Annotated in this window: 69 protein-coding genes and 2 other annotated features (1 of these 71 running past the window's edge); of the genes, 1 reads left to right on the top strand and 68 read right to left on the bottom strand. The window is 40.6% G+C overall.

Translation table 11 applies throughout. The annotated features are described in order from the left end of the window. Positions 1-1,035: the 5' portion of a putative thiazole-containing bacteriocin maturation protein gene (locus V7266_RS01390; RefSeq protein WP_335465445.1), read on the bottom strand. It extends 927 nt beyond the left edge of the window; only the first 1,035 of its 1,962 coding nucleotides appear in the window; it begins with the start codon at positions 1,033-1,035; its stop codon lies beyond the left edge, outside the window. Positions 1,036-1,204: 169 nt separating this feature from the next. Continuing rightward, positions 1,205-1,471 carry a hypothetical protein gene (locus V7266_RS01385; protein ID WP_335465461.1) on the bottom strand — a complete coding sequence of 89 codons (267 nt, stop codon included), beginning with the start codon at positions 1,469-1,471 and terminating at the stop codon, positions 1,205-1,207. Positions 1,472-2,126: 655 nt separating this feature from the next. Here V7266_RS01385 and V7266_RS01380 point away from each other — a divergent pair. Further along, the gene (locus tag V7266_RS01380) at positions 2,127-2,615 is read left to right on the top strand and encodes a hypothetical protein (protein WP_335465444.1); all 489 of its coding nucleotides are present in this window, start codon (positions 2,127-2,129) and stop codon (positions 2,613-2,615) included. 202 nt (positions 2,616-2,817) lie between these two features. Here V7266_RS01380 and rpsI read toward each other — a convergent pair whose 3' ends face one another. The 66 genes from rpsI to V7266_RS01050 all read right to left on the bottom strand — a co-directional run bounded on the left by rpsI (position 2,818) and on the right by V7266_RS01050 (position 56,096). Further along, positions 2,818-3,210, bottom strand: coding sequence for a 30S ribosomal protein S9 (gene rpsI / locus V7266_RS01375; protein WP_098533175.1), 393 nt, complete (start codon positions 3,208-3,210; stop codon positions 2,818-2,820). A gap of 20 nt (positions 3,211-3,230) precedes the next feature. After that, a complete protein-coding gene (gene rplM / locus V7266_RS01370) occupies positions 3,231-3,668 on the bottom strand; it encodes a 50S ribosomal protein L13 (protein ID WP_098533177.1) in 438 nt (145 codons plus the stop codon). A 325-nt stretch (positions 3,669-3,993) separates the two neighbouring features. Further along, the gene (gene truA, locus V7266_RS01365; protein WP_335465443.1) at positions 3,994-4,731 is read right to left on the bottom strand and encodes a tRNA pseudouridine(38-40) synthase TruA; all 738 of its coding nucleotides are present in this window, start codon (positions 4,729-4,731) and stop codon (positions 3,994-3,996) included. A gap of 12 nt (positions 4,732-4,743) precedes the next feature. Continuing rightward, positions 4,744-5,541: an energy-coupling factor transporter transmembrane component T family protein gene (locus tag V7266_RS01360; protein ID WP_335465442.1), complete on the bottom strand. Its 798-nt coding sequence runs from the start codon at positions 5,539-5,541 to the stop codon at positions 4,744-4,746. Then, entirely contained in the window at positions 5,538-6,407 is an 870-nt protein-coding gene (locus V7266_RS01355) for an energy-coupling factor ABC transporter ATP-binding protein (RefSeq protein WP_335465441.1), read from the bottom strand. The genes V7266_RS01360 and V7266_RS01355 overlap by 4 nt, the downstream gene beginning before the upstream one ends. Then, the gene (locus tag V7266_RS01350; RefSeq protein ID WP_335465440.1) at positions 6,383-7,222 is read right to left on the bottom strand and encodes an energy-coupling factor ABC transporter ATP-binding protein; all 840 of its coding nucleotides are present in this window, start codon (positions 7,220-7,222) and stop codon (positions 6,383-6,385) included. The genes V7266_RS01355 and V7266_RS01350 overlap by 25 nt, the downstream gene beginning before the upstream one ends. 367 nt (positions 7,223-7,589) lie before the next feature. Beyond that, the gene (gene rplQ / locus V7266_RS01345; protein WP_335465439.1) at positions 7,590-7,952 is read right to left on the bottom strand and encodes a 50S ribosomal protein L17; all 363 of its coding nucleotides are present in this window, start codon (positions 7,950-7,952) and stop codon (positions 7,590-7,592) included. Between the two features lie 52 nt (positions 7,953-8,004). Further along, the gene (locus tag V7266_RS01340) at positions 8,005-8,949 is read right to left on the bottom strand and encodes a DNA-directed RNA polymerase subunit alpha (RefSeq protein ID WP_335465438.1); all 945 of its coding nucleotides are present in this window, start codon (positions 8,947-8,949) and stop codon (positions 8,005-8,007) included. A 172-nt stretch (positions 8,950-9,121) separates the two neighbouring features. Then, complete coding sequence (rpsK, locus tag V7266_RS01335) at positions 9,122-9,511, bottom strand: 30S ribosomal protein S11 (protein WP_024027886.1); 390 nt, start codon at positions 9,509-9,511, stop codon at positions 9,122-9,124. A gap of 22 nt (positions 9,512-9,533) precedes the next feature. Next, the gene (gene rpsM, locus V7266_RS01330) at positions 9,534-9,899 is read right to left on the bottom strand and encodes a 30S ribosomal protein S13 (protein WP_335465437.1); all 366 of its coding nucleotides are present in this window, start codon (positions 9,897-9,899) and stop codon (positions 9,534-9,536) included. Positions 9,900-9,920: 21 nt separating this feature from the next. Beyond that, complete coding sequence (gene rpmJ / locus V7266_RS01325) at positions 9,921-10,034, bottom strand: 50S ribosomal protein L36 (RefSeq protein ID WP_000868344.1); 114 nt, start codon at positions 10,032-10,034, stop codon at positions 9,921-9,923. Positions 10,035-10,075: 41 nt separating this feature from the next. After that, complete coding sequence (gene infA, locus V7266_RS01320) at positions 10,076-10,294, bottom strand: translation initiation factor IF-1 (protein WP_034676129.1); 219 nt, start codon at positions 10,292-10,294, stop codon at positions 10,076-10,078. A gap of 279 nt (positions 10,295-10,573) precedes the next feature. Next, the gene (locus V7266_RS01315; protein WP_335465436.1) at positions 10,574-11,224 is read right to left on the bottom strand and encodes an adenylate kinase; all 651 of its coding nucleotides are present in this window, start codon (positions 11,222-11,224) and stop codon (positions 10,574-10,576) included. 56 nt (positions 11,225-11,280) lie between these two features. Further along, positions 11,281-12,576: a preprotein translocase subunit SecY gene (gene secY / locus V7266_RS01310; RefSeq protein WP_335465435.1), complete on the bottom strand. Its 1,296-nt coding sequence runs from the start codon at positions 12,574-12,576 to the stop codon at positions 11,281-11,283. After that, entirely contained in the window at positions 12,576-13,016 is a 441-nt protein-coding gene (gene rplO / locus V7266_RS01305; RefSeq protein ID WP_335465434.1) for a 50S ribosomal protein L15, read from the bottom strand. The genes secY and rplO overlap by 1 nt, the downstream gene beginning before the upstream one ends. Positions 13,017-13,048: 32 nt before the next feature. Further along, positions 13,049-13,228 carry a 50S ribosomal protein L30 gene (gene rpmD, locus V7266_RS01300; protein ID WP_098533198.1) on the bottom strand — a complete coding sequence of 60 codons (180 nt, stop codon included), beginning with the start codon at positions 13,226-13,228 and terminating at the stop codon, positions 13,049-13,051. Between the two features lie 13 nt (positions 13,229-13,241). Then, positions 13,242-13,742, bottom strand: a complete 501-nt coding sequence (rpsE, locus tag V7266_RS01295; RefSeq protein ID WP_098533200.1) for a 30S ribosomal protein S5 — start codon at positions 13,740-13,742, stop codon at positions 13,242-13,244. Positions 13,743-13,766: 24 nt separating this feature from the next. Next, complete coding sequence (gene rplR / locus V7266_RS01290) at positions 13,767-14,129, bottom strand: 50S ribosomal protein L18 (protein ID WP_335465433.1); 363 nt, start codon at positions 14,127-14,129, stop codon at positions 13,767-13,769. Between the two features lie 32 nt (positions 14,130-14,161). Then, positions 14,162-14,698 carry a 50S ribosomal protein L6 gene (gene rplF, locus V7266_RS01285; protein ID WP_335465432.1) on the bottom strand — a complete coding sequence of 179 codons (537 nt, stop codon included), beginning with the start codon at positions 14,696-14,698 and terminating at the stop codon, positions 14,162-14,164. Positions 14,699-14,728: 30 nt separating this feature from the next. Further along, entirely contained in the window at positions 14,729-15,127 is a 399-nt protein-coding gene (gene rpsH, locus V7266_RS01280; RefSeq protein WP_335465431.1) for a 30S ribosomal protein S8, read from the bottom strand. A gap of 29 nt (positions 15,128-15,156) precedes the next feature. Further along, on the bottom strand, positions 15,157-15,342 hold the full coding sequence (rpsN, locus tag V7266_RS01275) for a 30S ribosomal protein S14 (RefSeq protein WP_007085277.1): 186 nt from the start codon (positions 15,340-15,342) through the stop codon (positions 15,157-15,159). A 24-nt stretch (positions 15,343-15,366) separates the two neighbouring features. Next, a complete protein-coding gene (rplE, locus tag V7266_RS01270) occupies positions 15,367-15,906 on the bottom strand; it encodes a 50S ribosomal protein L5 (RefSeq protein ID WP_098533207.1) in 540 nt (179 codons plus the stop codon). Positions 15,907-15,931: 25 nt separating this feature from the next. Beyond that, on the bottom strand, positions 15,932-16,240 hold the full coding sequence (rplX, locus tag V7266_RS01265) for a 50S ribosomal protein L24 (RefSeq protein ID WP_144568245.1): 309 nt from the start codon (positions 16,238-16,240) through the stop codon (positions 15,932-15,934). Between the two features lie 36 nt (positions 16,241-16,276). Further along, complete coding sequence (gene rplN, locus V7266_RS01260; protein ID WP_034676100.1) at positions 16,277-16,645, bottom strand: 50S ribosomal protein L14; 369 nt, start codon at positions 16,643-16,645, stop codon at positions 16,277-16,279. A gap of 39 nt (positions 16,646-16,684) precedes the next feature. Beyond that, positions 16,685-16,948, bottom strand: a complete 264-nt coding sequence (rpsQ, locus tag V7266_RS01255) for a 30S ribosomal protein S17 (protein ID WP_066094707.1) — start codon at positions 16,946-16,948, stop codon at positions 16,685-16,687. A 23-nt stretch (positions 16,949-16,971) separates the two neighbouring features. Continuing rightward, positions 16,972-17,172, bottom strand: coding sequence for a 50S ribosomal protein L29 (rpmC, locus tag V7266_RS01250; protein WP_098533209.1), 201 nt, complete (start codon positions 17,170-17,172; stop codon positions 16,972-16,974). Next, complete coding sequence (rplP, locus tag V7266_RS01245) at positions 17,162-17,596, bottom strand: 50S ribosomal protein L16 (protein WP_098533210.1); 435 nt, start codon at positions 17,594-17,596, stop codon at positions 17,162-17,164. The genes rpmC and rplP overlap by 11 nt, the downstream gene beginning before the upstream one ends. A gap of 2 nt (positions 17,597-17,598) precedes the next feature. Next, positions 17,599-18,255 carry a 30S ribosomal protein S3 gene (gene rpsC / locus V7266_RS01240; protein WP_101645939.1) on the bottom strand — a complete coding sequence of 219 codons (657 nt, stop codon included), beginning with the start codon at positions 18,253-18,255 and terminating at the stop codon, positions 17,599-17,601. Positions 18,256-18,258: 3 nt separating this feature from the next. Beyond that, positions 18,259-18,600, bottom strand: coding sequence for a 50S ribosomal protein L22 (gene rplV, locus V7266_RS01235; protein WP_098533214.1), 342 nt, complete (start codon positions 18,598-18,600; stop codon positions 18,259-18,261). Between the two features lie 17 nt (positions 18,601-18,617). Beyond that, positions 18,618-18,896: a 30S ribosomal protein S19 gene (gene rpsS / locus V7266_RS01230; RefSeq protein ID WP_026565526.1), complete on the bottom strand. Its 279-nt coding sequence runs from the start codon at positions 18,894-18,896 to the stop codon at positions 18,618-18,620. Positions 18,897-18,956: 60 nt separating this feature from the next. Then, on the bottom strand, positions 18,957-19,787 hold the full coding sequence (gene rplB / locus V7266_RS01225) for a 50S ribosomal protein L2 (RefSeq protein WP_098533215.1): 831 nt from the start codon (positions 19,785-19,787) through the stop codon (positions 18,957-18,959). A 29-nt stretch (positions 19,788-19,816) separates the two neighbouring features. Beyond that, positions 19,817-20,101: a 50S ribosomal protein L23 gene (rplW, locus tag V7266_RS01220; protein WP_335465430.1), complete on the bottom strand. Its 285-nt coding sequence runs from the start codon at positions 20,099-20,101 to the stop codon at positions 19,817-19,819. Further along, a complete protein-coding gene (gene rplD / locus V7266_RS01215) occupies positions 20,101-20,724 on the bottom strand; it encodes a 50S ribosomal protein L4 (RefSeq protein WP_335465429.1) in 624 nt (207 codons plus the stop codon). Before rplD ends, rplW begins: the two co-directional genes overlap by 1 nt. Positions 20,725-20,754: 30 nt before the next feature. Next, entirely contained in the window at positions 20,755-21,381 is a 627-nt protein-coding gene (gene rplC / locus V7266_RS01210; protein WP_335465428.1) for a 50S ribosomal protein L3, read from the bottom strand. A gap of 38 nt (positions 21,382-21,419) precedes the next feature. After that, positions 21,420-21,728: a 30S ribosomal protein S10 gene (rpsJ, locus tag V7266_RS01205; RefSeq protein WP_007085291.1), complete on the bottom strand. Its 309-nt coding sequence runs from the start codon at positions 21,726-21,728 to the stop codon at positions 21,420-21,422. 1,049 nt (positions 21,729-22,777) lie between these two features. After that, positions 22,778-23,965, bottom strand: a complete 1,188-nt coding sequence (gene tuf, locus V7266_RS01200; protein ID WP_144568243.1) for an elongation factor Tu — start codon at positions 23,963-23,965, stop codon at positions 22,778-22,780. Positions 23,966-24,095: 130 nt separating this feature from the next. Then, positions 24,096-26,177 carry an elongation factor G gene (gene fusA / locus V7266_RS01195; RefSeq protein ID WP_335465427.1) on the bottom strand — a complete coding sequence of 694 codons (2,082 nt, stop codon included), beginning with the start codon at positions 26,175-26,177 and terminating at the stop codon, positions 24,096-24,098. A gap of 48 nt (positions 26,178-26,225) precedes the next feature. Next, on the bottom strand, positions 26,226-26,696 hold the full coding sequence (rpsG, locus tag V7266_RS01190) for a 30S ribosomal protein S7 (protein ID WP_213148274.1): 471 nt from the start codon (positions 26,694-26,696) through the stop codon (positions 26,226-26,228). Positions 26,697-26,735: 39 nt separating this feature from the next. After that, positions 26,736-27,158, bottom strand: coding sequence for a 30S ribosomal protein S12 (rpsL, locus tag V7266_RS01185; RefSeq protein WP_101645931.1), 423 nt, complete (start codon positions 27,156-27,158; stop codon positions 26,736-26,738). A 102-nt stretch (positions 27,159-27,260) separates the two neighbouring features. Beyond that, the gene (locus tag V7266_RS01180) at positions 27,261-27,509 is read right to left on the bottom strand and encodes a 50S ribosomal protein L7ae-like protein (RefSeq protein WP_335465426.1); all 249 of its coding nucleotides are present in this window, start codon (positions 27,507-27,509) and stop codon (positions 27,261-27,263) included. Positions 27,510-27,809: 300 nt separating this feature from the next. Beyond that, positions 27,810-31,409: a DNA-directed RNA polymerase subunit beta' gene (gene rpoC, locus V7266_RS01175; protein WP_335465425.1), complete on the bottom strand. Its 3,600-nt coding sequence runs from the start codon at positions 31,407-31,409 to the stop codon at positions 27,810-27,812. 81 nt (positions 31,410-31,490) lie between these two features. Then, positions 31,491-35,051: a DNA-directed RNA polymerase subunit beta gene (rpoB, locus tag V7266_RS01170; protein ID WP_335465424.1), complete on the bottom strand. Its 3,561-nt coding sequence runs from the start codon at positions 35,049-35,051 to the stop codon at positions 31,491-31,493. Positions 35,052-35,307: 256 nt separating this feature from the next. Continuing rightward, positions 35,308-35,907 (bottom strand): class I SAM-dependent methyltransferase, encoded by a 600-nt coding sequence (locus V7266_RS01165; RefSeq protein ID WP_335465423.1) that lies wholly within the window; start codon positions 35,905-35,907, stop codon positions 35,308-35,310. Positions 35,908-36,018: 111 nt separating this feature from the next. Next, entirely contained in the window at positions 36,019-36,381 is a 363-nt protein-coding gene (gene rplL / locus V7266_RS01160; protein ID WP_335465422.1) for a 50S ribosomal protein L7/L12, read from the bottom strand. A 59-nt stretch (positions 36,382-36,440) separates the two neighbouring features. Continuing rightward, positions 36,441-36,941, bottom strand: coding sequence for a 50S ribosomal protein L10 (gene rplJ, locus V7266_RS01155; protein WP_335465421.1), 501 nt, complete (start codon positions 36,939-36,941; stop codon positions 36,441-36,443). A gap of 33 nt (positions 36,942-36,974) precedes the next feature. Further along, positions 36,975-37,120 (bottom strand) — a sequence feature (ribosomal protein L10 leader region). 53 nt (positions 37,121-37,173) lie between these two features. Beyond that, positions 37,174-37,872 carry a 50S ribosomal protein L1 gene (gene rplA / locus V7266_RS01150; protein WP_098533243.1) on the bottom strand — a complete coding sequence of 233 codons (699 nt, stop codon included), beginning with the start codon at positions 37,870-37,872 and terminating at the stop codon, positions 37,174-37,176. A 167-nt stretch (positions 37,873-38,039) separates the two neighbouring features. Next, positions 38,040-38,465, bottom strand: coding sequence for a 50S ribosomal protein L11 (gene rplK, locus V7266_RS01145; RefSeq protein ID WP_141561102.1), 426 nt, complete (start codon positions 38,463-38,465; stop codon positions 38,040-38,042). 214 nt (positions 38,466-38,679) lie between these two features. Beyond that, complete coding sequence (gene nusG, locus V7266_RS01140) at positions 38,680-39,213, bottom strand: transcription termination/antitermination protein NusG (protein ID WP_335465417.1); 534 nt, start codon at positions 39,211-39,213, stop codon at positions 38,680-38,682. Between the two features lie 183 nt (positions 39,214-39,396). Continuing rightward, a complete protein-coding gene (gene secE / locus V7266_RS01135) occupies positions 39,397-39,579 on the bottom strand; it encodes a preprotein translocase subunit SecE (RefSeq protein WP_335465415.1) in 183 nt (60 codons plus the stop codon). A 49-nt stretch (positions 39,580-39,628) separates the two neighbouring features. After that, positions 39,629-39,775 (bottom strand): 50S ribosomal protein L33, encoded by a 147-nt coding sequence (gene rpmG / locus V7266_RS01130; RefSeq protein ID WP_335465413.1) that lies wholly within the window; start codon positions 39,773-39,775, stop codon positions 39,629-39,631. A gap of 117 nt (positions 39,776-39,892) precedes the next feature. Then, on the bottom strand, positions 39,893-40,543 hold the full coding sequence (gene sigH / locus V7266_RS01125) for an RNA polymerase sporulation sigma factor SigH (protein ID WP_335465411.1): 651 nt from the start codon (positions 40,541-40,543) through the stop codon (positions 39,893-39,895). 70 nt (positions 40,544-40,613) lie between these two features. Next, entirely contained in the window at positions 40,614-41,123 is a 510-nt protein-coding gene (locus V7266_RS01120) for an NYN domain-containing protein (protein ID WP_335465409.1), read from the bottom strand. Positions 41,124-41,126: 3 nt separating this feature from the next. Further along, positions 41,127-41,870: a 23S rRNA (guanosine(2251)-2'-O)-methyltransferase RlmB gene (gene rlmB, locus V7266_RS01115; RefSeq protein WP_335465407.1), complete on the bottom strand. Its 744-nt coding sequence runs from the start codon at positions 41,868-41,870 to the stop codon at positions 41,127-41,129. Then, positions 41,867-42,289, bottom strand: coding sequence for a Mini-ribonuclease 3 (locus V7266_RS01110; protein WP_335465405.1), 423 nt, complete (start codon positions 42,287-42,289; stop codon positions 41,867-41,869). The genes rlmB and V7266_RS01110 overlap by 4 nt, the downstream gene beginning before the upstream one ends. A gap of 3 nt (positions 42,290-42,292) precedes the next feature. Continuing rightward, positions 42,293-43,690 (bottom strand): cysteine--tRNA ligase, encoded by a 1,398-nt coding sequence (cysS, locus tag V7266_RS01105; RefSeq protein WP_335465403.1) that lies wholly within the window; start codon positions 43,688-43,690, stop codon positions 42,293-42,295. Continuing rightward, positions 43,671-44,345, bottom strand: coding sequence for a serine O-acetyltransferase (gene cysE / locus V7266_RS01100; protein WP_335465402.1), 675 nt, complete (start codon positions 44,343-44,345; stop codon positions 43,671-43,673). The genes cysS and cysE overlap by 20 nt, the downstream gene beginning before the upstream one ends. 48 nt (positions 44,346-44,393) lie before the next feature. Then, positions 44,394-44,650 (bottom strand) — a binding site (T-box leader). 221 nt (positions 44,651-44,871) lie between these two features. Then, complete coding sequence (gene gltX / locus V7266_RS01095) at positions 44,872-46,329, bottom strand: glutamate--tRNA ligase (RefSeq protein ID WP_335465400.1); 1,458 nt, start codon at positions 46,327-46,329, stop codon at positions 44,872-44,874. A 73-nt stretch (positions 46,330-46,402) separates the two neighbouring features. Then, a complete protein-coding gene (ispF, locus tag V7266_RS01090; protein ID WP_335465398.1) occupies positions 46,403-46,885 on the bottom strand; it encodes a 2-C-methyl-D-erythritol 2,4-cyclodiphosphate synthase in 483 nt (160 codons plus the stop codon). Next, positions 46,885-47,577 carry a 2-C-methyl-D-erythritol 4-phosphate cytidylyltransferase gene (ispD, locus tag V7266_RS01085; protein ID WP_335465396.1) on the bottom strand — a complete coding sequence of 231 codons (693 nt, stop codon included), beginning with the start codon at positions 47,575-47,577 and terminating at the stop codon, positions 46,885-46,887. The genes ispF and ispD overlap by 1 nt, the downstream gene beginning before the upstream one ends. Positions 47,578-47,635: 58 nt before the next feature. Next, positions 47,636-48,724: a PIN/TRAM domain-containing protein gene (locus tag V7266_RS01080; RefSeq protein WP_335465394.1), complete on the bottom strand. Its 1,089-nt coding sequence runs from the start codon at positions 48,722-48,724 to the stop codon at positions 47,636-47,638. A 204-nt stretch (positions 48,725-48,928) separates the two neighbouring features. Then, positions 48,929-50,002 (bottom strand): DNA integrity scanning diadenylate cyclase DisA, encoded by a 1,074-nt coding sequence (disA, locus tag V7266_RS01075; RefSeq protein WP_335465392.1) that lies wholly within the window; start codon positions 50,000-50,002, stop codon positions 48,929-48,931. Positions 50,003-50,005: 3 nt separating this feature from the next. Beyond that, positions 50,006-51,385 carry a DNA repair protein RadA gene (gene radA / locus V7266_RS01070; RefSeq protein WP_335465390.1) on the bottom strand — a complete coding sequence of 460 codons (1,380 nt, stop codon included), beginning with the start codon at positions 51,383-51,385 and terminating at the stop codon, positions 50,006-50,008. 142 nt (positions 51,386-51,527) lie between these two features. Continuing rightward, the gene (gene clpC, locus V7266_RS01065) at positions 51,528-53,969 is read right to left on the bottom strand and encodes an ATP-dependent protease ATP-binding subunit ClpC (RefSeq protein ID WP_335465389.1); all 2,442 of its coding nucleotides are present in this window, start codon (positions 53,967-53,969) and stop codon (positions 51,528-51,530) included. A gap of 17 nt (positions 53,970-53,986) precedes the next feature. Then, positions 53,987-55,057, bottom strand: coding sequence for a protein arginine kinase (locus tag V7266_RS01060; protein WP_335465388.1), 1,071 nt, complete (start codon positions 55,055-55,057; stop codon positions 53,987-53,989). Position 55,058: 1 nt separating this feature from the next. Then, on the bottom strand, positions 55,059-55,607 hold the full coding sequence (locus V7266_RS01055; RefSeq protein ID WP_335465387.1) for a UvrB/UvrC motif-containing protein: 549 nt from the start codon (positions 55,605-55,607) through the stop codon (positions 55,059-55,061). Between the two features lie 27 nt (positions 55,608-55,634). Then, positions 55,635-56,096: a CtsR family transcriptional regulator gene (locus tag V7266_RS01050; RefSeq protein WP_335465385.1), complete on the bottom strand. Its 462-nt coding sequence runs from the start codon at positions 56,094-56,096 to the stop codon at positions 55,635-55,637. Between the last annotated feature and the right edge of the window lie 261 nt (positions 56,097-56,357).

Below are 56,357 nucleotides of genomic sequence, written 5' to 3'. Positions count from 1 at the left end.
AACCTGTTCAGGTGTTAGCTTTGTAGACATTACCGCTGGATGTGGGATGAATGAAAGCCAGTCTCCTTCCAACGTTTCAAGATCAAGCATGTAAATTTGATTACTTTGATTTGGTGCCGCTATTCCTGTAACCTTCTTGAAAAATTCGAATGTAGAGACATTTGCCAAAATCGCTCCTGCAGTGGAAGAGAAGACCAGCGGCTGCCCATCTGCTTGTACGGAAGATTGATGAATTCTGCGCCATGCAGACTCGAAGCATCCCTCTGATTCTGGATGGGTTAACGGGCCAGATAACCCCACTCCTTCTAAATAGATAGCGGGAAGAAATGCCTTCTTTTCTTCTTGGCAAATTTGATTCAGCATCCTTAATTCATTTACATCTCCATCCTGAGAGACATACAGAATCCAATCATAGGACTGAACTGCATCTTTCCAAACATTTATTCCCGCCTCTTTAGGATAGGGTACTTCCACCACCTCGACATCGGCATCTATTTTCCTCGCATTCTGCCCAAGCAAATTAAGGCGCAGCCTATTGGTTGGAACCTCATCTGTGACCATGACATTTAATTTGGGCAGTCCCGAATCCAATAATGCAGAAACCAACGATACAAGGAAAGGTCCAGAGCCCACAGCCAAGACACTAGCCTGACGATACTTTTGAAAATGGTATGCACCTGATTCGATAAAGTTCTCGATAAATTCAATTTGTGAAGCATACTTTTCTAGAACTTGACGATTTAATTGATGGGGTATATCTTTGCTTACATCTCGAACAAAACCATTCTTGTACAATGCTTCACCGATTTCATATACCCTGTCACGGTACGCTCCCGTTAACCCCTCCGTCAAATCTCCCAATGTTTGCTCCCCATTGAACATCGGCAGCAATTTCTCGATCCACTGATAAATGGTTTTGCCCTCCATTCGGAAGGAACTTACGTTATTTCTAAAATAGACACCCCCCTGTTGATCCGGTAGATAAAATGTATCCTTTTTGGCCTTCAATCGTGAGGACGAGGTAAGTTTTGTCATTCAGCTCCTCCTTATTCCTTAACATTACAACTTATGCACTATCAGTTTATGTAGAGTTTTTTGTCCAATATGATAAATATAGTAAAGAAGTGCCCCCGCGGCACAGGTCGGTGCGGGAGCACTTTCTTCATAAAACAATATCGCTTCCTGTAATTCCCCATAGACAAGATTAAATAAAACCGATGCCAAAGCCAAAACAACTAAAGCCAATGCCAACACAACTAAAACCGCCACAACCGAAGCAGCCTCCACAACCACCGCAGCCACCGCAGCCGAAACAGCCGCCGCAGCGAAAGCCGAAGCCCCCACAACGACCGAAGCCTCCACAACGACCGAAGCCCCCACAACCATGGAAACCACCACAGCGCCCAAACATGCGCTCATCCTGGAATTGTGGAGCGTATGAAACTACCTCACCAGTTTGATATGGGTCCATTGACAACCCTTGTAACTCATTATGAAAATTTTGCACTTTTATTCCTCCCCTTTGTATTTAATCACCAAGTGAAACAGAAACCTGAAAAGAGAGTAAGTTAATTGGGCAATTTTGTGTAAAAAGAATTTCTAGTGCTGATGTACTCTCTTCAACAAAATATGGTTTTTTATGGGGGGTTGTTACTAATGTAAAAGCCTATTTTACTTTGAAAGTACAAAGTTACAAATGACTCTTTTTAGTCAATCAAATTGAATCATTAGAGAGTGAACAACTACGAGAGTCTATGGAACAAAAAAAGCTAATGATTGAAGTGCAAGAAATGCTAATGCCCAACAGAGTTAGCAGCGGCAGGAACAAAAGGAAAAAGGGTTCTTTTCTAGGTTATTTTGAAGGTAATAGCTATAGGTGAACAACTATAACCATGGAATAATGATATTAATGGTTATTTTTTCGCCTATTTTCTTAAGAAATCTGACTAGACAGTAATAACAATGAAGTAAAAACCCCTTGTCATATTGAGGATTTACTACTATTCAACTTAGACGAAAGACTATAGTGATAGAAGTTGAGAGAAAGACAGGCTATTTTCTTAGGACAATCTATCGTGTGGTACATATAAATAAATTACATCTTTTAAGGGGGAATATTTTTATATATGAGTAAAGACGTCGCAAAGAAACTTTTAGGTAAAGTAATCCAAGTTGACCGGAATGGCCCAGAATCTACAATTGGAAAGTTATTGCATGTGGGTCGCGATTATATCGCCATTCTTACAGATGAGGGGGTTGTTTACTACAACAGCCATCATATTAAAAGTTTTACTGAGAATAAAGGTGATATGGAGATCAACGTTGAAGTTCCTGAAGGCTTTGAATTTAAAGTAACGGATGATTTTAAAGGATTGTTTGAATCCTCCCAATATGATTGGATACGCATTAATCGTAGTGGTCCTGAAACTGTAGAGGGGTTACTAGCTGGTTTAGAAGATGATTTTGCTGTTTTAGTGAATTATGATGAGGTTATTCGTATTGCCCTTTTCCACATCAAAAATATCAGTTATGAAAAGGCTAAATCCATAAATGATGAATCAAATTATGAATCATTTGATGAATCATATGATGAATCAAGTTCAAGTTCAAGTTAAGTCCCACGGGTGAACCAATGAAAGCCTAACCTATTGATAATCTAGAAAAAACCGTTTCAAAATTCCATAGGTATATTGAGCTATGATGTGGTCATTTGAGGTCAATATTTTTTTCGTGGTCAAAATGTGGTCAAGAACGCTTGTCAGCAATAAAAAAGACTCCCAACCGAATGGTTGAGAGTCTTTGTATGTCCGCAAAAGATTAACGTTTTGAGAACTGAGGCGCACGACGAGCACCTTTAAGACCGTATTTCTTACGCTCTTTCATACGTGCATCACGAGTTAATAAACCTGCGCGCTTTAATGTTGGACGGAATTCTGGGTCAGCTTGAAGTAATGCACGAGCAATACCATGGCGGATTGCGCCAGCTTGACCAGTATATCCACCGCCGCTTACGTTTACAAGAACATCATAGCTGCCAACTGTTTCAGTTGCAACTAGTGGTTGTCTTACAACAACACGTAATGCTTCAAATGGGATATAATCTTCAATTTCACGACCATTAACTACAATTTTACCTGTGCCTGGAACTAGGCGCACACGTGCGACAGAGCTCTTACGACGACCAGTACCGATATATTGAACTTGTGCCAAGTTATTTCCCTCCCTCTAAATTAACCGCGAAGTTCGTAAACTTCAGGTTTTTGTGCTTGGTGTGGATGCTCACTGCCAGCATACACGTGTAATTTTTTGAACATTTGACGGCCAAGAGAATTTTTTGGAAGCATGCCTTTAACCGCAAGCTCAATCATTTTCTCAGCGTAGTTTGTACGCATCTCAAGAGCAGTTCTTGTCTTTAAACCACCTGGGTGCATTGTGTGACGGTAGTAGATCTTGTCAGTTAATTTCTTACCAGTTAGTTCTACTTTAGAAGCATTAAGAATAATTACGTTATCACCAGTGTCAACATGTGGTGTAAAAGTTGGTTTGTTTTTACCGCGTAAGATTGAAGCTACTTCAGAAGCAAGACGACCAAGAGTTTTGCCTTCTGCATCAATCACATACCATTTACGCTCGATATTGTTGGCATTTGCCATAAACGTTGAACGCATGAGTTTCCCTCCTATTAAATCCATTAAAGATTATTATTTTCGCACTTTTAATGCAATCAGCGCTCTATTCTGTTCCGGGAATAAACAACTGATGCCCTTGTGCAGTAATTTTTCAAATCATATATTTTCAATCACGATGAAGACTTTCCGGGGCTTTATCGTGGGATTAAAAACACGCACATCTAATATAATAAATACTACAGGTCTAAATGTCAAGGAAATGTTACACCAGGAAAAGTTGTTTTATAAGAAAGGCGGAAGTACCCGTTTAGCGAAGTACACTAGTCGCTGGGTACTGAAGCCAGACACTGCTCAAAGTTCCATGTTAGTAAAATACTTTCCAGAGGTAAAGTCCTTGGGCTGGTGCAGTCTTTCCAGCAAAGCGGCGGTCCTTTTTAGCCAAAATATCCGCCATTTCTTCAGGTCTTCGCTTTCCGCTGCCCACTTCCAATAAAGTTCCTGTTAGAATACGTACCATATTATATAAAAAACCATTTCCTACAAAGCGGAGAGTGAGAAAATCATTGTCTAATAGAAAATCAATTGTCTCAATGGTTCGAATTTTATCCTCTACCTCCGTCCTTGCCGAGCAAAAACTAGTAAAGTCATGGGTACCAATGAAAAAGCGGCTAGCTTCCTTCATGGCCTCTATATTTAAATCATAAGGATATTGATAGGAAAAATTCCGGTGAAAAGGATCCCTTTTCTTCAAAAGTTGGAGGACATAGTGATATTCTTTTCCAATCGCATCAAAACGGGCATGAAACGATGAATCCACTTTTAAGATTGAAAGGATAGATATATCTTCCGGCAGCAGCGAATTAAGGGCTGTTTCCCATTTTTCCTCAGAAATCGATAGTGGAGAATCGAAATGAATAACCTGTCCTTTTGCATGGACACCAGCATCTGTCCTTCCTGATGCAGAAACTTTAATTTGTTCCCCTTTATGCATCTTGGCCAACACTGCCTCCAGTACGGATTGGACGGTCCGACTCCTTGGCTGAATTTGGTAACCAGAAAAGCCCGAGCCATCATAAGAAATAATCGACTTATACCTTTGCATCATTTCTCCTTATTATGACCGTAGTATGATTAGTAAAATGGTTAATACAACTAATAAAATAATCTGAAGCGTATCCACTGTCCTCCAGCTCAGCTGACGGTATTTTGTCCTTCCTTCACCGCCGCGGTAGCCGCGTGCCTCCATGGCGATTGCAAGCTCCTCGGCCCGTTTAAAGGCGCTGACAAATAAAGGTATTAAGAGTGGGATGACTGCCTTAACCCGCTCCTTTAATGGACCGCTGTCGAACTCCACTCCACGGGCAATTTGAGCCTTCATAATCTTGTCGGTTTCCTGCATCAGCGTTGGGATAAACCGTAAGGATATAGACATCATTAACGCCATTTCATGGACCGGAAACCGGACCTTTTTTAAAGGATTTAAAAGGGTTTCCATCCCATCGGTAATCTCTATAGGACTAGTCGTTAGAGTTAATAGAGATGTCATGAGGATTAAGAAAAAGAATCTTAGCGAAATAAAGATCCCCTGCCTTACGCCCCCTTCATAAATCTCTAATGGGCCAAATTTAAATAGGAGGTCCCCCTGCTTGGTGAAAAATAACTGAAGAACTAACGTAAATAAAACAAGCCATATAACCGGTTTGAGACCACCGTATAAAAAGCGGACCGGAATCTTCGAAATGCCAAGCATATAAAAAGTATAAATGCCAATAAGTACATAGGTAATCCAGTTATTAGCAAAAAAGATAATGCAGACAAATAAAAAGATAATTAAAAGTTTGGACCGCGGATCCATTTTGTGAACGGTTGAATCAGCAGGTACATAACGGCCAAAAATCATTTTTTCCATCATGATCGAACACCTCTGCTTAAAACCTCAGAAACCTTAGAGGATAACTCGTCAATTGTGAGATAGATTTTATCTAATTTAATGCCTGTTTGTTTTTCCAATTTGAGCTGAAACCGAACAACTTCTGGAACATCAAGGCCCATTTGTACTAATTCCACCGGCGAAGAGAAAATTTCTTCTGGTGTTCCTTTTTTAGCGACTTTGCCCTGCTGCATAATAACAATTTGGTCTGCATATCTTGCTGCATCTTCCATACTATGAGTGACTAATATGGTAGATAATTTTCTTTCCTTATGAAGTGCATAGAACATATCCATAATCTCTTTACGGCCCCTTGGATCTAAACCTGCTGTAGGCTCGTCCAAAACGATGACATCCGGTCCCATTGCTAATACTCCAGCTATAGCTACACGCCGCATTTGGCCCCCTGAAAGGTCGAATGGCGATTTTACTAGAATATCCTCAGCAAGACCAACCTGCTTTAATGCAAGCCGTGCCCGCTCCTTTGCCTCTGTTTCAGATACTCCAAAATTCATGGGCCCAAAAATAATGTCCTTTTCGACTGTTTCTTCAAATAACTGATGTTCCGGAAATTGAAAAACGATACCGACCTTTTGTCGGACAGGTTTTAAATGTTTATTTTTCTGTCCAGCTTTAATTTCATGACTGCCAATTTTCACAGTCCCCTTAGAAGGCTGCAGCAATGCATTTAAGTGCTGCAAAACCGTTGATTTACCTGAGCCTGTATGACCAATGATAGCCATATAAGTGCCAGCGGGAATATCAATAGAGACATCTTCAATCGCCAGCCGCTCAAAAGGGGTGTTTGCTTGATAACGGTATTCTACCTGTTGAAGCGAGATGTCCATAATTCTGTCACCAACTCTTCTTCCGATAAATAATGCTTTGATAGTGTAATTCCATTTTCACGAAAAGCTTTGCTCATCTTTACTGAGAAAGGAATGTCCAATCCTAATTTAATCAATTGTTCATCCATGGCAAAAATCTCTTCCGGTGTGCCCTCACGAAATACTTCCCCACTGTTCATGACAATTATCCGGTCAGCTTTGGCTGCCTCCTCGAGATCATGAGTAATGGAGATGACAGTAAGGGAATTTTCTTGTTTGAGCATACGAACAGTCTCCAATACCTCCTCACGCCCTCTAGGATCTAGCATAGACGTTGCCTCATCGAGGATAATAATGGCGGGTCTTAATGCCAATACACCAGCAATCGCTACACGCTGTTTCTGACCACCTGATAGATGGTGGGGCTCTTGATATAGAAATTGATCCATTTTTACTCTTTTTAAAGAATCTTCTACGCGATGCACCATTTCTTCTCGAGGTACACCATTATTTTCTAAACCAAAAGCCACATCATCCTGGACAGTTGTCCCTACAAATTGGTTGTCTGGATTTTGAAAGACCATGCCGATTTTCTTCCGAACATCCCAAATCGTCTCTTCATTCAGCTTTAAGGTATCAATGGTGATTTCGCCCTCTTGGGGAAACTGAAGACCATTTAATAATTTCGCCATCGTTGATTTACCAGATCCATTATGCCCGACAATTGCAAGCCATTCCCCTTCATAAATATCGAAGCTCACATTTTTCAAAGCATACCGTTCCTGCGTATCATATTGAAAGGATACTCCCTTTAAAGATACAATTGACTTTTTCATCGCGCCATTCTCCCTAGCTAGACTATACTCCGCTCATATTGAAAAAATAAATACCTTTCTATATAACAAAAAAAGCCTGCACCTCGTCCCCTAGCAGCACGTATTCAACTGCGGATAAAGGGATTTCTTAAAAGAAATGGGAGGAGGTGCATGAGCTAGACGAGACGTGAAGAAGAAAACAAATTTTATATGGTTTTCATTAAAAGGATAAAGTAAATCCTTTAGGCTCCATAGTTTTGGAGTCACGCTCATCATAACACTCGTTTGGCTTGTGTCGGACAATTATAAAAATTTCCTTTACAGAAAAAGGGCAAAGAACAAGTTTGATTGTAAACTGTCCAGCGCCCTTGTTGTCTGTTAAAGTGTATTAAACTAACTCGATAATAACCATTGGCGCACCGTCACCGCGGCGAGGTCCAAGTTTCATAATACGAGTGTATCCACCTTGACGCTCTTGGTAACGTGGAGCGATATCAGCGAAAAGTTTTTGAACAGCATCTTGACCATTTTCAGCATTAGCAACTTCATTACGAACGTAAGAAGAAGCTTGACGGCGAGCATGTAGATCTCCGCGTTTACCTAGTGTGATCATTTTTTCAACAGTTGAGCGAATTTCTTTCGCACGAGTTTCTGTTGTTTCAATGCGTTCGTTGATAATTAAATCTGTAGTTAAATCACGTAGCATAGCTTTACGCTGTGCACTTGTGCGTCCTAACTTTCTGTATGCCATGAAGGGTTCCCTCCTTTGTTGAAGTCATAAAACGGATGTCAGCAACGCCAGACTAGTCGTCTTTACGTAAGCCTAATCCAAGCTCTTCTAGTTTTGCCTTCACTTCTTCGAGTGATTTACGGCCTAAGTTACGAACTTTCATCATATCTTCTTCAGTCTTATTTGCTAATTCCTGAACAGTGTTGATGCCAGCACGCTTTAAGCAGTTATAAGAACGAACAGAAAGATCTAGTTCTTCAATTGTCATTTCTAGAACTTTTTCTTTTTGGTCTTCTTCTTTTTCAATCATAATTTCAGCATTTTGAGCTTCGTCTGTTAAACCTACGAAAATATTCAAATGCTCGGTCAAAATTTTCGAACCAAGAGCAATCGCTTCTTTTGGCCCAGTGCTTCCATCTGTCCAAACATCAAGCGTTAGCTTATCATAATTTGATAATTGACCTACACGAGTATTTTCTACCTGATAAGATACACGAGAAATTGGCGTAAAAATGGAATCAATCGGAATAACACCAATCGGTTGATCTTCTCTTTTGTTCTGTTCAGCCGGTGTATATCCACGTCCGCGTTTAGCCGTTAAACGCATACGGAGATGTCCATTTGCAGCTAATGTAGCAATATGAAGGTCAGGATTTAAAATCTCAACATCACTGTCATGTGTGATGTTACCAGCTTTAACAGGTCCTTCACCTTGTACATCAATCTCAAGAGTTTTCTCTTCGTCAGAGTAGATTTTTAAAGCTAATTTTTTAATGTTTAAAATGATGGATGTTACATCCTCTACGACGCCTTCAATTGTTGAGAACTCATGAAGTACCCCATCGATTTGAATCGATGTAACAGCGGCACCTGGGAGTGAAGATAATAGGATACGACGTAAGGAGTTACCCAAAGTGGTACCATATCCACGCTCAAGTGGCTCTACGACGAACTTACCGTACTTGGCATCATCGTTGATCTCAATCGTTTCGATTTTTGGTTTTTCTATTTCGATCATCAAATAACCCTCCTTCAAAACGTCGAAACTTCATTAGGTTTTTCCTAAGAAATTCCCCCATGTATACGTTCCCGTTTTGTGCACAACAACTGGAATAAATCTTCTGTATTAGTGCAAATAATTAATATCATATCCCATTATAGACACATGATACGAATCTTATACAGAAAAATTAAACACGACGACGTTTAGGTGGACGGCATCCATTATGAGGAACAGGTGTAACGTCTTTAATAGCAGTTACTTCAAGACCAGCAGCTTGAAGAGCACGGATAGCAGCTTCACGGCCTGCACCAGGTCCCTTAACAGTAACTTCAAGAGTTTTCATACCATGTTCGATAGAAGTCTTAGCTGCAGTTTCAGCTGCCATTTGTGCTGCGAATGGAGTAGATTTACGAGAACCTCTAAATCCAAGCGCACCTGCACTTGACCATGAAATTGCATTACCATGAACATCAGTGATAGTTACGATCGTATTGTTAAAAGTTGAACGGATATGAGCGATACCAGATTCAATATTCTTTTTAACACGACGTTTACGTGTATTAGTTTTACGTGCCATTTAAATTAACCTCCTTTGCCGATTACTTCTTCTTGTTCGCAACAGTCTTACGAGGACCTTTGCGTGTACGAGCGTTGTTTTTCGTATTTTGTCCACGAACCGGTAAACCACGACGATGACGTAATCCGCGGTAGCAGCCGATTTCCATTAAACGCTTAATGTTAAGAGAAATTTCACGGCGAAGATCACCTTCAACTTTTAGTTTGTCGATGATGTCACGGATTTTATTAAGTTCATCCTCAGTTAAATCACGTACACGAGTATTTTCAGAAACACCAGCTTCTGACAATACTTTTTGTGCAGTAGCTTTACCAATACCATAAATGTAAGTCAAAGAGATAACTACACGCTTTTCACGTGGAATATCTACACCAGCAATACGTGCCATAATGAGCGCACCTCCTTAAAATTAACCTTGTTTTTGTTTATGTTTAGGGTTTTCACAGATAACCATAACTTTTCCGCGTCTACGGATAACTTTGCACTTTTCGCAGATCGGTTTGACAGATGGTCTTACTTTCATTATCCTAACCTCCTTAATAGTACGGAGTGCAAGCAAGCATTTTATTTGAAGCGGTAGGTAATTCTTCCGCGTGTTAAGTCATATGGAGAAAGCTCAACTGTTACTTTGTCACCAGGAAGAATTCGAATGAAATGCATACGAATTTTACCGGAAACATGAGCCAGCACTGTATGACCATTTTCTAATTCTACCTTAAACATTGCATTTGGCAAAGTTTCTAGTACTTTACCTTCAATTTCAATAACATCGTCTTTGGCCATCGTCTCGTCTCCCTTCTTAAAATCAAAAATAGTGTTCGAAAATGTATTGCAAACCTTTCATTCGTTCAACAATAGCAACCTTATAATATTACCATATTGTTTGACGTCTGTCCGCAAGTTTTTTTCTACATATGCAAGAATAAGTAATTCCTCATGTAAGTCTTGCCCAACTCTCGGTTCTACATACTCAGTACTATAGAAAAGCTATTTTCTAGCACATACTTTTGAAGCTATTGGAAGAGTTGTCGAGAGTCGCTCGCACAGTTGTAACATTGACCATTAACGAAGGTCTCCAAGTAGTTGCTGAATATCAGCGAATACTTTTCGTATATCTTGCTGGCCATCGATCGTGCGAAGATAGCCCTTTGTTTCATAAAAAGTTAGTAATGGCTCTTGTTGTTTGATATTTACATCTAATCGATTTTGAACTGTTTCAGCATTATCATCCGCTCTTTGGTACAGTTCTCCGCCACACTTGTCGCAGACACCCTCTTTTGCAGGAGGATTAAAGATTAAATGATAAGTTGAACCACATTCTTTACAAATTCGACGTCCAGTCAAACGATCCATCAAGATACTTTTATCAACACTGATGTTGATTACGTAATCTATCTTTTTATTTAAATCAGATAGTAAGTTTTCCAAAGCCTCTGCTTGAGGTACAGTTCTAGGAAATCCGTCTAAAAGGAAACCCTTCTGACAATCATCCTTGCTAAGTCGTTCACGAACAATGCCAATTGTCACCTCATCGGGTACAAGTTCACCTTTATCCATGAATGATTTCGCTTGTAAACCTAGTTCTGTTCCTTCTTTCATCGCTGCACGGAACATATCTCCTGTTGAGATATGAGGGATGCCGTATTGTTCGACGATTCTCTCAGCTTGTGTGCCTTTACCGGCACCTGGAAGCCCCATTAATACTAAATTCACACGTGTTCCCCCCTCGTGCTTTAAGTGGGTTTCAGGGGCCTAAAGGTCCCTAAAACCTATTTTATAAAGCCTTTATAATGACGTTTAACAAGTTGTGCCTCAAGCTGTTTATACGTATCAAGCGCAACTCCGACTACGATCAACAAACTTGTTCCCCCAATTTGAGCCGATTGCGGCAGGTTCGCTAATTTAATGAAAATAGTTGGAAGTATTGCAATAATCGTTAAGAAAATGGCACCAACAAAGGTTAAACGGTATAAGACGCGAGTTAAGTATTCCTGCGTACTCTTTCCTGGTCTGATACCAGGAATATAGCCGCTCTGCTTTTGTAAGTTTTCCGCTGCTTGTTCAGGGTTGACTTGGATAAAAGCATAGAAATAAGTGAACGCGATAATTAAAATGGCATATAGCGTCATCCCAATTGGATGAGTATAATCAAGGTTTGTTGTAATCCAAGTTGTTACATCATTTGTTGGAAAAAAGGATGCTATTGTTCTTGGCGTTACAATAAATGAAACCGCAAAGATAACCGGGATAACCCCAGCAGCATTAACCTTTAACGGCATATGCGTGGACTGTCCGCCAACAGGATTACGTCCTGTAACCATACGTTTTGCATATTGAATTGGTATTTTACGATTTGCCTGTTGGATAAAAATAACCCCAACAACGATGGCGATAATCGCAATAACGATAAGTATTACCGTTACAATACGTAAGAATAAAGCTTCACCGGCATTCTCAAACTGTTGAACATAAATTTGATTAACAGTTGATGGGATCCCAGCTGCAATCCCTGCAAAGATGATAATGGAAATTCCATTTCCTACACCTTTTTCAGTAATTTGCTCACCAAGCCACATCAAAAATGAGGTACCAGCAGTTAGTGTAACAGCAATTAATAAATACGTACCAATACCAGGATTCTCAATCAATTGTCCGCTGGCTAGGTTATTAAAACCGTAGGACATACCTAATGCTTGGATAAATCCAAGCACAACAGTAAAGTATCGGGTAAATTGAGCAATCTTACGACGGCCCGCCTCACCTTGCTTGGACCATTCCGTAAATTTTGGAACAACGTCCATTTGTAAAAGCTGGATGATGATTGAAGCTGTGATATACGGCATAATACCCATTGCAAAGATGGAGAATTGTTTTAATGCTCCACCTCCAAAGGTATTAAGGATACCGAAAACACTTAGCTTATCTTGATTTGCAAGCACCTCAGCATTTACATTCGGTACAGGAATAAAAGTACCTAGTCGAAAAACAACTAGCATTAACAGAGTGAAAATGATCTTACGTCTTATCTCACTCACGCGCATAAAACTGGAGATTGTCTGGAACATTAGATCACCTCAGTAGTTCCACCAGCAGCTTCGATCGCTTCCTTAGCAGCAGAGGAGAATTTGTGAGCTTTAACAGTCAACTTTTTCTCTACGTTCCCTTTAGCAAGAATTTTGATCCCTGCTTTTTCGTTACTTACAACGCCTGTTTCGATAAGAAGTTCTGGAGTAACTTCTGTACCTTCTTCAAAGCGATTTAATGTATCAAGATTAACAACAGCATATTCTTTGCGGCTGATATTGGTAAAACCACGTTTTGGCAAACGACGGAATAAAGGTGTTTGACCACCTTCGAAACCTAAGCGCACACCGCCGCCAGAACGAGCGTTTTGACCTTTATGACCTTTACCTGCTGTTTTACCTTGACCAGAACCGATTCCACGGCCTAAACGCTTGCGTTCGTGACGAGAACCTTCTGCAGGTTTTAATTCATGAAGTTTCATATTGGCACCTCCTTATAAAAGAAAACAATCAATTATTGTTCTTTAACTGTTACAAGGTGAGCAACTTTATTGATCATACCACGAATAGCAGCATTATCTTGATGCTCAACTGTTTGATTTAATTTACGTAAACCTAGCGCCTTAACTGTTTCACGTTGGTCCTCAGGGCGACCAATTACGCTGCGGTTGAGGGTAATTAAGAGTTTCGCCATTTGATTTCCCCCCTTATCCTAACAGTTCTTCTACTGATTTACCACGTAATTTTGCTACGTCTTCAGCACGTTTTAATTGTTTTAATCCATCGATTGTTGCGCGAACCATGTTAATCGGAGTATTTGTTCCTAGTGACTTAGAAAGGATGTCAGCAACACCGCCTAATTCTAGGACAGCACGAACTGGACCACCAGCGATAACTCCAGTACCTTCAGAAGCAGGTTTTAAAAGGATTTCGCCAGCACCAAAACGTCCAATAACTTGGTGAGGAATTGTAGTTCCAACCATTGGTACTTCGACTAAGTTTTTCTTTGCATCTTCGATGGCTTTACGGATCGCATCTGGTACTTCTTGTGCTTTACCAGTACCGAAACCTACATGACCGTTTTTATCCCCAACTACTACAAGAGCAGAGAAACGGAAACGACGTCCACCTTTAACAACTTTCGCAACACGGTTAACCGTTACTACGCGTTCTTCTAGTTCAAGCTTGTTTGGATCAATACGACGCATCTTATTGTGTCCCTCCTTTGTCTATTAAAATTGTAAGCCGTTCTCACGAGCAGCATCAGCTAGTGCTTGCACACGTCCGTGATATAGGTATCCTCCACGGTCAAAGACAACAGCAGTGATACCTTTTTCTACCGCACGTTTAGCAACTAATTCACCGACCGCTTTTGCAGCTTCAATGTTACTAGTGGATTCAAGACCGAAGTCTTTTTCCATCGTAGAAGCACTTGCTAAAGTGACTCCATTCATGTCATCGATTAATTGAGCATAAATGTGTTTATTTGAACGGTACACATTTAGACGTGGACGAGCAGAAGTACCGCTAAGTTTCGCACGAACACGAGCGTGTCTTTTCTTGCGAGTAGCGTTCTTATCTTGCTTCGTAATCATTTACGTCACTCCTTTCGTTTACTTATGCGGCATTACTTACCAGTTTTACCCTCTTTACGACGAACAAATTCGCCTTCGTAACGAATTCCTTTGCCTTTATATGGCTCTGGAGGACGAACTTGACGGATATTGGCTGCTAATGCACCAACACGTTCTTTATCAGTACCTTTAACGATAACTTTTGTGTTAGATGGTACTTCGATTTCAAGGCCAGTTTCAGGTTCAATTTCAACCGGATGTGAGTATCCAACGTTTAATACAAGTTTGTTACCTTGCTTTTGAGCACGGTATCCAACCCCGATTAACTCTAAGCCTCTAGTGAAGCCAGTAGAAACACCTTCAACCATATTAGCGATTACCGCACGAGTTGTACCATGTAATGCGCGGTGTTCTTTCACGTCAGATGGACGAGCAATTGTTACAATATTCTCTTCTACAGTGATTGTAATATCAGGATTAAAAGTACGAGTAAGTTCGCCTTTAGGTCCTTTAACTGTTACAGTATTGTCGTTTAATGTAACCGTAACTCCTGCTGGAATTTCGATCGGTTTTTTTCCTACGCGAGACATTTAGTGCACCTCCATTCATTCAAAAACTTATTACCAAACGTAAGCTAAAACTTCTCCGCCTACTTGTTTTGCACGAGCTTCTTTATCAGTAATAACACCAGTAGATGTAGAAACTAGAGCGATACCAAGACCGTTAAGTACGCGAGGCACTTCATTTGATTTAGCGTAAACGCGAAGCCCAGGCTTGCTTATGCGCTTAAGACCTGTAATAACACGTTCGTTATTAGCACCGTATTTTAAGAAGATACGGATAATACCTTGTTTGTTGTCTTCAATATACTCAACATCACGAACGAAACCTTCACGCTTTAAAATTTCAGCGATTTCCTTCTTTAAATTAGAAGCAGGCACTTCTAACTTTTCGTGACGTACCATGTTCGCATTACGAATGCGAGTAAGCATATCAGCAATTGGATCTGTCATGACCATTATTTTTACCTCCTTCCCAACATCTAGTTTTACCAGCTAGCTTTTTTAACACCAGGAATTTGTCCTTTGTATGCTAATTCACGGAAACAAATACGGCAAAGCTTAAATTTACGGTATACAGAGTGTGGACGACCGCAACGTTCGCAGCGAGTATACTCTTGTACTTTGAATTTAGGCGTGCGTTGTTGTTTCGCAATCATTGACTTTTTAGCCACGTTTTCGCCTCCCTTATTTAACGATTACTTTTGGAATGGCATTCCAAATTGAGTTAAAAGTTCACGAGATTCTTCATCAGTGTTTGCAGTCGTTACGATAACGATGTCCATACCACGAACTTTGCTTACTTTATCGTAATCAATTTCAGGGAAGATTAATTGTTCTTTAATACCTAAAGTGTAGTTACCGCGACCATCAAATGCTTTCTTAGAAACACCACGGAAGTCACGTACACGAGGTAAAGAAACGGAAACTAATTTATCCAAGAATTCGTACATGCGCTCACCGCGAAGTGTAACCTTTGCACCGATTGGCATACCTTCACGAAGACGGAAACCAGCGATAGATTTTTTCGCACGAGTTACAACAGGTTTTTGACCAGTAATTGTAGCTAGCTCTTCAACAGCATTGTCAAGTGCTTTAGCATTTGCAACTGCGTCACCTACACCCATGTTGATCACGATTTTCTCAAGTTTTGGTACTTCCATAACTGATTTATAGTTGAACTTGCTCATTAGAGCAGGTGTTACTTCTTTAACAAATTTTTCTTTTAGGCGGTTCATCATTGTACCTCCCTTCTTTTATAAACTATTTATCTAATACTTCACCGGATTTTGCTACGCGTACTTTTTTGCCATCAACCGTAGTGTAACCTACACGAGTTGGGTTACCTGTTTTAGGATCGATAGGCATAACATTTGATACATGGATTGGAGCCTCAAAGCTGACAATTCCGCCTTGTGGGTTCACCTGAGAAGGCTTAGAGTGTTTCTTAACGATGTTTACACCTTCGACAAGAACACGGCTTTCTTTAGGATAAGCAGCTAGGATTACTCCTGTTTTGCCTTTATCCTTACCAGAGATCACTCTGACCTTATCACCTTTTTTAACATGCATCCGTAAGCACCTCCTTAAAGGCAATTTGGATTTAAATTATAGTACTTCTGGAGCTAAAGAAACGATTTTCATAAAGTTGTTGTCGCGAAGTTCGCGGGCAACTGGTCCGAAGATACGAGTTCCACGAGGGCTTTTATCATCTTTAATGATGACACATGCGTTTTCATCAAAACGGATGTATGAGCCATCGGGACGACGCGCACCGCTCTTTGTACGAACAATAACTGCCTTAACAACGTCACCTTTTTTAACAACGCCACCAGGTGTTGCTTGTTTTACTGTACAAACGATCACATCACCAATACCAGCAGTTTTGCGACCTGAACCACCAAGAACTTTAATCGTAAGTACTTCACGAGCACCAGAGTTGTCAGCAACTTTTAAACGTGATTCTTGTTGAATCATGTGTGTAACCTCCCTTCGGAATGAAGCTTATCCGAACAATTAAATAATAACTGCTTTTTCTACAATTTCAACTAAACGGAAACGCTTAGTAGCTGAAAGTGGGCGTGTTTCCATGATACGTACTACATCGCCGATTTTTGCTTCGTTTTGCTCATCATGAGCCTTAAACTTTTTAGAGTATTTCACGCGTTTACCGTATAAAGGATGCTTTTTATGTGTTTCTACTAAGACAGTAACGGTTTTATCCATTTTGTCAGAAACAACGCGTCCAGTGTAAACTTTGCGCTGGTTACGTTCACTCATTGTGTGAACCTCCTCTCGGATAATTACTTGTTAACGCTGATTTCTCTTTCACGAACAACTGTCTTCATGCGAGCAATCGATTTGCGTACTTCACGAATACGAGCTGTGTTTTCAAGTTGTCCTGTCGCCAATTGAAAGCGAAGGTTGAAAAGCTCTTCTTTTAAAGATTTAACTTTTTGTTCAATTTCTGCAGTGGTAAGTTCACGTAGTTCATTAGCTTTCACTTGATTCACCACCAATTTCTTCACGTTTTACAAACTTACATTTTACAGGAAGTTTGTGCATTGCAAGACGAAGTGCTTCACGAGCGATTTCTTCAGAAACACCAGCGATTTCGAACATAATTTTTCCAGGCTTAACAACAGCTACCCATCCTTCAGGTGCCCCTTTACCGGAACCCATCCGAACTTCTAGCGGTTTAGCTGTATAAGGCTTATGAGGGAAGATTTTGATCCAAACTTTACCGCCACGTTTCATGTAACGTGTCATTGCAATACGAGCTGCTTCGATTTGACGGTTTGTGATCCATGAAGCTTCTAATGCCTGTAGGCCGTATTCACCGAAAGTTACTTCAGTACCGCCTTTAGCTTGACCGCGCATCTTTCCACGGTGTTGACGGCGATATTTTACGCGTTTTGGCAATAACATAATTATTTGCCTCCTTCCGCATTTTTCTTCTTAGTAGGAAGGACTTCTCCCTTATAGATCCATACTTTTACGCCTAGCTTACCATAAGTAGTATCAGCTTCAGCTGTAGCATAGTCGATATCTGCACGAAGTGTATGAAGTGGAACAGTTCCTTCGCTATAGTGTTCAGAACGAGCAATATCAGCTCCACCTAAACGACCAGATACCATTGTTTTGATACCTTTTGCACCTGCACGCATTGCACGTTGGATAGCTTGCTTTTGTGCACGACGGAAGGATACACGGTTTTCTAATTGACGAGCAATATTTTCAGCAACTAGTTTAGCATCAACGTCAGCTCTCTTGATCTCAAGAATGTTGATGTGAACACGTTTGCCAGTTAATTGATTTAGTGCTTTACGAAGTGCTTCAACTTCAGTACCGCCTTTACCGATAACCATACCAGGTTTCGCAGTATGAACAGTTACATTCACACGGTTAGCAGCACGTTCGATTTCTACTTTAGAAACAGAAGCATCTTTTAAACGCTTCGTGATATACTCACGAACTTTAAGGTCTTCGTGTAAAAGTTCAGCAAAGTCTTTACCTGCGTACCACTTAGATTCCCAATCACGGATGATTCCGATACGCAAACCGACTGGATTTACTTTTTGACCCACAGCTTATCCCTCCTTCTTTTCTGTTAAAACGATTGTAATGTGGCTAGTGCGCTTATTGATTTGGCTAGCACGGCCCATAGCACGAGGACGGAAACGTTTTAAAGTTGGTCCTTCGTCAACGAATGCTTGTGCGACAACTAGATTGTTAACGTCCATTTCATAGTTGTGCTCAGCGTTTGCCATAGCAGATTTTAATACTTTCTCTACGATTGGAGAAGCAGCCTTAGGAGTGAGATTTAAAATCGCCACCGCTTCACCAACTTGCTTACCTCGGATTAAATCAACGACTAAACGTGCTTTACGAGGAGCAATACGAACTGTTCTTGCAACAGCTTTAGCTTGCATTTGGATGCCCTCCTCTCTTAACGTCTTGTTTTCTTGTCATCATTACCATGGCCTTTGTAAGCACGTGTTGGAGCGAATTCTCCAAGCTTGTGTCCTACCATGTCTTCAGTAACATAAACAGGCACATGTTTGCGACCATCATAAACTGCGATAGTGTGGCCGATAAATTGTGGGAAAATCGTAGAACGTCGAGACCAAGTTTTAATAACTTGCTTACTCTCAGTTTCATTTAACTTTTCGACCTTAACCATTAAATGATCATCAACAAATGGTCCTTTTTTCAAGCTGCGACCCATGAAGGAACCTCCCTTCGTGACTGTTCTACGGTCCGGCTATGAACCGTAGCTTTAGTCCCGTTATTTTTTACGACGACGTACGATAAACTTATCTGATTTGTTTTTCTTCTTACGTGTTTTGTATCCAAGAGTTGGTTTACCCCAAGGAGACATTGGTGATTTACGTCCGATTGGTGAACGTCCTTCACCACCACCGTGTGGGTGATCGTTAGGGTTCATAACAGATCCACGTACAGTTGGACGCTTGCCTAACCAGCGTGAACGACCTGCTTTACCAATGTTGATAAGTTCGTGTTGCTCGTTACCTACTTGACCGATAGATGCACGGCACTCAGCAAGGATCATACGAGTTTCACCAGAAGTTAAACGTACAAGTACGTATTTTCCTTCTTTACCAAGTACTTGTGCGCTTGTTCCAGCAGAACGAACTAACTGGCCGCCTTTTCCTGGTTTTAATTCGATGTTGTGTACTACAGTACCAACAGGAATGTTAGCTAGTGGAAGGGCGTTACCCACTTTAATGTCTGCCTCAGGACCTGACATTACTTCCATACCAACTTCTAAGTTTTTAGGAGCTAAGATATAACGCTTTTCTCCATCAACATAATTAATTAATGCGATATTCGCAGAACGATTTGGATCATACTCGATTGTAGCAACGCGTCCTGGAATGCCATCTTTGTTACGTTTAAAATCAATTAAACGATATTGACGCTTATGGCCGCCACCTTGATGACGAACAGTTAACTTACCTTGGTTATTACGGCCGCCCTTGCTCTTTAATGGAGCTAATAGAGATTTTTCTGGAGTGCTAGTTGTGATTTCAGCGAAATCAGAAACTGTCATTCCGCGACGACCATTGGAGGTAGGTTTGTACTTTTTAATCGCCATTTAATTTCCCTCCTCTTCTTGATAGGTTCTTATGCTTCAAAGATTTCGATTTCTTTGCTATCAGTAGTTAATTTAACGATTGCTTTACGGCGTTTATTTGTGTAACCGCCGAATTTACCCATACGCTTGAATTTACCTTTATAGTTCATGATGTTAACTTTCTCAACATCTACGCCAAAGATTTCTTCGATTGCATCTTTAACTTGTGTTTTGTTAGCTCTAACATCAACTTCAAACGTATATTTCTTTTCAGACATTAGGTCAGTAGACCGCTCAGTGATAACGGGGCGCTTAATGATATCGCGTGCATCCATTATGCAAGCACCTCCTCTACTTTTTCAACCGCTGCTTTAGTCATGATTAATTTATCATGGCCAACAACGTCTAAAACATTGATTCCATCAGCTGTTACAACTGTTACACCAGGGATGTTACGTGCAGATAATGCTACGTTTTCATCAAGGTCGGCAGTAACGATTAGAGCTTTCTTCTCGACAGAAAGGCCACCTAATACTGATTTGAATTCTTTAGTTTTTGGTGCTTCGAAAGCTAGGCTTTCAAGAACTAAGATGTTTTCCTCTAACACTTTTGTTGAAAGTGCAGATTTGATCGCTAAGCGACGAACCTTTTTAGGTAATTTATAGCTGTAGCTGCGTGGTGTTGGACCAAATACAGTACCACCTCCGCGCCATTGTGGTGAACGGATAGACCCTTGACGAGCACGGCCAGTACCTTTTTGTCTCCATGGCTTACGGCCTCCGCCTGCTACTTCTGAACGAACTTTTGTTTTATGAGTTCCTTGACGTAAAGAAGCTCTTTGCATAACAATTGCTTCAAATAATACGTGTTGGTTAGGCTCAATACCAAATACTGAATCATTAAGTTCGATATCTCCAACTTGTGAACCGCTTTGGTTTAATAATGCTACTTTAGGCATTCCTTTGTTCCTCCTTTCTTACAAAGTGTCTTATGCTTTAACCGCACCTTTGATTTTTAATAATGCTTTTTTCGCGCCTGGTACGTTACCTTTGATCAAAAGTAAGTTACGCTCTGTATCAACTTTTACGATCTCAAGATTTTGAACAGTAATTTGTTCTCCGCCCATGCGTCCTGCTAACTTTTTACCTTTGAATACACGGTTTGGAGCAACAGGTCCCATTGAACCAGGACGACGGTGATAACGTGAACCGTGAGCCATTGGGCCGCGTGATTGTCCGTGGCGTTTGATAACACCTTGGAAACCTTTACCCTTTGAGATTCCTGTTACATCTACGATATCGCCTGCAGCGAAAATATCAACTTTGACTTCTTGACCAACCTCATATGCAGCTAAGTCGTCTCCGCGGAATTCGCGAATGAAGCGCTTAGGAGCAGTATTTGCCTTTGCAACATGTCCCTTTTCCGGTTTGTTAGCTAACTTTTCACGTTTATCTTCAAAACCAACTTGAACAGCAACATATCCATCGCTATCAACTGATTTCTTTTGAAGAACAACGTTTGGAGCTACTTCAACAACAGTTACTGGAATTAAGTTTCCGTTTTCTGCAAATACTTGAGTCATACCAATTTTTCTTCCTAAGATTCCTTTGGTCATGTAAGTCACACCTCCTAAATTTTTGATTGTTTATTTGATTAAAGTTTAATTTCGATATCTACACCAGATGGTAAATCTAAACGCATCAACGCATCAACTGTTTGTGGAGTTGGGTTAACGATGTCGATTAGACGCTTATGTGTCCGCATTTCGAATTGCTCACGTGAATCTTTGTATTTATGAACCGCACGTAGAATTGTGTAAACAGACTTTTCAGTTGGTAACGGAATTGGACCAGATACAGCCGCACCAGAACGTTTTGCTGTTTCAACGATTTTCTCTGCTGATTGATCAAGGATTCTGTGATCATACGCTTTAAGACGGATACGAATTTTTTGTTTTGCCATTATTTTCCCTCCTTTATTCGCCTATTTTCAAAATAGACAGTTCTCAGTGAAAATTTCCCACACACTCGCCATGGCAAAGCGGCCGGGTGTGTCAGCAACCTTCCACATCATCGCAGTCAAAGACCAACATTGTCTATTATACATAAAACATAAAGCAAACGCAACAATTTATTATGTTTTTTTCTTTATGTTTCTGTCTTGAACACTTTTCCTATTATAGCGGCTGTATCTAACTTTTTCAACACTTAATCTCAATCTCCAAAAATCTCCTAATTAGTTTTGTAAATTAGATATATAAAAGCTGTGTTGTGACATTCTAAATCTAACTGATTATGGTGCTTTGTTGTGGATATTATATATTCTTAATTGACTAATTAATATAATAGAAGAAACACGGAATTATTTATAGTGGTGTTTTAAGGTTTACTTATTGTAATTGCTGGTAGAGGAAGCTTGAGTGATTGGTTGCAGGTATTTTATTGCTCATGTTTGATATCTTTCTCTGTTTTAACTAAATGATGAGGCCTTTCTTGTCCAGTATGGATCAGCGAACTAAGAACGGATAGGACATCTTTGGGCTTTTTGGACGTACTTTTTACATACATGCACGACTTTGGACACTATTTTGATTTTTTGAGTAATCCATTGTCCGATCTTGAACTAACTTCTGACATTATATTCCTTTTTTGATGACTACCTGTCCAAACTTGAAACATCTTTGGACTCTCTCTCTCTTTTTTGTCGGCCCTCTGTCCCAACCTGATCCACCTTCGGACTCCATCTCTCCTTTTTGTCGGCCTTCAGACCGAACCTGACTCGCCTTCGGACACATATCCTTTTTTTAACGGCTACCTGTCTGAACCTAGCCCACGTTCAGACAGCAACATCCTTTTATGCCAGCCCCCTGTCCGAACCTGCCTGACTTCTGAGTCCATCTTGCATTTCACCCCAAAATTATGTTCTCTTTACTGCAAATTATCAAGGATATCTAATATTCTACAAATAAAAAAAGCAGATGGATCGTCACCCATCTGCTTTTTATAGAGTTATTACTCTTGAATTGTTGTGATTGAACCTGAACCAACTGTACGTCCGCCTTCACGAATAGAGAACTTAGTTCCTTCTTCGATCGCAACTGGAGCGATAAGTTCAACAGTCATTTCGATATGGTCACCAGGCATTACCATTTCAGTACCTTCTGGTAGGTTACAAATACCAGTAATATCAGAAGTACGGAAATAGAATTGTGGACGATAGTTTGTGAAGAATGGAGTATGACGTCCACCTTCTTCTTTAGATAAAACGTAAACTTGTGCTTTGAACTTTGTGTGTGGAGTGATTGATTTTGGCTTAGCCAAAACTTGTCCACGTTCGATTTCTTCACGTGCTACACCACGAAGAAGGGCACCGATATTGTCACCAGCTTCAGCGAAATCAAGAAGCTTACGGAACATTTCTACACCTGTTACAGTAGTAGATTTTGGCTCTTCAGTGAAACCAACGATTTCAACAACGTCACCAACTTTAACTACACCACGCTCAACACGTCCTGTAGCAACTGTTCCACGACCAGTGATTGAGAATACATCCTCAACTGGCATCATGAAAGGCTTATCAGTGTCACGAGTTGGAGTTGGGATGAACTCGTCAACAGCAGCCATTAATTCAATAACTTTTTCTTCCCATGCAGCTTCGCCTTCTAATGCTTTAAGAGCAGAACCTTTGATAACTGGAGTGTCATCGCCAGGGAAATCGTATTCTGTTAATAGGTCACGAATTTCCATTTCTACTAACTCAAGAAGTTCTTCGTCGTCAACCATATCACACTTGTTCATGAATACAACAAGGTAAGGTACGCCTACCTGACGAGAAAGAAGAATGTGCTCACGAGTTTGTGGCATAGGGCCATCAGTAGCAGATACTACAAGGATACCGCCGTCCATTTGAGCAGCACCAGTGATCATGTTTTTAACATAGTCAGCGTGTCCTGGGCAGTCAACGTGTGCATAGTGACGGTTATCAGTTTCATACTCAACGTGTGCAGTTGAGATTGTGATACCACGCTCTTTTTCTTCTGGTGCACCATCGATTTGATCGTATGCACGAGCTTCAGCTTTACCTTGCTTTGCAAGAACAGAAGTGATTGCAGCTGTTAAAGTAGTTTTACCATGGTCAACGTGTCCGATTGTACCAATGTTAACGTGTGGCTTTGAACGGTCAAATTTAGCTTTTGCCATTTGGAAAATCCTCCTTTGGATTATAAGGTTTTAAGTATATTATTAGGCAGAAACTATTAAATTGGTATCCCAATTTAACAGTTTCCGTACTTACATAAGTAGTTATACTTTATCTAAAGGTGAAAATCAATTATTCACCTTTATTTTTTTTGATGATTTCTTCAGAAATTGATTTTGGTACTTCTTCATAGTGGTCAAAGTGCATAGAGAATACTCCACGACCTTGTGTACTAGAACGAAGTGCTGTTGCGTAACCAAACATTTCTGAAAGTGGAACCATCGCACGGACTACCTGTGCATTACCACGAGCTTCCATACCTTCAACGCGGCCACGACGAGCAGTGATTTGACCCATGATATCACCTAAGTAATCTTCAGGGATAACAACTTCTACTCTCATAACTGGCTCAAGGATAACTGGCTGACATTTTGAAGCAGCATTCTTAAGTGCCATAGAAGCAGCAATTTTGAACGCCATTTCAGATGAGTCAACATCATGGTATGATCCATCAAATAGTCTTGCTTTGATATCAACTAGTGGGTAACCAGCAAGTACCCCACGATCAAGAGCGTCTTCAAGACCAGCTTGTACTGCAGGGATGTATTCACGAGGAACAACACCACCGACGATGCCGTTTTCGAATTCGAATCCTTTACCTTCTTCGTTAGGTGAGAATTCAATCCAAACGTGACCGTATTGTCCACGACCACCAGATTGGCGGGCAAACTTACCTTCAACTTGTGCAGAAGCACGGAATGTTTCACGGTAAGCAACCTGTGGAGCACCTACGTTAGCTTCAACTTTGAATTCACGGCGCATACGGTCAACAATGATGTCAAGGTGAAGCTCACCCATACCAGCAATGATGACTTGTCCAGTTTCCTGATCTGTATGTGCACGGAAAGTTGGATCTTCTTCTTGAAGTTTTTGTAAAGCAGTTGTCATTTTATCTTGGTCTGCTTTTGATTTAGGTTCAACAGAAAGTTGAATTACTGGCTCTGGGAATTGCATTGACTCTAGGATAACAAGATTTTTCTCATCACATAGAGTATCACCAGTTGTTGTATCTTTCAAACCTACAGCGGCAGCAATGTCTCCGGCAAAAACCTTAGAGATTTCTTGACGGCTGTTTGCGTGCATCTGAAGGATACGTCCGATACGTTCACGCTTGCCTTTAGTTGAGTTCTGAACATATGAACCAGACTCTAAAGTACCAGAGTAAACGCGGAAGAACGTTAATTTACCAACATAAGGGTCAGTCATAACTTTGAATGCTAGAGCTGAGAACGGCTCTTCATCGCTTGAGTGACGCTCAAGAACTTCTTCTTCATCATCAACTGCATGACCTTTGATAGAAGGTACATCTAGTGGAGATGGAAGATAATCGATAACTGCATCCAACATTAATTGAACACCTTTATTTTTGAATGCTGATCCACAGATTACAGGATAGAATTCTACGTTAACAGTACCTTTACGAATAGCTGCTTTTAGCTCTTCTTTAGTGATTTCTTCACCACCAAGGTATTTTTCCATTAACTCTTCATCTAATTCTGCAACTGCTTCAACAAGCTTTTCATGATATTCTTCAGCTTGAGCTCGGTATTCTTCCGGAATTTCACGAACCTCAATATCAGTTCCTAAGTCATTTCCGTAAAATACTGCGTTCATTTCCACAAGGTCAATGATAGCTTCAAACTGATCTTCTGCACCGATTGGCAGCTGAATTGGATGTGCATTCGCTTGTAGACGGTCATGAATTGTCCCTACAGAATATAGGAAGTCAGCTCCGATTTTGTCCATTTTGTTTACGAATACAACACGTGGAACACCATAAGTTGTAGCTTGACGCCAAACTGTTTCAGTTTGTGGTTCAACACCTGATTGTGCATCTAGAACGGCAACCGCACCATCAAGTACACGAAGTGAACGTTCAACTTCAACTGTGAAGTCTACGTGTCCTGGTGTGTCGATGATATTAACACGGTGGCCTTTCCATTGTGCTGTTGTTGCCGCGGAAGTAATTGTGATTCCGCGTTCTTGTTCTTGTTCCATCCAGTCCATCTGAGAAGCACCTTCATGTGTTTCACCAATCTTATGGATACGACCAGTGTAATAAAGGACACGCTCAGTGGTAGTCGTTTTACCGGCATCGATGTGAGCCATGATGCCGATATTACGAGTATTTTCTAAGGAGAACTCTCTTGCCATTGGGTCTTTCTCCTTCCTAGTAGAAAGTTTTTTTATATGAAGGTTAAATTACCAACGATAGTGAGCAAACGCTTTGTTTGCTTCTGCCATTTTGTGTGTATCTTCACGTTTCTTAACAGATGCACCAGTATTGTTAGCTGCATCCATGATTTCGTTAGCTAAACGCTCTTCCATAGTCTTTTCACCGCGAAGACGCGCATAGTTTACTAACCAGCGAAGACCTAAAGTAGTACGACGGTCAGGACGCACCTCAACTGGTACTTGGTAGTTCGCACCACCTACACGACGAGCTCTAACTTCAAGTACTGGCATGATGTTTTTCATCGCTGCTTCAAATACTTCCATTGGCTCTTTACCAGAACGTTCGCGAATTGTGTTGAACGCCGAATATAGAATTTCTTGAGATTTACCTCTTTTACCATCGATCATCATTTTATTGATAAGACGAGTAACTAATTTTGAATTGTAAAGCGGATCAGGTAACACGTCTCTTTTTGCTACGGGACCTTTACGTGGCATTTTGTTTCCTCCTTTCAAAGAAGCTTCTATTTAGTATGATTATTTCTTAGCTGCTTTTGGTCTCTTAGTACCATATTTAGAACGGCCTTGCATACGGTTATTTACACCAGCAGTGTCAAGTGCTCCACGTACGATGTGATAACGTACCCCCGGTAAGTCCTTTACACGTCCTCCACGGATAAGAACAACACTGTGCTCTTGAAGGTTGTGGCCGATACCAGGAATGTATGCAGTCACCTCGATACCATTTGTCAAACGTACACGAGCATATTTACGTAACGCTGAGTTTGGTTTCTTTGGAGTCATTGTACCAACACGAGTACATACTCCGCGTTTTTGTGGTGAAGATACATCTGTTTGTGATTTCTTAAAGCTGTTGTAACCTTTGTTAAGCGCAGGTGATTTTGACTTTTCCTCTTTAGATTGACGAGGTTTGCGCACTAATTGGTTAATAGTAGGCATGAATAATTCCTCCCTTCGTTATTTGTAAGCCCACACATCCAGGTGGTTCATTTTTTTGCAAAAACAAAGTTCTTGCAGACTGACTATCTACAAAAACAGTTTTTAACGGATAATAGCAACAGTTGCTGCACCAACTTCTATTCCACATGCTTTTCCGAGTTTTTTCATCGAGTCTACATAATGGACTGGAATTCGTTTCAAGTTTGCTTCTTCAACGACATTTGCTGTTAATCTTTGTTCAGCGTCGCTCGCAACGAGAAGTTCTTGAACATTTCCATCTTTCAGTGCTTTAACTGTCTGTTTAGTACCTATAACAATCTTGTGTGCTTTTAATACTTTTTCATAAGACATGTATTACATCCTCCAAAGTATCCGTTGAATAGGAGCACCTTTGATATAGTAACATCTTATAAAATGGATGTCAACTAATGCTTTAAATATTTATTCCAAATATCAATTGTAAAGTCTTTCCTTAAAATGCGGTACATCGAAAAGCGTAAGCGCCTTGATCAGGGAAAAAAGTAGTTCATTTTTTCCTAGGGGCAACAGGCATAAGACGAGCCGACGGGAAGGTCGCTTTTTAACCTTTCCGACGGCTTGGCTTATGACCTCGAGCCCCTAGGCGCTGTAGCTAGACAATTTTTGTGTTAATTAGTCAATTGTAACTGTTTCTTCGGAAGTTGTATCACGCAGGATTGGCTCTGCTTTACGGTAGCGCTGCATTCCTGTACCAGCAGGAACCAGTTTACCAATGATAACATTCTCCTTCAAGCCGAGTAACTCGTCACGTTTTCCTTTGATCGCGGCATCAGTAAGAACTCTCGTGGTTTCTTGGAATGACGCTGCAGACAAGAATGAATCTGTTTCGAGTGAAGCTTTGGTAATACCAAGTAAGACAGGACGTCCGGTTGCCGGAAGTTTCCCTTCAAGTAACGCCTTCTCGTTGGCATCAGTAAATTGATGGATATCAAGAAGAGTACCTGGAAGTACATCTGTTTCTCCTGCATCGCTGACGCGGATTTTACGCAGCATTTGACGAACCATTACCTCGACGTGTTTATCGCCAATTTCTACCCCTTGCATACGGTAAACTTTTTGAACCTCACGCAATAGGTATTCTTGTACGGAAGTAACGTCTTTTACTTTGATTAATTCTTTCGGGTCAATCGAACCTTCTGTTAGTTCTTGACCACGTTCAACTTGATCATTGATTGCAACCTTCAAACGGGCTGTATATGGTGCATTATACGTACGGGATTCAACTTCGCCCTGGACCACGATCTCATGCTGGCGGTCACGGCCTTCATTTATCCCTACTACAACACCACTAATTTCAGAGATAACAGCTTGACCTTTAGGGTTACGCGCCTCGAAAATCTCTTGGATACGCGGTAAACCTTGGGTAATATCGTCTCCGGCAACCCCACCGGTATGGAATGTACGCATAGTTAACTGTGTTCCTGGCTCACCGATGGACTGAGCAGCAATAATACCAACTGCTTCACCGACTTCAACCTCTTGACCTGTTGCCAAGTTGCGGCCATAACACTTCTTACATACACCATGACGAGTATTACATGTAAAAGCAGATCTGATTTTTACTTCTTCAATTCCTGCATTTACAATCACTTCTGCAAGATCCTCTGTAATTAAGCCATTTTCAGGTACAAGAACTTCTTTAGTCTCTGGATGTCTAATTGGTGTACGAGCATAACGGCCGATTAGACGTTCATCCAAACCTTCGATGGTTTCTGTTCCATCTTTTAAGGCACTGATTAAGAAGCCGCGGTCAGTACCGCAATCGTCCTCACGAACAATGACATCTTGGGCAACGTCAACTAAACGACGTGTTAAGTAACCAGAGTCAGCTGTTTTAAGAGCCGTATCGGCAAGACCTTTACGGGCACCGTGTGTCGAGATAAAGTACTCTAATACAGTTAATCCTTCACGGAAACTTGATTTAATTGGTAACTCAATGATACGTCCTGCCGGGTTGGCCATCAGACCACGCATCCCAGCAAGCTGCGTAAAGTTAGAGGCGTTACCACGGGCACCGGAATCACTCATCATAAAGATCGGATTCGTTTTATTCAAGGACTTCATCAGTTTACCCTGAATAGTGTCTTTCGCAGCACTCCAGATCGCAATGACACGGTCATAACGCTCATCCTCAGTAATAAGACCACGTCTGAATTGCTTCATTACGTTATCTACTTTTTCCTGTGCCTCATGAAGAATTTGCGGTTTCTCAGGAAGTACGACGATATCAGCCACACCAACTGTTAAACCAGCCTTAGTTGAATGCTTAAAGCCTAGATCCTTCATACGGTCAAGCATTTTTGATGTTTCAGTAATTTTGAAACGTTTGAAAACCTCAGCAATGATATTTCCGAGAATTTTCTTTTTAAACGGATCAATCAATGGCATTTCTTTAATTCTAGCTTTTACGTCTTCGCCTTTTTCAACAAAATACTTAGCAGGTGTTTCGACCTCTAAATTATGTCTAGTAGGCTCGTTAATATATGGGAATGACTTTGGTAGAATTTCATTAAAAATAAGTTTACCAACAGTCGTAATTAATAACTTATTATTTTGTTCTTCTGTAAAAGTTTCATTTCCCAATGAGCCAGCATGAACAGCAACACGTGTATGGAAATGTACATAACCGTTCTGATAAGCAAGGATCGCTTCACTAGTGTCTTTGAAGACCATACCTTCGCCAATTGTGCCTTCACGCTCTAAGGTTAAGTAATAGTTACCTAAAACCATGTCCTGTGACGGTGTAACAACTGGTTTTCCATCTTTAGGATTCAAGATATTTTGAGCAGCAAGCATTAATAGACGAGCTTCTGCCTGCGCTTCAGATGATAATGGTACGTGAACAGCCATTTGGTCACCATCAAAGTCCGCATTGTAGGCGGTACATACAAGTGGATGCAGGCGGATTGCCCGGCCCTCTACTAGTGTTGGTTCAAATGCCTGGATACCTAATCTATGCAATGTAGGGGCACGGTTCAATAGAACAGGATGCTCCTTAATAACATCTTCAAGTACATCCCATACGTCTGGAGATACTCGTTCGATTTTACGTTTGGCAGATTTAATGTTGTGTGCTAAGCCTTTTTCAACAAGCTCCTTCATAACAAATGGCTTGAATAGCTCAAGAGCCATTTCTTTAGGGAGTCCGCATTGATACATTTTTAGGTTTGGACCTACAACGATAACGGAACGACCAGAATAGTCAACACGTTTACCTAGTAAGTTTTGACGGAAACGACCTTGTTTACCTTTAAGCATATGAGAAAGCGACTTTAACGGACGATTACCGGGACCAGTAACTGGTCGGCCGCGGCGGCCGTTATCAATTAAAGCATCAACTGCTTCTTGAAGCATACGCTTTTCATTCTGAACGATAATGCTAGGAGCACCTAGATCTAATAAACGCTTTAAGCGGTTATTACGGTTAATAACCCGACGATACAAATCGTTTAAGTCAGATGTTGCAAAACGTCCGCCATCCAATTGTACCATTGGACGAAGCTCAGGCGGGATTACTGGAAGTACGTCAAGAATCATCCATGATGGCTCATTTCCAGAGTTACGGAAGGCTTCTAGCACTTCAAGGCGCTTAATCGCACGAGTACGGCGCTGCCCTTGAGCTGTTTTGAGCTCTTCCTTCAGGATGTCTACTTCTTTATTTAAATCAATGTCAGAAAGAAGCTTTTTAATAGCTTCTGCCCCCATGGCAGCTTGGAACTTGTTTCCGTACTTTTCACGATAGGCACGATATTCTTTTTCAGATAAAAGATGTTTTTTATCAAGTGGCGTATCACCTGACTCTGTCACAACATAAGAAGCAAAATAAATCACTTCCTCCAATGCACGCGGGGACATATCTAATACAAGACCCATACGGCTTGGAATACCTTTAAAGTACCAAATATGTGAGACAGGTGCAGCTAATTCAATATGACCCATACGTTCACGACGTACTTTTGCACGTGTTACTTCAACACCACAGCGGTCACAAACGACACCTTTGTAACGGACACGCTTATATTTTCCGCAATGACATTCCCAGTCCTTTGTTGGACCAAAGATTCGCTCACAGAATAAGCCGTCTTTCTCAGGTTTTAACGTACGATAGTTAATGGTTTCTGGCTTTTTCACTTCTCCGAATGACCATGAACGGATTTTATCCGGTGAAGCAAGACCAATTTTCATATACTCAAAATTATTAACGTCCAGCAAGGGGCCTACCTCCCTTTCGATATCCAGAAGAAAAGCTTACAGCGCACACAAAGGTTGTGCGCTGCAGCCTTGGATTAATGTTTACTCTTTTGAACCAACTTTTTCCGATTCAAAACTTGGTGCATCTGGTGCGATGTTTAATGTGTCAACTTGCTGTAAGTCGTCTTCATCGTCCATATCGCGCATTTCTATTTCTTCTTCATCACCTGAAAGGATTTTTACATCCATACCTAAGCTTTGAAGTTCTTTAATTAATACTTTGAATGATTCTGGAACACCTGGTTCCGGAACATTTTCGCCTTTTACGATAGCTTCATATGTTTTCACACGGCCAACAACGTCGTCGGATTTAACTGTTAGGATTTCTTGAAGTGTATAGGCTGCACCGTATGCTTCAAGCGCCCAAACCTCCATCTCTCCAAAACGCTGACCGCCGAATTGAGCTTTACCACCAAGTGGCTGCTGTGTAACAAGTGAATATGGTCCTGTAGAACGTGCATGGAGTTTATCGTCAACCATGTGCGCCAATTTAATCATATACATGACACCGACAGAAACACGGTTATCAAATGGTTCTCCAGAACGGCCATCATATAGAACAGTTTTAGCATCTCGAGCCATACCAGCTTCTTCAATCGTACCCCAAACATCTTCTTCACGCGCACCGTCAAATACTGGTGTTGCCACATGAATGTTGAGGTATCTCGCTGCCATACCTAAATGGAGCTCAAGCACCTGACCGATATTCATACGTGATGGTACCCCTAATGGGTTTAACATGATATCTACCGGTGTACCGTCTGGTAAGTAAGGCATATCTTCTTCCGGTAAGATCCGGGAGATAACCCCTTTGTTACCGTGACGACCGGCCATTTTATCACCTTGGTGGATCTTCCGTTTTTGAACGATATAGACACGAACAAGCTGATTTACACCAGGTGGCAGTTCATCGCCATCTTCACGGTTAAAGACTTTAACATCATGTACAATACCGCCGCCGCCATGTGGAACTCTTAGTGATGTATCACGAACTTCACGAGCTTTTTCACCAAAAATAGCATGGAGAAGACGTTCTTCAGCCGTTAGTTCTGTTACACCTTTTGGCGTTACTTTACCTACAAGAAGGTCACCGTCTTTTACTTCCGCACCTGTGCGAATAATTCCGCGTTCATCCAAATTACGTAAAGCATCTTCCCCTACGTTTGGTATATCACGGGTAATTTCCTCAGGTCCAAGTTTCGTATCACGAGATTCTGATTCATATTCTTCAATATGAATAGAAGTATAGACATCATCCTTTACAAGACGTTCGCTCATAATGATGGCATCCTCATAGTTATAACCATCCCATGTCATGAAGGCAACGAGAACGTTTCGTCCTAGCGCTAATTCTCCTAATTCCATAGAAGGACCATCTGCTAAGATTTCGCCTTTTTTCACGCGGTTGCCAACAGCCACGATTGGACGTTGGTTATAGCAAGTACCTTGGTTAGAACGGATAAATTTCAATAAACGATATTTTCTAAGATCGCCTTTTACTTCTTGGCCATCTACTTCTTTTACTTGACGAACCCAAACTTCACGAGCCTCAACATGCTCAACGATACCATCTTCCTTACAGATAACAGCAGCACCGGAGTCTTTTCCTGATACGTATTCCATACCAGTACCAACTCTTGGCGCTTCTGGCTGCATTAAAGGCACTGCTTGACGCTGCATGTTCGCACCCATCAAGGCACGGTTTGAGTCATCATTTTCAAGGAACGGAATACACGCAGTCGCTGCAGATACTACTTGTTTCGGTGATACATCCATGTAGTCAATGCGTTCACGCTTAACAACTGTGTTTTCACCACGGAAACGAGCCACTACCTCTTCATCAAGGAAGGCACCGTCATCACCAAGACGAGAGTTCGCCTGTGCAACTACATAGTTATCCTCTTCATCGGCTGTCAGATAATCGATGCGGCTGGTAACCTTACCGGTATCTGGATCCACTCGACGGTATGGCGTTTCAATAAATCCAAAACGATTTACCTTCGCATAAGATGAAAGCGAGTTGATCAATCCAATGTTTGGACCTTCAGGCGTTTCGATTGGACACATACGTCCATAGTGGGAGTAGTGTACGTCACGTACTTCCATTCCTGCACGTTCACGTGTTAAACCACCAGGTCCTAGTGCTGATAAACGGCGCTTATGCGTTAACTCAGCAAGCGGATTGGTTTGGTCCATGAACTGAGATAACTGAGAGCTTCCGAAGAATTCTTTGATCGATGCAATAACAGGACGAATATTAATCAATTGCTGTGGTGTAATGGTTGCAGTGTCTTGAATAGACATTCTTTCACGGACAACACGTTCCATACGGGATAACCCAATCCGGAATTGGTTCTGCAATAGTTCACCAACAGAACGAAGACGTCTGTTACCTAAATGGTCGATATCATCTGTATCGCCTACTCCATGTAATAAATTGAAGAAGTAGCTAATCGATGCAATGATGTCAGCCGGTGTAATATTTTTTATTGGCTCCGCTACATAAGCATTACCTAATACATTAATTACTTTTTCATTTTCATCGCCTGGCGCATAGATTTTAATACCTTGAAGAATGATTTCTTCCTCTACTACACCGCCAACAGGATTGTGGCCTCTGAAATTAATATTCTTTTCAAGGGCAGGTATAATTCTGTCGAGGTTTCTCCTGTCAAGGAGAGTTCCCTTTTCAGCAATGATTTCTCCTGTTTCCGGATCAGCAAGTGATTCCGCTAAACGCTGGTTGAATAGACGATTTTTAATATGAAGCTTTTTATTTATCTTATAACGACCGACATTCGCCAGATCATAACGCTTAGGGTCAAAGAAGCGAGACACTAATAAACTCTTTGCGTTATCTACTGTTGGTGGTTCGCCTGGACGAAGACGCTCATAAATTTCTAATAGCGCTTTGTCAACACCCTCTGTGTTATCCTTCTCAAGGGTATTCCGGATGTACTCGTTATCACCGATCAATTCAATAATTTCTTGATCAGAGCCGAAGCCTAATGCACGCAAAAGAACCGTAACGGGCAGTTTCCGAGTACGATCTATTCTCACATATACGACATCTTTGGCATCTGTTTCATATTCAAGCCAAGCGCCGCGGTTCGGAATTACTGTTGCAGTAAAACCTTTTTTGCCATTTTTATCAAGTTTCCCACTAAAGTAAACACTCGGTGAACGCACTAATTGTGAAACAATAACGCGTTCTGCCCCATTAATGACAAATGTACCTGTTTCTGTCATCAGTGGGAAATCACCCATAAATACATCTTGGTCTTTTACTTCACCAGTTTCTTTGTTTACAAGACGTACTTTTACACGTAATGGAGCAGAATATGTAACGTCCCGTTCTTTAGACTCTTCTACAGAATACTTTGGATCGCCAAGGCTGTAATCAATAAATTCCAGTGATAGGTTACCAGTAAAATCCTCAATCGGTGAAATATCCTGAAACATTTCACGTAATCCCTCATCCAGAAACCATTGATAAGAAGAGGTTTGGATTTCAATGAGATTTGGTAATTCTAAAACTTCACTGATTCGTGCGTAACTTCTACGTTGGCGGTGTCGTCCATACTGAACTAGTTGACCTGTCAACTGATTCACCCCTCAAATCAAGCGTTTTTTAATAAATCTATTACGTCTAAAAGTAGAGCCAAAAGACTCTTGCAATTAGACAAAAAGAAAAAGGGTTTTTTACTCAAAAACCACATTTTCACATTTTGATTATTATTTTGTCATCATTTCCTTCTTATGCCGTTTTTATACTTAAAATTTAAGTATTTTAAGGAATAATTCGGAAATTATTATGATGGCATTTTATAATGCTACCACAACGACATACTCGAGTCAACTATTTTTTAGCCTTTAAAATAAAATAACCTTTGGATTTGTCAACTGTCTCAACATCAGAAAAAAGAGTCTTTAATTTATCAATCGCAGACGGAGCACCCTGTTTCTTTTGAATAACCACCCACAGTTCTCCATTCGAAACAAGATGCTCATAGCTTTGTTCGAAAATATCATGTACCGTCTGTTTACCAGCTCTGATCGGCGGATTTGTTAATATGGCTGCAAATTGAGCACCTTTTACATTTAACAAACGGTCACTTTTATAAATTTCAACATTTGTAATATGATTTATAGCGGCATTTTCTTTTGCCAATTCAATAGCCCGCTCATTTACATCTACCATATGGACATAGCGGTTACTAAATTCTTTTGCAATCGATAGTCCAATCGGCCCATAGCCACAGCCTACGTCAAGAACATGCCCTTCAACGTCCGGCATTACAAAAGACTCAATGAGTAAACGTGAGCCAAAATCTACTTCTCTTTTTGAAAAGACACCATTATCGGTTTTAAAACGAAAAGAATGCTTTCGCAATATAAAATCCCAAAATTTCGGGTCACTTTCTACCTTTTGAGTTCGAGAATAGTAGTGTTCTGACATAAGCACACCTCCGGAGAGTACTAATTGAAGAATAAAAGAGGACTGGAGCAATCGTTATTTAATTTAAGCCAAAAAAAGCCCGCTTATGCAGCGAGCTTTTTTATAGTAAAATTACTTAACTTCAACGTTAGCTCCAACTTCATCAAGCTTAGCTTTGATTGCTTCAGCTTCTTCTTTAGCAATGCCTTCTTTAAGAGCTTTTGGAGTGTTATCAACAAGGTCTTTTGCTTCTTTAAGACCAAGACCAGTGATTTCACGAACAACTTTGATTACTTTGATTTTTTGGTCGCCAGCGCTAGCTAGGATTACATCAAATTCAGTTTGCTCTTCAACAGCAGCAGCTCCAGCTCCGCCAACCATTGCTACAGGAGCAGCAGCAGTTACGCCGAATTCTTCTTCGATTGCTTTTACAAGATCGTTAAGTTCTAAAACAGTCATAGATTTAACTGCTTCAATGATTTGTTCTTTAGTCATGATTAAGTTTCCTCCTTAGTTTTCGTTACGTTTTATTTTGTTAGGCCGTTAGTTTTAACTTACGCGCCTTGTTCTTCTTTTTGGTCTGCCACTGCTTTTGCAGCAAGGGCAAGATTGCGAATTGGAGCTTGTAGTACGCTGAGTAGCATAGAAAGCAAGCCTTCGCGTGATGGTAGATCTGCAAGAGCTTTGATCTCTTCAGCTGTTGCGACGTTACCTTCGATAACACCTGCTTTAAGTTCAAGTGCCTCGTGTTTCTTAGCAAAATCATTCAAGATTTTTGCTGGTGCTACTACATCTTCAGTACTGAACGCGATTGCGTTCGGACCTGTTAATGCTTCATTTAAGCTAGAAAGCTCAGCTGCATCAGCCGCACGGCGTACCATTGAGTTTTTGTAAACTTTAAATTCAACGCCTGCTTCACGAAGTTGTTTACGAAGTTCAGTTACTTCCGCAACTGAAAGACCACGGTAATCAACAACGACAGTTGATACACTTGCTTTTAACTTGTCAGTAATTTCGTCAACTAATTGTTTCTTTAGTTCCATTACACTGCTCATCTTTACACCTCCTGTAGATTATCTACATTTATACCAGGCAAGTAAAAACCTCCACATCAATCGAGACATGGAGGCAGCATACAACAGCTGCATAAACAGCCAATTCTATATCGCTCTACCTCGGCAGGATATTAAGCGTTCAACGCCCCTGCTGTCTACAGTACAAATGTTTTATTTTAAACAACAAAATAGATTATATAAAATATACTCTAGATTGTCAATTGGTAATAAATTACTTCGCTGCGACAGTAGATGGATCTACTTTTACGCCAGGTCCCATTGTTGAAGATACTGTTACGTTCTTCATGTAAGTACCCTTTGCAGCTGCTGGTTTAGCTTTAAGCATTGTGTCGAAAATAGTGTTGAAGTTTTCAACAAGTTTTTCGTTTTCGAAAGAAGATTTACCGATAGGAACATGAATGTTACCAGACTTATCTACACGGTATTCAACTTTACCTGCTTTAATTTCATTGATAGCTCTTGTTACATCAAATGTAACAGTACCAGTTTTAGGGTTTGGCATTAAGCCTTTAGGTCCTAATACACGACCAAGTTTACCAACTTCACCCATCATGTCTGGAGTTGCTACGATTACATCAAAATCAAACCAACCTTGTTGGATTTTGTTGATGTATTCAGAATCTCCTACATAATCAGCACCAGCTGCTTCTGCTTCTTTCACTTTTTCACCCTTCGCGAATACTAAAACGCGTTGAGTTTTACCAGTTCCGTTAGGAAGCACAACTGCACCACGGATTTGTTGGTCAGCTTTCTTAGGATCTACTCCTAAACGGAAAGCTACTTCAAGAGTTGCATCAAATTTAGTGAAGTTTGTTTTCTTAGCAAGATCAATTGCTTCCGCAATTGGGTATGCTTTTAAGCGATCTACAAGCTTAGAAGCTTCTAAATACTTTTTACCTTTTTTAGCCATTTTTATTTCCTCCTAGATTGTGGTTTTAGCGAATTATTCTCCCACGCCGAAAAGCCAGGGCACTCCTATCAATTAAAGGAAGTGCCACCGCTAGACAGAACAAAGGTTGCGAGTATTTTTAAATATCGCAACCCCCTCATTTCACCTTTGTGCTTCAGTAACATGGATTAGTCTTCGATAACGATACCCATGCTGCGTGCAGTACCTTCGACCATGCGCATTGCTGCTTCAACGCTAGCTGCGTTAAGGTCAGGCATCTTTTGTTCCGCAATCTCGCGTACTTTATCACGCTTTACTGTTGCTACTTTATTACGGTTAGGTTCACCTGAACCAGACTGAATTCCAGCTGCTACTTTTAAAAGAACGGCAGCAGGAGGAGTTTTCGTAATAAATGTAAATGAACGGTCTTCAAACACCGTAATTTCAACAGGAATGATTAATCCAGCTTGATCTGCTGTACGAGCGTTAAATTCCTTACAGAATCCCATGATATTAACACCTGCTTGACCTAGTGCAGGACCAACCGGTGGCGCTGGGTTTGCTTTACCAGCAGGAATTTGTAATTTAACGACTTTAATTACTTTTTTAGCCACGAGACACACCTCCTTAAAGTCCGTGATGTGGTAATAGGGACCTTTTATGACCCCTCCCACTCAACATATGTCTTTATATAATAATCATAAAGAACTTAACAATAGTCTTGTCTCATAACAGAGACATACTGACCTATGAAATAGTAACACTTTTTTAATATGATTTCAAGTTTTTTTACAATAACTGATTATTTTTCTTTTAAAAATTTTGTTTTTACAGTTTATCAATTTGTGTAAAATCAAGTTCTACCGGTGTATCCCGGCCAAACATATTAACAAGCACCTTAAGTTTTGCACGGTCTTTGTCCATTTCTTCGACAGATCCAGTAAAGTTGGCAAAAGGACCTTCCTTCACGCGAACAGTTTCACCAATTTCATAATCAATATCAACACGTTTTTCTTCCACACCCATACGCTTAAGTAAAACGGTAACCTCTTCAGGCAATAACGGTGTTGGCTTTGATCCTGAACCTGCTGATCCTACAAAGCCCGTTACGCCAGGAGTATTCCGGACGACATACCAAGAATCATCTGTCATCACTAGCTCAACTAGCACATAGCCAGGGAATACCTTTCGTTTAACAACCTTCTTTTTACCGTTTTTGATTTCTGTTTCTTCTTCTTCTGGTACTACAACACGGAAGATTTTATCTGCCATGCCCATCGATTCAACCCTTTTTTCCAAGTTCGCTTTTACCTTATTTTCATACCCAGAGTATGTATGAACAACGTACCAATTCTTTTCCATTTAAGAGGACTAAGTCGTCCGTCCCTCCCTCATTTTTCCTGAAAATTTCAGTGCCTATTTCCTCGGTCTAACGACTCAAACTGAACGTTTCCGCTTTTTAAGACAAATTAAAAAACCCGTTTATACGGGTTTCAAGATAAAACTTCGTTTATTATTTTCCATTATACCATGAATGATGGCTTATTATTCAAGAATTAAACGAATCAATTTTGAGATCCCTAAATCTAGAACAGCAAAGAATGCTGCAAAAAAGACTACTGTTGTTAAAACAGTAACAGTGGAACGAATCAATTCCCCACGTTTGGGCCAGCTGACTTTTCTCATTTCACGGAACATATCACTGAAGAATTTCGTTATGCGCTGCATTATTTCGTAACCCCCAACAATCTTAAGTAAGCAATGCTAGTATCTATCTTTATTTTGTTTCCCGGTGGATGGTATGAGCCGCACAGGTCTTACAAAACTTTTTTAGTTCTAAACGTTCCAATTGCGTTTCTTTGCTGGCTGTCGAATAATTTCGCGAGCCGCACTCCACACAAGCTAAAATAACTTTTTTGCTCATTTTTTGACACCTTCAATAATCATCATGTATATCACTAAAAATGTAACATGACCCCTATTTAATGTCAATAACTCCTAAAACGGATTCATACTATTAACAAATTCTTCATAATCCGCTCTATAATGAGAATTCTCGTATTTCCAGATACCGCTCAAGCTTCCTTTTTACACGCTGCAGGGCATTGTCAATTGATTTCACATGACGATTTAGCTCTTCCGAAATCTCCTGATACGATTGACCGTCTAAATAAAGTGCCAATACTTTTCGTTCTAAATCACTTAATAATTCAGTCATCTTTACTTCGATATGGTCGAATTCTTCTTGATTAATAATTAATTCTTCCGGGTCTAGTACCTTTGCCCCCGATAAAACATCCATTAATGTCCGGTCAGATTCTTCATCATAAATAGGCTTGTCCAATGATACATATGAATTTAATGGTATATGCTTTTGCCGTGTTGCGGTCTTAATTGCCGTGATAATTTGACGGGTAATACAAAGCTCTGCAAACGCTTTAAAAGACGTTAGCTTGTCCTCGCGAAAGTCACGAATCGCTTTATATAAACCGATCATTCCTTCCTGGACAATATCTTCTTTATCTGCTCCAATCAAAAAATAGGATCTTGCCTTTGCACGTACAAAATTACGATACTTGTGAATCAAATAATCTAATGCTTCACTATCACCCTGGTGTACCAAGTCAACAATTTGCTCGTCTTCCAATACGAAAAGACGATCGTTAATCTTTGTTCCGAAGTCCGTACTCAAGTAGATCCCCTCCACCGAACATGCATAGATACTATTTAGTATACATTAGAAATATTTTGAAGTCGATAGCTCATTTTTCCCCTCTGCGCCATTTTTCAAAAATTTCCGCCATTTCATCACTAATCGGTATTTTTGAGACCGGTTTTTTCTGTTGGATCTTTTTTACATTTTTCTCTATTCCCTTTTCAATGGATGACATTTCAATCAGCAGTTCACGTGCTGACTTTCTTAATGCCCCTTGTCCAAATATGGCCCACTGCTCTGTAAAATCGGAGGTGGCTACGTGGATTTGCGTTCTACGATTACTTAAGCTAATCGCCATTTTTTCGATCCGCTCATCCGCCGTCTCACTCTCCTTTGTAAAAATAACTTCCACCTTATGGTTATTATATTTTTTCTCTATTCCTTGGACATAATAGGCATCAAAAACAACAATTACACGATAACCTGAGTAGGCTTGATATTCGGCCATTTTTTCGATCAGTCGATCCCTTGCTGCCGGCAGGTCCCGATCCTTCAGTACTTTTAATTCTGGCCATGCTCCAATAATGTTATATCCGTCGACAAGCAGGATGTCCATATCCTACCTGCCAAGCGGATGACGTTTGCGATATACCTCATACATGAGCAGGGATGCAGCAACAGAAGCATTCAACGAAGTGACTTTCCCAGCCATTGGCAAATGGATGAGAAAGTCACATTTTTCACGAATTAACCTTCCCATTCCTTTCCCTTCACTGCCAATCACTAATCCAAGAGGAAGTGTCCCATCCATTTGGCGGTAATCCTCTTTTCCATTAGCATCTGTTCCAGCAATCCATACGCCCCGTTCTTTCAATTCATCGATCATTCGGGCCATATTCGTTACCCTTACCACTGGTATATATTCAATTGCACCTGTTGAAGCCTTTGCAACAGTTGCCGTTAATCCTACCGCTCTGCGTTTTGGAATAATAATACCATGTGCTCCGACAGCATCTGCGGTTCTCATAATAGAACCTAGGTTATGGGGATCTTCTATCTCATCCAGCAGTAAAAAGAACGGCGCTTCATTTTTCTTCTCTGCCGCAGCAAACAAATCATCTATTTCTGCATATTGGTAAGCTGCCACATAGGCAAGCACACCTTGATGATTTTCTTCTGCTATTTGGTCTAGTTTTTTCTTTGGAACAAATTGCACAAGAACATTAGCTTCTTTGGCTAATTGCGTAATCTGCTGCATTTGTCCTCTTTGTGAGCCTTCAGCAATTAATATTTTGTTAATATCCCTTTCTGATTTAAGTGCTTCAATCACCGGATTTTTTCCAACGATATATTCTTGACTCATATTGACACGCCCCCTTTCTCATCTACATATTTAAACGCCGTCTCAATAAGCTCTTCTAATCGCTCTATTCTTCCTTCTAAAAATAAATAGCCCATTAACGCTTCAAACGCGGTGCTATAACGATAGGTTTGGACATCTGTATTTTTAGGGACCGTTCCTGATTTAGCATTTCTGCCGCGCATCACAACCGCTGTTTCCTCGTCATTCAAGAGATTACCATCCATCAATTGAAAGAGTATCTGGCATTGTGCCTTTGCTGATACGTATCGTGTTGCAAGCCGATGCAATTGATTGGGTCTTACCTTGCCGCTATACAGTAAATGCCGTCTTACATAAGATTCGAAAACAGCATCTCCCATATAGGCAAGGGCAAGACTATTCAATTGTTTAGCATCAATATTATTCTCATAGTCAAGCATGTATTAGCCTCTTTTCCACCTTGTACCCTGCGGTGTGTCCTCTAAAATAATATTCATTTCTTTTAATTGATCTCTAATTTGATCTGACAATTGGAAGTTTCGGTCTCTCCGTGCCTGGTTGCGCTTTTCAATTAGCGCATCAATGTCATCATCTAACATTTCTTCACTGCCAAGGGTTAATCCCAGTACCCCGAATAACTCTTCAAATTTGTTTGTAAAGGCCTCAATTACCTCAACTGCTGTATTTTTTTCTAAAAGATAATAATTCGCCAGTTTAGAAATTTCAAATAGGACCGATATGGCTAAAGCTGTATTAAAGTCATCATCCATCGCCTCAATAAATTGATCATGCAGGACAGTCAGCTTATCGAGCCACTCTTGATTATGTTCCGTTAAATCGGTACTTGCCTCTTTGCGGTGGTTTAAATTTTGATAAGAGGTCGTTATTCTTTCAAATGCCGCCTTTGTGCTTTCTAATAATTCTTCACTATAGTTAATAGGATTTCGATAATGAACCGACAGCATAAAGAAGCGCAATACCTGCGGGTTATGTCTCTGGATAATATCATGAACAAGGACAAAGTTTCCTAGTGACTTTGACATTTTTTCATTATCGATATTAATATAACCATTATGCATCCAGTACCGAGAGAATAATTTACCAGAAAGAGCTTCTGATTGAGCAATTTCATTTTCGTGATGCGGGAACGTTAAATCTTGTCCTCCCGCATGGATATCAATCGTCTCGCCAAGGTACTTTTTAGCCATTGCTGAGCACTCAATATGCCAGCCTGGACGCCCTAATCCCCAAGGGCTTTCCCAATAGATTTCCCCTTCCTTTGCCGATTTCCAAAGGGCAAAGTCTAAATCGTCTTCCTTCCTATCACCGACCTCGATTCTAGCACCCACCTGGAGATCATCAATCGATTGATGTGATAGTTTCCCATACTCATCAAAGCTTCTTGTACGGAAATATACATCCCCTTCTGATTCATAAGCAAAGCCTTTATCTACTAATTGACTGATGAAATCAATAATGATATCCATATTGTCCATTACCCGTGGATGGACATCTGCCTTTTGGCAGCCTAATGCTGAAACATCTTCAAAATAAGCCTCAATAAAGCGGTTAGCAATGGTCGGAACATCTTCTCCAAGCTGATTAGCTGCCCGAATTAATTTATCATCCACATCTGTGAAGTTTGAAACATATTTTACATTGAAGCCGCGGTATTCCAAATATCGCCTTACTGTATCAAAAACGATGGCCGGACGGGCATTTCCTATATGAATATAATTATAGACGGTTGGACCGCAGACATACATTTTTACTTTTCCTTCTTCCATTGGAACGAAGGTTTCTTTCTTTCTGGATAATGTATTATATATTTGAATGGCCATTGACTTTTATCCTTTCACTTTTTAATTCTTGAAGCTCTTGTCTCAGTTGATATACTTCATTTTCCATTTCCCGAATACGGTCAGCAACTGGGTCAGGAAGATCACAATGGTTTAAATCTTTTGCTGTTGGTATCCGGATTCCATCTTGAATAACTACTCTTCCTGGTATCCCGACTACGGTTGAGTTTGGCGGTACTTCCTTTAATACAACCGAACCACCGCCAATTTTTGAATTTTCACCGACTGTAATGGAGCCTAGCACCTTCGCACCGGTAGCAATAAGGACATTATCTTTAATGGTCGGATGACGTTTGCCTTTTTCTTTCCCAGTCCCTCCAAGGGTAACACCTTGGTATATAGTTACATTATCCCCTATTTCACAGGTTTCCCCTATGACAACACCCATACCATGATCAATAAAAAATCTCCTGCCTATTTTTGCCCCAGGATGAATTTCAATCCCGGTAAAGAAACGGCTTGCTTGTGAAATCACACGAGCAGGGAAATATAATTTTCGCTTGAAGAGTGCATGTGCAATCCGATGTGCCCAAATGGCATGCAAACCAGAATAAGTCAAAACGACTTCTAAGGTGCTCCGCGCCGCAGGATCTTGTTCAAAAACAACCTCAATGTCCTCCCTCATCCTTTTGAACATCGCTCTTCCCCCTTTGTCTTATATATAAAAAACGCCCCTGTCGCAATCGACAGAGACGCATAATACGTGGTTCCACTCTGATTAGACCTATTAAACAAACTCCCAATTTAATAGGGAATTGGGCTTAACATGGCCTCACTCTACTTGTTAACGGATGGCTCCGCCCAGATCTACTCGAGTTGACTCCTTTCGAAATGGGGCTCAGAGGTGCATTTCAAAAAATGGGAGGCTTAAACCACTTTCAGCCAGTGATGGTTCTCTCTTAAAAGCATCATTTTTTTACTTTTCCTCTTCTTCGCTTTGGCTTATATTATTCGGATTCTAACATTGAACCTCGATAACTGTCCAGCTCCAGCCCCCAGCAGCTAGTGGACTTCACTCTTCTCCCTACGATAAGTCAACATCGGATCGCTCATCGCTCTCCGTGTATCCATTATCTCAGTCAAAGCGCTCCAGTTCATACGCCGCTAAACGGGTGCTTCCGCTTTTCTTGTTCCTTTTACTATATTACATTTTTTCTCTGTTGTTAACTAATAATTTGATTAATTCTGTTTTGTACTTTAGCTTTCCCCAATAATTCAATAGCCTGTGGCAGGTCTGGACCATGTGTCTGCCCTGTTACCGCTGCACGAATCGGCATAAACAAGTTTTTCCCTTTTTGACCTGTGGACTTTTGTACGGACTTCATGGCTGCTTTGATTCCATCAGCCCGGAAGCTGTCAAGTTGATCAAGCTCTTGAGAAAATGCCCGTAACACTTCTGGAACCGTTTCACCCGCTAAGACTTCCTTCGCATCTTCTTCAAAGACTGCATTATCTTGGAAGAACATATCAGATAATTCTACGATTTCCGCACCAAAGCTCATTTTTTCCTGTAAAAGAGCAACTAGACTTCGAGCCCATTGATGCTCCTCATCTGTTAAACTTTCACTAAGACGTCCAGCTTTAATTAAGTGTGGCAGAGCCAGCTCTAGTACGCGGTCAACCTCAATCTTTTTCATATATTGGTTGTTCATCCATGTTAGCTTTTGCTGATCGAATAATGCTGGTGATTTAGAGAGACGATTAGCATCAAAAATCTCAATAAATTCTTCTTTGGAGTATAGTTCCTCTTCACCAACTGGTGACCAGCCTAAAAGCGTAATAAAATTAAATAATGCTTCCGGAAGATAACCTAGTTCCTCATATTGCTCAATAAATTGAATAATCGATTCATCACGCTTACTTAATTTTTTCCGGCTTTCATTTACAATGAGGGTCATATGTCCAAAAACAGGCGGCTCCCAGCCTAATGCATCATAAACCATTAACTGTTTTGGTGTGTTTGAAATATGGTCATCACCACGAAGTACATGACTAATTTCCATTAGGTGGTCGTCAATCGCAACCGCAAAGTTATAGGTTGGTGTTCCATCCTTTTTCACCATCACCCAGTCACCCATGCCTTCAGATTCGAACGAAACAACCCCTTTGACCATGTCGTCAAATGTATAGGTTTTACTTTCTGGTACAGCAATACGGATACTTGGCTGGCGGCCTTCGGCTTCATATTGACGGCGTTGTTCGTCTGTTAAATGACGGCATTTACCGGAATAGTGAGGAGTTTCGCCTCTCTCGGTTTGCGCTTCACGTTCTGCTTCGAGCTCTTCTTCCGAACAGTAACACTTATAAGCGTGTCCAGTTTCTAATAACTGATTATAGTAAGTTTCATAAATATGGTTTCTTTCAGATTGACGGTATGGACCGAATTCGCCGCCAACATCAACGCCTTCATCCCAATCCATTCCGAGCCATTTTAAATATTTTAATTGACTTTCTTCACCGCCGGCGATATTCCGCTTTTTATCGGTATCCTCTATCCGGATAATAAATTTACCACCTTTATTTCGAGCAAATAAATAATTAAATAGTGCAGTACGGGCGTTTCCAATATGTAAATGTCCCGTTGGACTTGGAGCATACCTTACACGAACTTGGTTTGACATAATAATGCTGCCTCCATCGATATATATTCTCTCAACCGATTTATTTTACCATTGTGATTTCTATCTATAAAGTCTAACTATTAACCTTTTTTAATAAAACAACGGCTTGAGCGGCAATCCCCTCGCCTCTGCCGGTAAAGCCTAATTTTTCTGTTGTTGTGGCTTTTACATTTATTTGGTCTGGACCGGCCTCTAATAATTCAGCAATCCGTGTCCGCATCTGCTCGATATGCGGCGCCATTTTAGGCTTCTGAGCAATAATGGTACAGTCTGCGTTAACCAATTCGTACCCTCTATCTTTTACTAGCTGCCATACATGTTCTGTAAGCTTTGCCGAGTCAGCATCTTTAAAGTTGGGATCTGTATCGGGGAAATGCTTACCGATATCGCCTTCGCCAATCGCTCCAAGGCAAGCATCGCAAACCGTATGTAATAAAACATCTGCATCAGAATGTCCCAAAAGCCCTTTTTCATAAGGAATTGTAATCCCGCCAATAATTAGCGGACGCCCTTCTGTTAATTGGTGTACATCAAAGCCCTGTCCAATTCGAAACATCAGTAAAACTCCTTCTCTCTCTTTTTTATGATCGCTTCTGCAAAATATAAATCCTCAGGTGTTGTCAGCTTAATATTATCGTAATCGCCTTCGACGATGGACACCGGGTAATTTAACCGTTCCACTAAGCTGGCATCATCGGTTCCAAGGAATTGGTCCTTTTCTGCTTTTTCATAAGCTTCCTTCAGTAATGAAATACGAAAAGCTTGTGGGGTTTGAACAGCCCACAAGCTTGAACGTTCGACAGTTTCCACTACCACACCATTTTTTTGTTTTTTCATAGTGTCTTTAGCTGGAACGCCCATAATCGCAGCACCAGTTTCTACTGCCTTCTGTGTTAAAAGGTGGATATGACCCTTTTGAATAAACGGCCGAGCTGCATCATGTACAAGAATAATACCATCCATTTTGACTGTTTTAAGAGCATTGAATATACTGTGCTGACGTTCGTCCCCGCCCATTACCAAATCAGGAACTTTCCTAATTTGGTACTTTTGAAGCAGCCCATTAATTTCCTTATGATCCTGAGGATGTATGGCTAATATAATTCCGTCGCAGGCCTCATCCTCTTCAAATACCCTTAAAGTATGAACCAGAATTGGCAGCCCATTAAGCTCCAATAAAAGTTTATTTTTCCCCGCTTGCATTCTTTTTCCCATGCCGGCAGCCGGGATAATGACTTGGTAAGTCATAAAAATACCTCTCTATCTGTCTAGCGGTCACACCAGATAAGGCGCTTCGCTTTTCTTTCTAAAGTGCTTTTTCTAATAATTTGGGTTTGGCAAATATCATTCGGCCAGCCGAAGTTTGAAGAACACTTGTTACAAGGACCTCAATCCTCTTACCAATATATTCTCTTCCTTCTTCTACTACGATCATCGTTCCATCATCTAAATAAGCTACACCTTGATGATATTCTTTGCCGTCCTTTATCACTTGAACCGTCAATTCCTCCCCTGGGAGGACAACTGGTTTTACTGCATTTGCTAAGTCGTTAATATTTAATACAGAGACATTCTGTAATTCACATACTTTATTTAAATTAAAATCATTCGTCACAAGGATACCATTTGTTAATTTTGCTAGTTTAACGAGTTTTGAGTCTACCTCGCTAATCTCATCAAAATCGCCCTCATAAATTTCAACTTTGATGGAAAGTTCCTTTTGAATACGATTTAATATATCTAAGCCTCTGCGGCCGCGATTTCGTTTTAATACATCAGAAGAATCTGCAATATGTTGTAATTCCTCCAGAACAAACTGAGGAATAACAATTGTTCCTTCCAAAAAGCCAGTCTGACAAATATCAGCAACCCGTCCATCAATAATGACACTAGTATCTAATATTTTCAACGCCTTGCCTGCTGCAGGATCTGCCTCTTCCTCACCAGACTTTTTCTTGTTACCTCGATTTCCAAACAACCCCAAAAGCTCATCACGCTTTTTAAAACCTACTTGAAAGCCAAGATACCCAAATAATAGCGTCAAAAGTATTGGTGCAACTGCATTCAAAATGGGCACCTGTACAGCATTAAGAGCAAAACTAATCAAAAAGGCAACAAACAAACCAAAAATTAATCCAACACTGCCAAATAGTACATCTGTTACAGGAATCCTTACTAAAGAATCCTCCGTCCATTTAATAAAATTAAAGACATAATCTACTGCCCAAAAGGTAATAAGGTAAAAAATAATAGCCCCTATAATAGCAGTAACATATGAGTTATTAATCAGTGGAATGTCATTAATATGAAGTAATTTAAACAATTCCGGCAGTAAAAGTATTCCCAGCGTACCCCCAATAATGAGGAAGCATGCCTGCACAATTCTTTTTAACATTCCTTCACCTCCTCTAATTCATTATAAACATTTTCCTAAAATTGAAACCTTGATTTTGTGATTATTTTTTCAAATTGTAATACTCTTGAAATAAAACCCTATTGTAAAAATCTTACTCCTCATAAGGGTAGCATTGGAAATTTTTTGTGTCAAACAAATTGAAGCTGTACATTTTAGCATACATGCTTTTACTTTTCAATCATTTTAAAGATGACGGTCTGTATATAGCCGATCTTTAATTAGCTTAAAGCCCTCTTTAATTTTCTTTGCCCGTACTTCCCCGATTCCCTCCACATCGTCAAGCTCTTCAACGGTTGCCGTAATTATTTTAGCTAATTCCCCAAAACTTGTGATTAAATTCTCAATAATAATCGAAGGCAGCCTCGGAATTTTATGCAGTATCCGGTAACCACGCGGAAATTTATTTTCCTCAAGATGGACATAGCCCAGGTAGCCCATTAACTTCAACAAGACCATATCCTCAATCGTTCCACTACTTGCCAACGACTGCATCCGTTGAAGCACGTCCCGGGTCTGGATTTCACGTTCGTAAGCATAATCTTTAATAATCAACATAATTTCTTCTTCAAGATCAGTCAGGATCTCATTCATTTGCAGCCGAATCAGCCTGCCCTCTGTCCCTAGCTCATGCAGAAAGGTTAATAGTTCATTTTTTATTTTCAATACCATTTCAAACCGATGAAGAACGAGTAAAAAGTCATTATATGTCACTGATTCTTCAAACTCTAAAATACTTAAATTGGTTATACTATGCTCAAGTACAACCTTGTATTTTTCAAGTGTCTGAATAGCCTGATTAGCCTTTGTCAGAATGACTGCAATATCTTTTAAGGAATAACGAAAGTTTCCTTGGTATAGGGTAATTACATTTCTTCTTTGCGAGATAGCAATCACTAGTGCTTTCGTTTGCTTAGCGACTCTTTCTGCTGTCCGGTGCCGCATTCCTGTTTCCGATGAGGGTATTTCAGAGTTAGGGGCTAGCTGGGCATTGGCAAACAGAATTTTGTTACCTAACTCGTTTAGTATGATCGCCCCATCCATTTTGGCAAGCTCATATAAAAAGCTCGGCGAAAAAGGGCAATTAATTGAAAATCCGCCATCCACAATGCTTTTTACCTTTTCATTATAGCCTATCACGATTAAGCCGCCGGTATTGGCTCTTAATACATTATCAATTCCCTCTCGAAGAGGCGCTCCTGGGGCGATTAACTGTAGAACATCACTCACAGTAACTTCACCTAGTTTTTTATTTTCCATCTGCTACTCCCCTAACGCTGCTTGAAGTGCCTCACTAACAGAGGAAACACCGATAAGTTTTATATCCTTGGGGCCTGTCCACCCACTTAAATTATTTGCCGGTAATATTACACGTTCGAAGCCTAACTTCGCCGCCTCCTGAACGCGCTGCTCAATTCTTGATACCCTTCTTACCTCACCCGTCAAACCAACTTCACCGATAATACAGTCGGTAGGTCTTGTTGGGCGGTCTCTGAAGCTCGAGGCTATGCTTACAGCAATTGCTAAATCAATTGCCGGTTCATCTAACTTTACTCCTCCTGCAACTTTTAAATAGGCATCCTGGTTGGCAAGAAGCAGTCCCACCCGCTTTTCCAAAACTGCCATTAAGAGCGGTACCCGATTATGATCGATTCCTGTTGCCATTCTTCGTGGGTTTCCAAAACTTGTAGGTGAAATAAGCGCCTGTATTTCAACCAGTACCGGACGCGTTCCTTCCATTGAGGCGACAACCGTCGAACCAGCTGCCCCGCGAGACCGCTCCTCTAAGAAGATTTCGGATGGATTTTCTACCTCTTCGAGTCCAAATTCTTTCATCTCAAAGATGCCCATTTCATTAGTGGAACCAAAACGGTTTTTGACCGCTCTAAGGATTCGGTAAGTATGATGTCTTTCTCCTTCAAAATAAAGCACTGTATCGACCATATGTTCCAATAGTCTCGGTCCGGCGATGGAACCTTCTTTGGTCACATGCCCAACGATAAAAATGGCAATCCCTTTGGTTTTTCCAATCCTCATCAATTCGGCGGTACATTCCCGAACTTGCGAAACACTCCCCGGGGCTGAGGTTACTTCTGGGTGAAAAACTGTTTGAATAGAGTCAATAATGACAAAGCTTGGATTCTCACTTTCAATCGTTCGGCTTATCTCTTCAAGATTAGTTTCCGAATAGACTAACAGGTTTTCAGACGAAATCCCCAGTCGTTCTGCGCGAAGCTTCGTCTGTCTTAATGATTCTTCACCAGATATGTAAAGAACAGAATTCCCTTTATTCGCAAGTTGAGAGGATACCTGCAGAAGCAGTGTGGATTTTCCGATTCCCGGGTCTCCGCCAATTAGAACTAATGAGCCCTTAACAACACCTCCGCCTAATACGCGGTTAAGCTCATTTAAATCGGTCAAGATTCTCGGTTCGTTCTCCATCTCAATTGCATTTATCTTCATTGGTTTTGTAAGCAGATTTGAATCGGACGTATGAGCAAATGCCCCTCGTCTTGCGGTCCCTGTTACTTCTACTTCCTCGACCATCTTATTCCACTGTCCACAGCCTGGACATTTTCCCATCCATTTTGGAGATTCATAGCCGCATTCTTGGCAGATGAATTTTGTTTTCCTTTTTACCATTTCCTTCAACCTTTCCTAACCATCATGCACCCGTTTCTATGGTCATAAGAAAACGAAAAAAGAGGTACACGGGTTGACTTTATTCACGTGTACCTCTTGCATGTGTTGTTAGACACTTAAAATTATTCGTTAACCATAAATCCTATTTTGCTAAGCTTGTTTGCTCTGCCATTCTAACAACAAACTCACTATTCACTACATCTATTATAGCATGCTGGCCTGTTAATAAAGTTCCTTTTAATAGTTCTTCAGAGAGACGATCCTCAATGTGCTTTTGAATGGCACGGCGCAGCGGTCTTGCTCCGTATTCCGGATCGTACCCCTCCTGAGATATCTTCTCTTTTGCTGCTGGGGTTAATTCTAACGATATATTTTGCTCTTTTAATCGTTTTACGAGCTGATCAGATAATAGAGTCACAATTTCCTCAAGATGCTTTTTCTCTAAAGCATGGAAGACAATTATTTCATCAATACGGTTCAGGAATTCCGGACGGAAGGCCTTTTTCAATTCATCCATTACCTTCCCCTTCATATCCTTATAATCCTGTGCTCCGTCTTGAATATTAAAGCCTACATACTTATTTCGTTTTAAGGCTTCCGCTCCGACGTTAGAGGTCATAATGAGTACAGTATTTCGGAAATCGACTGTTCTCCCCTTTGAATCTGTTAGGCGCCCATCTTCAAGAACCTGAAGCAGGATATTAAAGACATCTGGATGTGCTTTTTCAATTTCATCCAACAAGATGACGGAATATGGTTTTCTGCGGACTTTTTCTGTTAATTGACCGCCTTCCTCATATCCAACATATCCTGGAGGTGAACCGACAAGGCGGGATGTAGAGTGTTTTTCCATATACTCTGACATATCGATCCGAATCATCGAATCCTCATCACCAAACATTGCCTCCGCAAGGGCACGAGCTAATTCCGTTTTCCCTACCCCAGTTGGACCAAGGAACACAAAGGAACCAATTGGACGTTTTGGATCCTTTAATCCAGCTCTCGCACGACGAACAGCCTTAGAAACAGCAATAACAGCTTCCTCTTGCCCAATTACACGGGAATGTAAGGCCTCTTCTAAATTCAGTAATTTGGCTGTTTCCGTTTCGGCTAGTTTAGAGACAGGTACACCCGTCCAGCTTGAAACAACACTGGCAATATCCTCTACCGTCACTTCGTTATTTTCTTTTCCTTGTTTTTCTTTCCAAGTTTTCTTTGTTTCTTCCAACTGTTCACGAAGGCGCTGCTCTGTATCTCTTAATGAGGCAGCTTTTTCAAATTCTTGACTTTGAACAGCTGCATCCTTTTCTTTTCTAACTTCCTCCAGTTTCACCTCTAATTCTTTTAAATTAGGAGGCGTTGTGTAGGAACGAAGTCTCACCTTTGAACCGGCTTCATCAATTAAGTCAATTGCTTTATCAGGCAGGAAGCGGTCAGAGATATAACGGTCCGAAAGCTTAACCGCTGCCTCAATTGCTTCATCCGTAATTGAAACGCGGTGATGGGCCTCATAACGGTCACGTAAGCCTGCTAAAATTTGAATGGATTCTTCCATAGTAGGTTCATCCACCCGAATTGGCTGGAAACGTCGTTCAAGGGCAGCATCTTTTTCAATATATTTACGATATTCATCTAGTGTAGTGGCACCAATACATTGGAGTTCACCACGAGCAAGCGATGGCTTTAAAATGTTAGAAGCATCAATGGCTCCTTCCGCTCCACCTGCACCAATCAAGGTATGAAGTTCGTCAATAAAAAGAATGATATTTCCTGCCTGACGGATTTCATCCATGACTTTTTTTAGACGGTCTTCAAATTCACCACGATATTTAGTCCCAGCAACAACTGTTCCCATGTCGAGTGTCATTACACGCTTATCACGTAGAATCTCAGGCACTTCATTATTCACAATTTGTTGGGCAAGCCCTTCAGCAATGGCTGTCTTACCTACACCAGGCTCCCCAATTAAAACAGGGTTATTTTTTGTTCTGCGGCTTAATACCTCAATAACACGTTGAATTTCTTTACTGCGGCCAATAACTGGGTCTAGGCTGCCTTCACGGGCAATAGCAGTTAAATCCCTTGCAAGGCTGTCAAGTGTAGGGGTATTGGCACTAGTGGATGTACCGCCCTGGTGAGAGCCGGATTCATTACTTCCTAATAGCTGTAGTACCTGCTGACGAGCCTTATTAAGGCTGACACCAAGATTGTTTAATACCCTTGCTGCCACACCTTCTCCTTCACGAATTAAGCCAAGGAGAATATGCTCTGTACCAACATAGGAATGACCCAATTTCCGAGCCTCATCCATCGATAATTCAATAACCTTTTTAGCTCTTGGAGTATAGTGAATAGTTTGAGAAGCTTCCTGACCTTTACCGATTAGATTTTCTACTTCTTTTTGAATTTTTTCAGAACCCAAGCCAAGACCATAAAGTGCTTTTGCAGCAATCCCTTCACCTTCACGTACTAGCCCCAATAAAACATGCTCAGTCCCAATATTATTATGGCCAAGACGAATCGCTTCCTCTTGTGCAAGTGCAAGTACCTTTTGTGCTCTCTCAGTAAATCGTCCAAACATCATATCTTCTTCCTCCTCACCTATTTTTCATTCTCCAATTTTATTCGATCTCTAATTAATGCGGCTCTTCGGATATCCCTTTCATGCGGCCGTAATGGACCGCCCGCATATTGCTGAAGAAAACCCGGCTGGGTTAAAATCATTAATTCATTTAAGATCGTCTTTGACATATTTTTTATATACCCAATATCTATGCCAAGACGAACATCCGATAGGCAGCGGGCTGCTTCCTTCGATTCAATAATCCGGCTATTAGATAACACACCTAATGAGCGGAACACCCTGTCTTCTAATTGTATGTTAGAAGTTTTTTGTAATGCTTCACGAGCAGACCTTTCTTGTGAAATTAGCTGGCTGGCTACTCCTTTTATATCACGGCAGATATCTTCTTCTGATTTTCCGAGCGTGATTTGATTGGAGATTTGAAAGATATTCCCCAATGCTTCACTGCCTTCACCATAAATTCCTCTTACAACCAGGCCTAATTGGTGGATTGCAGGGATAATTCGATTAATTTGCTGTGTTAAGATAAGCCCAGGAAGATGCATCATCACTGATGCTCTGAGACCTGTTCCAACATTGGTTGGACAGCTAGTTAAATAGCCGTATTTTTCATCAAATGCATAATGGATATGATCTTCAAGCCAATCATCTATTTCATTCGCAGCATGTAAAGCTTCTGCTATTTGCAGACCAGGAAATAAACATTGAATTCGAATATGGTCTTCCTCATTTAACATGATACTAACTTCTTCATTTTCGGTTAACAGAACAGCTCCATATGGAGAATCCTCTGCCAAAAGCGGACTAATTAAATGCTTTTCTACTAAAACTCGCTTTTGAAGAGGCTGCATTTCATTCATTGTCAATAATTCCATTTTTTCATAGTTTTCGACAGGAAATTTAAAAAGAATATCCTTCATTGAATCAATTATTACTTTTGCTTCTTCATGTGAAAAAACAGTTGGGAAATTATAAGCTTCAAAGTTTCGTGCTAGTCGGATTCTGGAACTAAGGACAATATCGGAATCCGGTCCTTCCTCGCTCATCCAAGAGCTGACGGCTTGATTAAAAAATCGTTCAAGCGACACGTTATTCCCCTCCCTCTTCGATTCCAACTAATTGTTTCTCTAATGTTCGAATTTGATCGCGAATTTCTGCCGCTTTCTCGAATTCTTCTTGGCTGATGGCCTCTCTTAATTCCATTTTCAGCTCTTCAAGCTGTTTGCGGAGTTGAAACTCTCCACCAATTCTTTTTGGGATTTTGCCATTATGGGTCCAATTTCCACTATGAAGACGTCTTAAAACGGGTTTTAGCTGGTCTTTAAACGTCTCGTAGCATTGAGCACAGCCAAAACGGCCTACCTTTAAAAACTGCGGAAATGTCATCGAACAATGCTGACATTGTAGGATTTCCTCTTGTTGGAACGGGCTTTGGCTCGGCTTTTGAAAAGAAGGATCAATATTTAATAAACCGGCCAATAGGTTATTAAAGGCAAACCCCGATTCTCCATTTAAGATAAACATTTCACCTTTTTCCTGAGCACACTTTTCACAAAGATGAACTTCTGTTTTTTCACCATTAATAATTTTGGTAAAGTGAAGAGCAGCAGGCCTTTGATTGCATTCCTGACAGATCATACTTTTTCACCTCTTTAAGCTGTACCATTATTTATATTTTAAGGAAGTTAACATTGCTTTTAACATTCGCGCCCTTAATTCATCCCGGAACGGAAGATCAATATATAATACAGAACGATCAATTACACTTAGCATAATTTTTGCCTCTCGTTTTGTAATGACCTCCTCATGGACAAGTCTAATGATAACGTCTTCAGCACTTGTTTGACTTATACGATTGTTGACAAGGGAAAGCAAATGGTCAATTAAATGGGCTAAGTCGTGGGATTGAACCTTCATTATCCGAATATATCCACCGCCGCCCCGTTTACTTTCAACAATATATCCTCTTTCAATCGTAAAACGGGTATTAATAACATAGTTTATTTGTGAAGGGACACACTGAAATTTATCGGCAATTTCGCTTCTTTTAATCTCAACTAGGTCTTCTTCACTCAATTCCAAAACTTGCTTTAGATATTTTTCAATAATATCGGAAATGTTTCTCATCTTCCCACCTCCCATCTTCTGACTTTGACTATCTTTGACTTTGATTATACTGAAAATTTTATGCAGATGCAACGATTCTCTACTACTGATTTTCTCCAAATTTCACGGTTGTGAAACCTAGAAAGCCCAGAAAATAAGCTTTATATAATTCGACTATTTTCGTAATACTGACTACTGTAGCGAATAATAGACCTTAAAGATAAATATACAAAAAAAAGACAACCTTATTTGGTTGTCTTTTTTTTGCCTGGCAACGTCCTA

This window comes from Neobacillus drentensis (assembly GCF_036965645.1).
Lineage (GTDB): Bacteria > Bacillota > Bacilli > Bacillales > Cytobacillaceae > Neobacillus > Neobacillus drentensis_D.
Note: the sequence above shows the minus strand (reverse complement) of the source record. Positions and strands in the feature narration are given on the sequence as shown.

What these genes read in the sequence shown, in the direction of transcription:
- rplV (WP_098533214.1), bottom strand. Translation starts at nt 18,600, where the DNA reads ATGCAAGCTAAAGCTGTTGCAAGAACAGTTCGTATTGCTCCTCGTAAA.
- V7266_RS01385 (WP_335465461.1), bottom strand. Translation starts at nt 1,471, where the DNA reads ATGGACCCATATCAAACTGGTGAGGTAGTTTCATACGCTCCACAATTC.
- infA (WP_034676129.1), bottom strand. Translation starts at nt 10,294, where the DNA reads ATGGCCAAAGACGATGTTATTGAAATTGAAGGTAAAGTACTAGAAACT.
- rpsH (WP_335465431.1), bottom strand. Translation starts at nt 15,127, where the DNA reads ATGGTCATGACAGATCCAATTGCTGATATGCTTACTCGCATTCGTAAT.
- rplB (WP_098533215.1), bottom strand. Translation starts at nt 19,787, where the DNA reads ATGGCGATTAAAAAGTACAAACCTACCTCCAATGGTCGTCGCGGAATG.
- rpsQ (WP_066094707.1), bottom strand. Translation starts at nt 16,948, where the DNA reads ATGAGTGAACGTAACCAGCGCAAAGTTTACACTGGACGCGTTGTTTCT.
- rplE (WP_098533207.1), bottom strand. Translation starts at nt 15,906, where the DNA reads ATGAACCGCCTAAAAGAAAAATTTGTTAAAGAAGTAACACCTGCTCTA.
- V7266_RS01350 (WP_335465440.1), bottom strand. Translation starts at nt 7,222, where the DNA reads ATGAAAAAGTCAATTGTATCTTTAAAGGGAGTATCCTTTCAATATGAT.
- rplN (WP_034676100.1), bottom strand. Translation starts at nt 16,645, where the DNA reads ATGATTCAACAAGAATCACGTTTAAAAGTTGCTGACAACTCTGGTGCT.
- V7266_RS01180 (WP_335465426.1), bottom strand. Translation starts at nt 27,509, where the DNA reads ATGTCTTATGAAAAAGTATTAAAAGCACACAAGATTGTTATAGGTACT.
- rplC (WP_335465428.1), bottom strand. Translation starts at nt 21,381, where the DNA reads ATGACCAAAGGAATCTTAGGAAGAAAAATTGGTATGACTCAAGTATTT.
- rplR (WP_335465433.1), bottom strand. Translation starts at nt 14,129, where the DNA reads ATGATTACGAAGCAAGATAAGAACGCTACTCGCAAGAAAAGACACGCT.
- V7266_RS01080 (WP_335465394.1), bottom strand. Translation starts at nt 48,724, where the DNA reads ATGTTAAAAAGAATTGTGCAGGCATGCTTCCTCATTATTGGGGGTACG.
- rlmB (WP_335465407.1), bottom strand. Translation starts at nt 41,870, where the DNA reads ATGAGTCAAGAATATATCGTTGGAAAAAATCCGGTGATTGAAGCACTT.
- rplX (WP_144568245.1), bottom strand. Translation starts at nt 16,240, where the DNA reads ATGCATGTTAAAAAAGGTGATAAGGTCAGAGTGATCTCTGGTAAGGAT.
- rpmJ (WP_000868344.1), bottom strand. Translation starts at nt 10,034, where the DNA reads ATGAAAGTAAGACCATCTGTCAAACCGATCTGCGAAAAGTGCAAAGTT.
- rpmG (WP_335465413.1), bottom strand. Translation starts at nt 39,775, where the DNA reads ATGAGCAAAAAAGTTATTTTAGCTTGTGTGGAGTGCGGCTCGCGAAAT.
- rplP (WP_098533210.1), bottom strand. Translation starts at nt 17,596, where the DNA reads ATGTTATTGCCAAAACGCGTAAAATATCGCCGTCAACACCGTGGAAAG.
- rplJ (WP_335465421.1), bottom strand. Translation starts at nt 36,941, where the DNA reads ATGAGCAGTGTAATGGAACTAAAGAAACAATTAGTTGACGAAATTACT.
- rpsJ (WP_007085291.1), bottom strand. Translation starts at nt 21,728, where the DNA reads ATGGCAAAACAAAAAATTCGTATCCGTCTTAAAGCGTATGATCACAGA.
- rplD (WP_335465429.1), bottom strand. Translation starts at nt 20,724, where the DNA reads ATGCCTAAAGTAGCATTATTAAACCAAAGCGGTTCACAAGTTGGAGAT.
- rplO (WP_335465434.1), bottom strand. Translation starts at nt 13,016, where the DNA reads ATGAAACTTCATGAATTAAAACCTGCAGAAGGTTCTCGTCACGAACGC.
- rpsL (WP_101645931.1), bottom strand. Translation starts at nt 27,158, where the DNA reads ATGCCTACTATTAACCAATTAGTGCGCAAACCTCGTCAATCTAAAGAG.
- rpsK (WP_024027886.1), bottom strand. Translation starts at nt 9,511, where the DNA reads ATGGCACGTAAAACTAATACACGTAAACGTCGTGTTAAAAAGAATATT.
- clpC (WP_335465389.1), bottom strand. Translation starts at nt 53,969, where the DNA reads ATGATGTTTGGACGATTTACTGAGAGAGCACAAAAGGTACTTGCACTT.
- ispF (WP_335465398.1), bottom strand. Translation starts at nt 46,885, where the DNA reads ATGTTTCGAATTGGACAGGGCTTTGATGTACACCAATTAACAGAAGGG.
- V7266_RS01360 (WP_335465442.1), bottom strand. Translation starts at nt 5,541, where the DNA reads ATGATGGAAAAAATGATTTTTGGCCGTTATGTACCTGCTGATTCAACC.
- fusA (WP_335465427.1), bottom strand. Translation starts at nt 26,177, where the DNA reads ATGGCAAGAGAGTTCTCCTTAGAAAATACTCGTAATATCGGCATCATG.
- rpsM (WP_335465437.1), bottom strand. Translation starts at nt 9,899, where the DNA reads ATGGCACGTATTGCTGGTGTAGATATTCCACGTGAAAAGCGTGTAGTT.
- cysE (WP_335465402.1), bottom strand. Translation starts at nt 44,345, where the DNA reads ATGTTCAAAAGGATGAGGGAGGACATTGAGGTTGTTTTTGAACAAGAT.
- rpsS (WP_026565526.1), bottom strand. Translation starts at nt 18,896, where the DNA reads ATGGGTCGCAGCTTGAAAAAAGGACCATTTGTTGATGATCATTTAATG.
- nusG (WP_335465417.1), bottom strand. Translation starts at nt 39,213, where the DNA reads ATGGAAAAGAATTGGTACGTTGTTCATACATACTCTGGGTATGAAAAT.
- ispD (WP_335465396.1), bottom strand. Translation starts at nt 47,577, where the DNA reads ATGACTTACCAAGTCATTATCCCGGCTGCCGGCATGGGAAAAAGAATG.
- rplL (WP_335465422.1), bottom strand. Translation starts at nt 36,381, where the DNA reads ATGACTAAAGAACAAATCATTGAAGCAGTTAAATCTATGACTGTTTTA.
- V7266_RS01340 (WP_335465438.1), bottom strand. Translation starts at nt 8,949, where the DNA reads ATGATCGAAATAGAAAAACCAAAAATCGAAACGATTGAGATCAACGAT.
- radA (WP_335465390.1), bottom strand. Translation starts at nt 51,385, where the DNA reads ATGGTAAAAAGGAAAACAAAATTCATCTGCCAAGAATGCGGCTATGAA.
- gltX (WP_335465400.1), bottom strand. Translation starts at nt 46,329, where the DNA reads ATGTCAAACCAAGTTCGTGTAAGGTATGCTCCAAGTCCAACGGGACAT.
- rplQ (WP_335465439.1), bottom strand. Translation starts at nt 7,952, where the DNA reads ATGGCATACAGAAAGTTAGGACGCACAAGTGCACAGCGTAAAGCTATG.
- V7266_RS01355 (WP_335465441.1), bottom strand. Translation starts at nt 6,407, where the DNA reads ATGGACATCTCGCTTCAACAGGTAGAATACCGTTATCAAGCAAACACC.
- V7266_RS01050 (WP_335465385.1), bottom strand. Translation starts at nt 56,096, where the DNA reads ATGAGAAACATTTCCGATATTATTGAAAAATATCTAAAGCAAGTTTTG.
- V7266_RS01120 (WP_335465409.1), bottom strand. Translation starts at nt 41,123, where the DNA reads ATGGACATCCTGCTTGTCGACGGATATAACATTATTGGAGCATGGCCA.
- rplF (WP_335465432.1), bottom strand. Translation starts at nt 14,698, where the DNA reads ATGTCTCGCGTAGGAAAAAAACCGATCGAAATTCCAGCAGGAGTTACG.
- secY (WP_335465435.1), bottom strand. Translation starts at nt 12,576, where the DNA reads ATGTTCCAGACAATCTCCAGTTTTATGCGCGTGAGTGAGATAAGACGT.
- disA (WP_335465392.1), bottom strand. Translation starts at nt 50,002, where the DNA reads ATGGAAAATAAAAAACTAGGTGAAGTTACTGTGAGTGATGTTCTACAG.
- rpsE (WP_098533200.1), bottom strand. Translation starts at nt 13,742, where the DNA reads ATGCGTCGTATTGATCCAAACAAGCTTGAACTAGAAGAACGCGTAGTA.
- rpmD (WP_098533198.1), bottom strand. Translation starts at nt 13,228, where the DNA reads ATGGCGAAACTCTTAATTACCCTCAACCGCAGCGTAATTGGTCGCCCT.
- rplM (WP_098533177.1), bottom strand. Translation starts at nt 3,668, where the DNA reads ATGCGTTCAACGTTTATGGCAAATGCCAACAATATCGAGCGTAAATGG.
- V7266_RS01165 (WP_335465423.1), bottom strand. Translation starts at nt 35,907, where the DNA reads ATGTCAGAACACTACTATTCTCGAACTCAAAAGGTAGAAAGTGACCCG.
- rplA (WP_098533243.1), bottom strand. Translation starts at nt 37,872, where the DNA reads ATGGCTAAAAAAGGTAAAAAGTATTTAGAAGCTTCTAAGCTTGTAGAT.
- tuf (WP_144568243.1), bottom strand. Translation starts at nt 23,965, where the DNA reads ATGGCAAAAGCTAAATTTGACCGTTCAAAGCCACACGTTAACATTGGT.
- truA (WP_335465443.1), bottom strand. Translation starts at nt 4,731, where the DNA reads ATGCAAAGGTATAAGTCGATTATTTCTTATGATGGCTCGGGCTTTTCT.
- V7266_RS01110 (WP_335465405.1), bottom strand. Translation starts at nt 42,289, where the DNA reads ATGCTTGACTATGAGAATAATATTGATGCTAAACAATTGAATAGTCTT.
- V7266_RS01380 (WP_335465444.1), top strand. Translation starts at nt 2,127, where the DNA reads ATGAGTAAAGACGTCGCAAAGAAACTTTTAGGTAAAGTAATCCAAGTT.
- cysS (WP_335465403.1), bottom strand. Translation starts at nt 43,690, where the DNA reads ATGGCCATTCAAATATATAATACATTATCCAGAAAGAAAGAAACCTTC.
- rplW (WP_335465430.1), bottom strand. Translation starts at nt 20,101, where the DNA reads ATGGATGCACGCGATATCATTAAGCGCCCCGTTATCACTGAGCGGTCT.
- rpsG (WP_213148274.1), bottom strand. Translation starts at nt 26,696, where the DNA reads ATGCCACGTAAAGGTCCCGTAGCAAAAAGAGACGTGTTACCTGATCCG.
- secE (WP_335465415.1), bottom strand. Translation starts at nt 39,579, where the DNA reads ATGCAGCGCATAACGAAATTCTTCAGTGATATGTTCCGTGAAATGAGA.
- V7266_RS01055 (WP_335465387.1), bottom strand. Translation starts at nt 55,607, where the DNA reads ATGATCTGTCAGGAATGCAATCAAAGGCCTGCTGCTCTTCACTTTACC.